Below are 57259 nucleotides of genomic sequence, written 5' to 3'. Positions count from 1 at the left end.
GTGGGCCTGAACGTCGGCGGCCTGCTCGCACCGCTGGTCTGCGGCACGCTCGGCGAGCTCTACGGCTGGCACTACGGGTTCGGCGCGGCGGGCGTGGGCATGTTCCTCGGGCTGGTGATCTACCTCGCCGGGCGCCGCTACCTGCCGCCGGAGCCGCAGCGCTTCGTGCAACCGGTGGCCACGCCGCGGGACGTGCGCCGCGGCCATCACAAGGTCTGGTGGCTGCTGCTCGGCGTCGGCATCGCGGCGACGATCTTCCGCGGCGCGTACGAGCAGATCGGCAACACGCTGCCGCTGTGGATCGACACCGGCGTCGACCGCGCGTGGCTGGGCTTCACGATCCCGATGACCTGGTTCCAGTCGCTCAACCCGCTGCTGGTGATCTCGATGACGCCGCTGCTGCTGATGGCGTGGCGGCGTCGCGCCGATGCCGGCCGCGAGAGTTCGCCGGCAACGCGCATGGCGATCGGCGCGCTGGTGGTCGCGGCGGCCTACGTGCTGCTGGCGACCGTGACCGCGCTGGCCGGCGGGACGCGCGTGGACTGGCTGTGGGTGGTGGCGTTCTTCGTCATCCTGACTCTCGGCGAGCTGTACATCCTGCCGACCGGCCTGGGCCTGTTCGCCAAGCTGGCGCCGCCGCGGCTGGGCGCGACCACGGTGGCGTCCTGGTTCCTCGCCATCTTCAGCGGCAGCCTGCTGGCCGGCCTGGTCGGCACGCTGTGGTCGAAGGCCAGCCACCCGGCGTTCTTCCTGCTGCTGGCGGGGCTTGCCACCGTCGCCGCCGCGCTGCTGTGGCGGCTGGACCGGCCGATCCGCTCGCTGCCATGACCCGATCGCGCAAAGGAGTCCCGACCATGCCGCGATTGACGCTCGCGCTGGCTGCCTGCGGCACGACGCCGGCGCCCGACGCGCCGTCGCAGCGCTACGACGGGCCGGGCTGGCGCGGCGACCGCGCGGCCGGCGGTGTCGAGGGGAATAAATGATTTTCCGCTTGTATTGACAATTCTCTGATTGGGATCATCATCCCCGATCAGGATCGAACATCGGGCGCCGCCGAGCGGTCGCCCGCCCATGTGCACTTCCAAGCAACGACCCGGGGAGAACGACCATGACCGCATCCACGTCCACCGGATGTTCCCGCCGCTCACGGCTGGCCCTCGCCATTCTTGCCGCCATGGCATTGACGACCACCGGCGCCGCGCTCGCCCAGGACGCGGATCCGGGCCGGACCGCGACGGCCGACGCCACCGAGCTGGACCGCGTGATCGTGACTGCCAACAAGCGCGTGGAGAACGTGCGTGAAGTGGCGGCGGCGATCAGCGTGATCGGCGAGCAGCAGCTGGAGAACATGGGCGCGAACTCGCTCACCGACTACGCCGACCTCGTGCCCGGCCTGCAGGTGCAGGACGCCGGCGCGCCGGGCATGACCGCGGTCTCGATCCGCGGCATCGCCGCGATGTCGTCCGGTGCCACCGTGGCCACCTACATCGACGAGGTGCCGGTGGGCTCGAGCGGCGTCTACCAGGCGGCGAACATCTTCAACCTGGACCTGCTGCCCTACGACATCAGCCGCATCGAGGTGCTGCGCGGGCCGCAGGGCACGCTGTACGGCGCCGGCGCGATCGGCGGCCTGCTCAAGTACGTGACCCGCGAGCCGGACCTGCTCTCGCGCGAAGTCCGGTTCGGCGCGGGGCTGTCCTCGGTGGCCGACGGCGACCAGGGCTGGAACGTCCGCTTCGGCGCGAGCCTGCCGCTGCAACAGGATCGGCTCGGCCTGCGGGTGAGCTACGCGCGCAACGAGCTGCCCGGCTATACCGACAACATCGTCGACGGCCGCAAGGACATCAACGGCGGCAGCCAGACCGGCGCGCGCGCGGCGCTGGCATGGGATGGCGACGCCTTCGACCTGAAGCTCTCGGCGCTGCGCCAGACCATCGACAGCGACAACAGCGCCAGCGTGGCGCTCGACCCGGTGACCGGCGCCCCGATGTTCGGCGACCTGACCGGCCAGGTGTGGCAGCCGCAGCCGTTCACCAAGGACCTCGACCTGTATTCGCTGACCCTGGACTGGGACCTGGGCTGGGCCGATTTCGTCTCCGCGACGGGGTGGTCCGATACCCGGACCATGTACCAGCTCGATTCGTCGATCCAGTTCGGCGAGTTCGCCAACCTGCAGCTGGGCCTGCCGGAGCCGGGGCAGTCGAGCATCCGCTACACCCTCGACCTGGACAAGTGGACGCAGGAATTCCGCCTCAGCTCCAAGAGCGGCGGCCGCTTCGAGTGGCAGGTCGGCGTGTTCCACACCCGCGAGGACGCGATGCAGCGGCAGTACGTGCGCCTGCTGCAGGGCGATGGCTCGGCGCTGCCGGCGCCGCTGGACGACATGTTCGGCGTGCTGGCGGTGGTCGAGCTGCCCAGCGACTACAAGGAGACGGCGCTGTTCGCCAACGGCTCCTGGCGCATCGGTGACCGCTTCAAGATCGACGCCGGCGTGCGCCAGGCGCGCAACGAGCAATGGTTCAGCCAGAACGTGCCGGCCGGCGTGCTGGTGCCGATCGGCGACGCGCCCGGCGAGTCCGACGAGGACGTGTTCACCTGGAGCCTGAGTCCGCAGTTCCAGCTCAGCGACGACGTGATGGTCTACGCGCGCGCCGCCACCGGCTACCAGCCCGGCGGGCCGAACGTGGCGCTGCCCGGCATGCCGTCGAGCGTGGATTCGTCGATGCTGTCGAGCTACGAGGTCGGGCTGAAGTCGCAGTTCGCCGACCGCCGCGTGCAGCTGGACCTGGCCGCGTTCCGCATCGACTGGGACGACATCCAGGTGGCGGCGCAGTTCAACGGCATCGGCGGGCTGGTCAACGGCGGCGAGGCGACCAGCGAGGGCCTGGAGCTGGCCGCGCTGTTCCGCCCGGTCGACCGCCTGCAGCTGGGCCTCAACGCCGCGTACACCAGGGGCAAGGTGAAGAACGACTTCGCCGCGAGCGTGATCCCGCAGCCGGGCTTCGACGTGGTCCTCAACACCGGCCTGGCCGGCGACCGCATGCCCTACATCCCGAAGCTGGCATGGTCGGCGACTGCGGAATACCAGTTCGACCTGGCCGGCGGCGCGCAGGGCCAGGTCGGCGCCGCGCTGCGTTGGGTCGGCGACCGCGTCAACGACACCACCGAGCGCCAGCGCATCACCGCGCCGGGGGATCCGTCGACCATCCTGGACGAACAGATCACCCCGCCGGTGAAGCTCGATTCGTATCGCGCGCTCGACGTGTACGCGGGGATCGGCAAGGGCGGCTGGTCGCTGCGCGCCTACGCCAACAATGTGACCGACGAACGCGCCTGGTCTTCGGTTACCCCGGCTGCCAGCGCACTGACCGGCGCCACCGTGCACAACGCCGCGGTGCCGATCCAGCCGCGCACCCTCGGCCTCGAGTTCGACTACCGCTTCTGATCCGTCCCGCAGCCCCAAGGACGAACCGCCGCATGCCCAGTGCCGATCCACCGCCGCGCGAACCCGATGTCCTCCCGCAGCCCTACCTGCTGTTCCTGGGCGACATCGTCGAGCCGGCGTACGCGAAGACCGCGTTCGGCCTGCGCGACTGGGCTCGCGAGCGCTGCATCGGCGAGTTCGCCTGTGCGGACGGCAAGGTGAGCGTCGGGCTGCCATCGCTGACGCCGGCGCAGGCACACAGTGCCGGCGCCGGCTCGCTGGTGATCGGCGTCGCCAATCCGGGCGGGCGGATTCCCGACAGCTGGCTGCCGTCGCTGCTGCAGGCGCTGGAGGCCGGGCTGGACCTGGTGGGCGGCATGCATGCGAGGCTGGGTGGGATCGCGGTGCTGCGCGAGGCGGCGGCGCGGCTGGGCAGGCGGTTGATCGACGTGCGCGAACCACCGCGCGAGCTGCCAATGGCCAGCGGCCGCAAGCGCAGCGGCAAGCGACTGCTGACGGTCGGGACGGACTGCGCGATCGGCAAGAAGTACACCGCGCTGGTGCTGTCGCGCGCATTCGCGCGGCGCGGCATCGACGTCGATTTCCGCGCCACCGGCCAGACCGGCATCCTGATCGCCGGGCGCGGCATCCCGATGGACGCCGTGGTCAGCGATTTCGCCGCCGGTGCCGCGGAAGCGCTGTCGCCCGACGCCGGCGCGGACCACTGGGATGTCATCGAAGGGCAGGGCTCGCTGTTCCACCCGGCCTACGCCGGCGTGTCGCTGGCGCTGCTGCACGGCAGCCAGCCCGACGTCATCGTCGTCTGCCACGAGCACGGCCGCGCGCACGTGCTGGGCTACCCCGACTATCCGCTGCCCGGCGTCGAGGACACCATCGAGCTGGCGCTGCGCCTGGGACGGCGCACCAACCCGGCGATCCGCTGCGCCGGCGTCAGCCTCAACACTGCGACGCTGGCGCCGGACCAGGCCGCGCGCGTAATCGCCGCCGAGGGCGAGCGGCTGGGTTGCGCCGTTGCCGATCCGATGCGCGAAGGCGCGGCGCTGGACCGGCTGGTGGAGGCGTGCCTGGCATGAGCGGCCCCGCCACGTGGTTCCAGCGCTACCTGTTGCCGGGCTTCGTGTTCCAGGCGGCGGTGATCGCCGGCGGCTATGCCACCGGGCGCGAGCTGGTGGAGTTCTTCCTGCCGGCCGGGCCGTGGGGCGGGCTGCTGGCGATGCTGGTGAGCATGCTGGTGTGGAGCGCGGTGCTGATGGCCAGCTTCGAGCTGGCCCGGGTCGCGCGCGCCTACGACTACCGGTCGTTCTTCAAGGTCCTGCTCGGCCGCGGCTGGTTCGTGTTCGAGATCGGCTATTTCCTGCTGATGATCATCATCCTGGCGGTGATGGGCGCGGCCGCCGGCGAGATCGTGTACAGCCTGTTCGACCTGCCGCGGCTGGTCGGCTCGCTGGGCATGATCGCCGCCACCGGCGCGATGCTGGTGTTCAACAGCGCGGTGATCGAGAGGTTCCTGACGATTTCGGTGGGCTACCTGTACCTGGTCTACGCCGTGTTCGTGGTCTGGAGCGTGGTCGCGTTCGGCGACCGCATCGAGGCCAACTTCGCCTCGGAGCCGGTCACCGGCAACTGGGTCAAGGCCGGTGTCACCTATGCCGGCTACAACGTGGCCACCATCCCGGCGGTGCTGTTCTGCATCCGTCATCTGGCTCACCGCCGCGAGGCGCTGGTCGCGGGTGCGCTGGCCGGTCCGCTGGGCATGTTGCCGGGCGTGGTGTTCTACATCGCGATGATGGGCTACTACCACGAGATCGGCGCCGAGGCGCTACCGTCGGCATTCCTGCTGGCCAAGTTGCAGGCGCCGTGGTTCGAGTGGGCGTTCCAGGTCGCGGTGATGCTGACCCTGGTGGACACCGGCGTGGCGCTGCTGCATGCGATCAACGAGCGGGTAGCGAAATCCTACGAGGAGCGGCAGCGGCCGATGCCACGTGAATTGCGCCCGGCCATTGCAGTGGGCGTGATGCTGGCGGCAGTGTACGCGGCAAGTGCTGTCGGCCTGGTCGACCTGATCGCCAAGGGCTACGGCACGCTGACCTGGGTGTTCCTGGCGGTGTATGTGCTGCCGCTGATGACCTGGGGCGTGTGGCTGCTGTGGCGTCGTCCGCATCGCATCTCGGCGGCGTGAGCAGGTGCCTTTGTGGCAGGTCCCTTGCAAGCAGGGCCCCTGTGGGAGCGGCCATGGCCGCGATTCCGGCCGATCGCGGCCATGGCCGCTCCCACAGAAGCAGTCAACCAGCGCGTCCCGAGGTTGCCGCAACGTCCAGGAGATCATGATGGTGTCCATCCCGAAATGCCTGCAGTCCGCCGCCGTCGCGACGGGCCTGTTGTTCTCGACGGCCGCGTTTGCCGTGCCGCCACCGGACCTGGACGCACGCATCGATGCGGTGATCCACGAACGCGGCGTGCCCGGCATGGCGGTCGCGATCGTCGAGCAGGGCAAGGTGACGCACGCGAAAGGCTACGGCGTGCGCCGGCTGGGTTCGCCCGAGCCAGTCGATGCCGACACCATCTTCCCGACCGGCTCGACTGGCAAGGCGATCACCGTCGCGGCGCTGGCGGTGCTGGTCGACGAAAAGAAGATCGGCTGGGACGACAAGGTCACCGACCACCTGCCGGGCTTCCAGATGTACGACCCGTGGGTGACGCGCGAGATGACCATCCGCGACCTGCTGGTGCACCGCAGCGGGCTGGGGCTGGGCGCCGGCGACCTGATGTTCGTGCCGCGTTCCTCGCGCAGCCGCGCCGAGACCGTGCACGCGTTGCGTTACATCAAGCCGGCCACCAGCTTCCGCAGCGGCTACGCCTACGACAACGTGCTGTACGCGGTCGCCGGGCAGCTGATCGAGGACGTCACCGGCAAGACCTGGGAGGCGTTCGTCCGCGAACGCGTGCTGGCGCCGGCGGGCATGCGCTCGTCGACCACCGACGAGGCCGACCAGTTCGCCGATCCCAATCGCGCGCAGCCGCACGCGCGCATGGACGGCGGCTTCCGCGGCATCGGCCAGCAGGAAGTGCTCGACGAGCGCGCCGGCCTGGGCCGCAACGCCGCGCCCGCGGGCGGGATCGCATCGAGCGCGAACGACCTCGCGCGCTGGCTCTCGATCCAGCTCGGGCACGGGCGGCTGCCCGGCGAGCCTGAAGGTGGGCGCCGGCTGTTCAGCGCAGATGCCTCGCGCGAGATGTGGACGCCGCAGGTGCTGGTGCCGATCGCGCAGTTCCCGGAACCGGTCGCCGATGCCACGCCGCAGTTCTCGTCGTACGCGCTGGGCTGGGGCGTCCGCGACTACCGCGGGGTGAAGATCATCGAGCACGGCGGCGCGGTGTTCGGCGTGCAGACCATGGTGGTGCTGGTGCCCTCGAAACAGGTGGGCTTCTCGCTGCAGATCAACTCCGAGGACGGCGAGGTCCTGTACGGGATGATGTACGAGCTGCTCGACCACTACCTCGACGCGCCGAAGCGCGACTGGATGGCCGACTTCATCGCCTTCAAGCAGGCCAGGCAGGAAAAGATACTGGCCGCTTCGCGCGCCACCGACACGCGCAATGCGGATTCGCGTCCCTCGCTGCCGCTGGCCGGCTACGCCGGTGGCTACGCCGACCCGTGGTACGGCCCGATCGACGTCCGCCACGAAGGCGGCAAGCTGCGGATCGACTTCCGGCAGACGCCGGACATGGCCGGCACGCTCGAGCACTGGCAGTACGACACCTTCCGCACCATATGGGACGACCGCACCCTCGAGCCGGCCTATGTCACCTTCAGCCTCGATGCCGCCGGCAAGGTCGCCCGGATCACGATGAAGGCCGCCTCGCCGCTGGCGGATTTCAGCTACGACTACCAGGACCTGCTGCTCACGCCGGCACGCGGCGACTGAGCCACGGCGAACTCGCCCCGGCGTGTGGTCGCGTCGGGGCACAGGCCAGGCGCCGTGAGCGGCACTCCTGAATGGCCGCCTGAACCAATTGCACATGCCCGGACCCGGTTCGGGCGTTACCCTGTGCGGCTTCCGGCCCATCGCCCCACAGGAGATCCGCTCCATGACGCGACCGCTCGTGCTCGCCGCCGCCATCAGCCTCGCCCTCGCGGCGTGCAACGGCCAGGCCCCAGATTCCCAGGCCTCCCAATCCCAGTCCCCCGAACAGCCGACCGAAGCCGCCGACGTGACGCCAGACGCCTCCGAGAACCCGCTGCTGGTCGCCAGCACCCTGCCGTTCCAGGCGCCGCCGTTCGACAAGATCAAGGATTCCGACTACCTGCCGGCGTTCGAGGCGGGCATGAAGCAGCACCTGGCCGAGATGCGCGAGATCGCCGACAACCCCGAGCCGCCGACCTTCGAGAACACCATCGAGGCGATGGAAAAGACCGGCGAGACGCTCAGCCGGGTCGCCCACATCTTCTTCGGCCTGGTGCAGGCCGACACCAACGACGAGCGCCAGAAGATCCAGGAAGAAATCGCGCCCAAGCTGGCCGCGCACCAGGACGAGATCAGCCTCGATCCCAAGCTGTTCGAACGCGTCAAGGCGATCTACGACCAGCGCGACACGCTCGACCTCGACCCGGTGCAGAAGCGCCTGGTCGAACGCGACTACGACGAGCTGGTGCGCGCCGGCGCGCAGCTGTCGGACGCCGACAAGGCGACGATGCGCAAGCTCAACGTCGAGGAAAGCTCGCTGTCGACCAAATTCCACGCGATGCTGGTCGCCGCCGCCGCCAAGGGCGCGGTGGTGGTGGACGACAAGGCCAGGCTCGACGGCCTGTCCGAGGGCGACCTCGCTGCCGCGGCGCAGGACGCCGCCGCGCGCAAGCTCGACGGCAAGTGGCTGTTCGCGCTGCAGAACACCACCCAGCAGCCGGTGCTGGCCTCGCTCAAGGACCGCGACCTGCGTGCGGAGATCCTGGAAGCCTCGGAAACCCGCACCGAACACAACGACGAAAACGACACCCGCAAGACCATCCAGCGCCTGGCCCAGCTGCGCGCGCAGAAGGCCAAGCTGCTCGGCTTCGACACCTACGCCGCCTACAGCCTCGGCGACCAGATGGCCAAGACGCCCGACCAGGCGCTCAAACTGCTGACCGACACCGTGCCGGCGGCCACCGCCAAGGCCAGGAGCGAGATCGCCGAGATGCAGAAGGTGATCGACGCCCAGGGCGGCGACTTCAAGCTGGCCGCGTCCGACTGGGACTTCTACGCCGAGCAGGTGCGCAAGGCCCAGTACGATCTCGATGAATCGCAGATCAGGCCCTACTTCGAGCTCGACAGCGTGCTCCAGAACGGCGTGTTCTTCGCCGCCAACCAGCTCTACGGCATCACCTTCAAGGAGCGCAAGGACATCCCGGTCTACAACCCGGACGTGCGCGTGTTCGAGGTGTTCGACAAGGACGGCAGCTCGCTGGCGCTGTTCTACTGCGACTACTTCAAGCGCGACAGCAAGTCCGGCGGCGCATGGATGGACGTGTTCGTCGACCAGAACGGCCTGACCGGCACCAAGCCGGTGGTCTACAACGTCGCCAACTTCACCAAGCCCGCGCCCGGCAAGCCGGCGCTGCTGTCGTTCGACGACGTGACCACGATGTTCCACGAATTCGGCCACGCCCTGCACGGCATGTTCTCGGACGTGAAATACCCGTCGATCTCCGGCACCAGCACCTCGCGCGACTTCGTCGAGTTCCCGTCGCAGTTCAACGAGCACTGGGCGACCGATCCGAAGGTGTTCGCCAACTACGCCAAGCACTACGAAACCGGCGAGCCGATGCCGCAGGAGCTGGTCGACAAGATCAAGAAGTCGCTGACCTTCAACCAGGGCTACGCGACCACCGAATACCTCTCCGCCGCGCTGCTCGACATGGCCTGGCACACCCTGCCGGCCGACGCGCCGCTGCAGGACGTGGACAAGTTCGAGGCCGACGCGCTGAAGAAGTACAAGGTCGACCTGCCCGAGGTTCCGCCGCGCTACCGCACCAGCTACTTCGACCACATCTGGGGCGGCGGCTACTCGGCCGGCTACTACGCCTACTTCTGGTCCGAGGTGCTGGATGACGACGCGTACGAGTGGTTCAAGGAGCACGGCGGCCTGACCGCCGAGAACGGCCAGACCTTCCGCGACAAGATCCTCTCGCGCGGCAACACCGTCGACCTCGCCACCCTGTACCGCGACTTCCGCGGCAAGGACCCGAGCGTGGAGCCGCTGCTGGAAAATCGCGGGCTGAAGTAATCCGGGAACGAGGGCCCTTCTCCCGCACGCGGGAGAAGGGCTGGTTCCGGCTGGGTCTCAGGCTATTTCCGGTGCCGTTTCGATCCGCGCCAGCTTGTCCGGGTTGCGCATGATGAACACGTCGGTGAGCAGGCCGTCCTCGTCGTAGGCGAACGACACCGTGGAGGCGATGGCGTCGCCGTCGTACTGGATGAAGCCGCGGTTGCCGTTGATCGTCGTTTCCTGCAGCCGTTCCGAGCCCCACCAGGCATGCAGGCCGCTCTGGATGAAGCGCAGCACTTCCTCCGGCCCGTGCATGACGCGGCGCGCGGCGGACACCTTGCCGCCACCGTCCGCCGACAGGCGCACGTCGGCGGACAGCAGGCCGGCGAGCGCATCCACCGAGCCGGTGGCGATGGCGGTGCCGAATGCGGCGAGCAGCCGGCGTTGTCGTTCCGGCGGAGTGACGTGCCTCACCTTCGCCTCTTCGATATGCGCACGTGCGCGCGCCACCAGCTGGCGGCAGGCCGGTTCCTGCAGCTCCAGCGTGCGCGCGACCTGCGGGTAGGGCAGGTCGAAGATCTCGTGCAGCAGGTAGGCCGCGCGCTCCTTCGGCGTGAGGCGCTGCAGCGCCAGCAGGAAGGCGGTGGTGAGCGAGGACGCGAGCGTCGCCGCATGCTCCGGCGAGGCCTGTCCGAACGCTTCGTCGTTGGCGGTCTGCACCGGCTCGGGCAGCCACGGGCCCACGTATTCGACCCGTGCGCGGTCGGCCGAGCGCAGGATGTCGAGACAGTGGCGCGTGCACACGGTGGTCAGCCACGCGCCGGGATTGTCGATGCCGCTGCGGTCGTTGGCCTGCCATTTCAGGAACGTGTCCTGCACCGCATCCTCGGCGTCGGCGCGCGAGCCGAGGATGCGGTATGCCAGGCCGAGCAGGCCGGGGCGGGCCTGCTCGAACTGCGCGAGGCAATCGCGGGCCTGCATCGTCACTGGTTGGGGCTCATTGGTTCGAGATGGAGATGCGGTTCCACAGGTTGATCATCGCGATGTCCGCGCCGAGCGCGGCGACCTCCTGCTCGGTGAAGTGTTCGCGCAGCGCGGCGCGCAGCCCGGGAAGCACGGACTGGTCGTCGAGCCGCGTCATCGCCTCGGTGAACGCCAGCGCGGCCTTCTCGCGCGGGGTGTAGTCGTCCACGTGTTGCCACACCACGAGGCGGTCGAGGCGCTCGCTGGTCTCGCCGGCCTTGCGCGCGTCCTGGGTGTGCATCTTCACGCAGTGCGCGCAGCCGTTGATCTGCGAGGCGCGCAGGACCACCAGGTGGTGGAGTCCGGGTTCGAGCCCGAGGGCGTTGATGGCCGGGTTGACCTGGGCCAGGGCCTGCATGACGGCAGGGGCCTGCTGCGGATAGCGGATGGTGTTGCTGTCTTTCATGGGGGAAATCCTCGTATCAGGCGGAGTGCCTTGCCTGTTCGACGATCTACGCTGCCGGCCTGTGACATCTCCGCGATGTGTGGTTGTGTGGGAGCGGCCATGGCCGCGATGCCCTGGCGATGCGGGTGCACGCCATCGCGGCCATGGCCGCTCCCACAGGGTGTGCGCAGTTCAATAGCCGCCGAAGCTGCCCGCCGCCCCCGGAAACACCACCGGGCTCTCCGAGCCGTCCTTGCCCACAGCCGCCACGCCGAAGAAATAGTTGTCGATCACCACGTTCTCCAGCGTGTGCTGCGTCACGTCGCCGACATAGACGCTGTGCGTCCACTGCGGCTCGGTGGTCAGCCGCCAGTACACCTTGTAGCCGGCAAGGTCCGGCGCCTGCGACGCCGGCGGCCGCGTCCACTTGAGCGTGGTGTCGGCCGTCACCGCGCCTTCGATCGACACCTCCGCCGGTGGCGGCGGCGCCGATGCCATGCCGGCCAGGCTGACGGCGTTGAGCGCAGTCAGCTTTGCCACGTAGTCGAAGTCCACGCCTTCGATCACGTCGCCGTAGGCGACGCCATCCTCGGTGCGCAGGTCCTGGTGCTGGCGGTTGTAGTTCTCGTTGGTTTCCATCACCCGCACCGCCGGCCAGCCGAGGTCGTTGAACGGGCGGTGGTGGCCGCCGCGGCCGAAGCGGTCGAGACGGTAGACCATCATCACGTCGAGGTTGGGCACGTACAGGTCGGCCATGCGGTCGATGTAGCGCGCCAGGCTGCGCGTGGGCGAATCCAGCTCGCCGCCGGTGAAGCGGCGCTGCTTCGCTTCGTCCGCGGTTTCGTTGGCGCGCGTGCCTTCGGCGAAGACGCGCGCGGTGGCATTGTCGATCACGCCGTTGAGCCCGGCGATGTTGCCGATCATGTCGTTGTTGAGCATCGCCTCGATGCGCCAGCCTTCCTTCTGCGCTCTGGCCGCTACAATCTTGCCACCAAACAGGCCCTGCTCCTCGCCCGACAACGCGGCATAGACGATGGTGCCGGCGAACCGGTGCTTCGACAGGATCCGCGCGGCCTCCAGCGTGCCGGCGACGCCGGAGGCGTTGTCGTTGGCGCCGGGCGAGTCGGAGGTGAAGTCCATCACGTCCGATACGCGCGAGTCGATGTCGCCGCTCATGATCACGTAGCGGCCGGGGTCCGCGGTACCGCGCTGGATCGCGAGCACGCTGACCACTTCGGTCGGCTCGGGAATGCGCTCCTCGCCGGAAATCGTGTCGCCGACGTCGATCACTTCCAGGCAGCCGCCGCACTGCGCCGAGATGCGCTCGAACTCCGCGTGGACCCAGCGCCTCGCGGCACCGATGCCGCGCGTGTCCGACTGCGTGTCCGACAACGTGTGCCGCGTTCCGAACGACACCAGCTTGCGGACGTCGGCCTCGATGCGCGCGGCCGAAGGTGCGGTGCCGATGTCATGCAGCAGCGCCTGCGTGGCGGGCGGCGCGGCGGGCGCTTCGGCGGCGGCGGCGGGCGCGACGAGGCATGCGGACAGGGCGATGGCGAGTGGACTGCGCATGGGGGACTCCGGGACGCGTGAAAGGCGTCCACCGTACGATATTTCTGCCACGGACCTCAGCGCTGCCCGATCGCCTCGCGCACCGGCAGGTTGTCCGGCCAGCCGCCGGCCAGCGCGGTGTACAGCGACACCGCGCCGATCGCGCTGCGGCTGCGCGCGGCGGCGAAGGCGTCCTGCGCCTGCAGCTGGGTGCGCTCGGCGTCGAGCACCTCGAACAGGTCGACCGCGCCGGCGTCGAACCGCACCCGTGCCAGCCGCGCGGCGGTGGCGCTGTCGATGGCCGCGCGCTCCAGGTGCGCATCCTCGCTGCGCGCGCGGCCGTAGCGCACCAGCGCGTTTTCGGCGTCCTCCAGCGCCAGCAGCACGGTCTGCTCGTAGCGTGCCAGCGCGCCTTCGGCGTCGGCGTCGGCCGCGGCGATGCGCGCGCGCACGCGGCCGATGTCGAGGAACGACCAGTCGATGCCCAGCGCGACGAAGCGCGTTTCGCTGTCGCGTTCGAACAGGGCGCCGGTGTCGACCGCCTGGCTGCCGATCAGTCCGCCCAGGGTGAAGCGCGGGAACAGGTCGGCAGTGGCCACGCCGATGCGCGCGGTGGCCGCGTGCAGGCGCTGTTCGGCGGCGGCGACGTCGGGGCGCCGGCGCAGCAGGTCGCCGGGCGTGCCCGCGTCGAGCTTTGCCGGCAGTTCGGGCAGCGCGCGCGCCGGCGCGAGCTCGGCGACCAGCGCGTCGGGCGTCCTGCCGACCAGCACCGCGAGCCGGTGCATGTCGAAGGCGACCTGCGCCTCCAGCGCGGGAATGCGCGCGGCCGTGGTCTCCAGCTGGGCGCGGGCGCGGGCAGTATCGAAGTCGGTGCCGCGTCCGGCGTCCAGGCGCGCATCGACCAGGCGCAGCGTCTCGCGCTGGTTGCCGGCGTTCTCCTGCGCCACGCGCAACCGCTCCTGCAGGCCGCGCAGGTCGAAGTAGGTGCGCGCGACCTCGCCGACGATCGCCACCTGCGCCGCCGCCAGGTCCGCCGCGCTGGCCGCGGTTCCGGCGCGGCCGGCCTCGACGCCGCGGCGGATGCGGCCGAACAGGTCCAGCTCCCAGCTGGCGTTGACGCCGGCGCTGTAGCTTTCGCCGTCGCGGTCATCGCGCGCCACGCCCGGCGCCTGGTCGGCGCTGGCGCGGCTGTCGCTGCCCTCGGCGCTGGCGGTGATGGTGGGAAAGTAGTCGAACTTCGATCCGCGCAGCAGCGCGTTGGCATGGTCGAAGTTCGCCAGCGCGATGCGCAGGTCGTGGTTGGCCGACAGCGCCTGTTCGACCAGCGCCGTCAGCTGCGGATCGCCGAAACCCTGCCAGAACGCGGCGTCGGTCGCCGGCACGGCGTCGTCCGTGGCGACATCCGGCGACTGGATGAAGGTATCGGGCACCGCCATGTCGGGGCGGACGAAATCGGGGCCGACGGTGCAGGCCGACAGCGCGACGGTCAACGCCGCGACCTTCAGCAGCGCGAACGCCGTGGACTTGTGGTCAATCATGGGAGGTCTCCTCGTGTCCGCCGGCGGGCGGCGGAGGCGGGGTTTTCGGCCCGCCTTCTGTCTTGGGGTCGATCTGCAGCTGTTCGAACAGCCAGCGGATGTCGTCGATCGACGGGATGCGCGGCGTGGGCTCAGCCATGGGACACCTCCGCGTAGCCATCGGACTCCGGCTTCGGGTCCGCCGCCACGCTGCGCGTCACCAGCTTGCGCAGCGCGACGTAGAACACCGGGGTCAGGAACAGGCCGAACACGGTCACGCCGATCATTCCCGCGAACACCGTGATGCCGGTCGCCGAGCGCACCTCCGCGCCTGCGCCGTGCGAGAGCACCAGCGGCACGGTGCCGGCGATGAAGGCGATCGAGGTCATCACGATCGGGCGCAGGCGCAGGCGGCAGGCTTCCAGCGCCGCTTCCACGATGCCCTTGCCCTGCAGTTCCAGCTCGCGCGCGAACTCCACGATCAGGATCGCGTTCTTGCACGCCAGCCCCATCAGCACCACCAGCCCGACCTGCACGAACACATTGTTGTCGCCGCCGGTCAGCCACACGCCCAGCAATGCGGAGAGCATGCACATCGGCACGATCAGGATCACCGCCAGCGGCAGCGTCCAGCTCTCGTACAGCGCGGCCAGCACCAGGAAGGCGAGCAGGATCGCCAGCGGGAACACCACCAGCGCGGCCTTGCCCTGGGTCGACTGCTGGTAGCTCAGGTCGGTCCACTCGATGGCCATGCCGTTGGGCAGCACCTTCGACGCCAGCGCGGTCAGCGTGTCCATCGCCTGCGCGGAGGACAGCATCCGCGGGTCGGCTTCACCAGCGAGGTCCGCGGCCGGATAGCCGTTGTAGCGCAGCACCGGGTCGGGGCCGTAGGTCTCGTGGATCTTCACCATCGAGCCGATCGGCACCATCTCGCCGCGGTCGTTGCGGGTGCGCAGGTTGCCGATGTCCTGCACGTCGTCACGGAAGCTGCTGTCGGCCTGCGCGATCACCTGCCAGGTACGGCCGAACTCGTTGAAGTCGTTGACGTAGGCCGAGCCCAGGTAGGTCTGCAGGGTGTCGAACAGCTCGGTCAGCGGCACGCCCTGTGCCTTGGCCTTGACCCGATCCACCTCGGCGTCGAGCTGCGGCACGTTGGCCTGGTAGCTGGTGATCGGGAAACCCATGCCGGGCGTCTGCGACACCGCGCCCTGCATGCCCGCCACCGCGTCCTGCAGCGCGCCGTAGCCGAGGTTGCCGCGGTCCTCGATGAACATCTGGTAGCCGTTGCCGTTGCCCAGGCCGAGGATCGGCGGCGGCATCAGCGAGAAGGCAAAGCCTTCCTGCAGCCCGGCGATCTTCTGGTTGATCTCGGCGTTGATCTCGGCCGCGCTGCGGTGGCGCTTGTTGGCCGGTTCCAGCGGCAGGAACACCACGCCGGTGTTGGGCGTATTGGTGAACTGCAGCGCGTTGAGGCCCGGGAAGGCGATCGAGTGGGCGACGCCCTCGGTGTGCATCGCGATGTCCGCCACCTTCGACAGCATCTCGTCGGTGCGCGCGATCGACGAGCCTTCCGGGAGCTTCACGCCGGCGATCAGGTACAGCTTGTCCTGGGTGGGGATGAAGCCGGCCGGCACCGCCTTGAACATCAGGCCGGTCGAGGCCAGCAGCACCGCGTAGACCACGAACACCGCGCCGCGACGGCCGAGCGTGCGCGAGACCACGCCCTGGTAGCCGTCGGAGCTGCGCTTGAAGAAGCGGTTGAACGGCCGGAACAGCCAGCCGAACAGGCGGTCGATCAGCCGCGTCGGCCGGTCCTTCGGCGCGTCGTGCGCCTTGAGCAGGCGTGCGGCCAGCGCCGGCGACAGCGTCAGCGAGTTGATCGCCGAGATCACCGTGGAGATCGCGATGGTCACCGCGAACTGCTTGTAGAACTGCCCGGTCACGCCCGACAGGAACGCCATCGGCACGAACACCGCGCACAGCACCAGCGCGATCGCGATGATCGGCCCGGACACCTCGCGCATCGCCTGGTGGGCGGCGGCGAGCGGACTCAATCCTTCCTCGATGTTGCGCTCGACGTTCTCCACCACCACGATCGCGTCGTCGACCACGATGCCGATCGCCAATACCAGGCCGAACAGGCTCAGCGTGTTGATCGAGAAGCCGAGCAGGTGCAGTGCGGCGAACGTGCCGACGATCGACACCGGCACCGCGATCAGCGGGATGATCGATGCGCGCCAGGTCTGCAGGAACAGGATCACCACCAGCACCACCAGCACCACCGCTTCGAGCAGGGTGGTCACCACCGCCTTGATCGAGTCGCGCACGAAGATGGTGGTGTCGTAGACGGCCTCGTACTTGATGTCGTCGGGGAAGCGCGCGGACATTTCGTCCATGGTCGCGATCACCGAGTCGCGGATCTCCAGCGCATTGGCGCCCGGCGCCTGGAAGATGCCGATGCCGACCGCGTTCTTGCCGTCGAGCTTGGAGCGCAGGGTGTAGTCGCCGGCGCCCAGCTCCAGCCGCGCGACGTCGGACAGGCGCACGACCTCGCCGTCATCGCCGGCCTTGAGCACGATGTCGCCGAACTCCTGCTCGCTGTGCAGCCGGCCCTGGGCGTTGATCAGGGTGAGAAAGTCGCTGCTGGGCATCGGCTCGGCGCCGAGCTGGCCGGCCGAGACCTGCACGTTCTGCTCGCGCATCGCGCGCACCACGTCGCCTGCCGTCAGCCCGCGCGAGGCGATTTTGTCCGGGTCGAGCCAGGCGCGCATCGCGTAGTCGCCGCCGCCGAACACCTGCGCGTCGCCCACGCCGGTAATGCGCGAGAGCGCGTCCTTGACGTGCAGGCGCGCGTAGTTGCGCAGGTACAGGGTGTCGTACTTGCCGTTGGGCGAAGTCAGGTGCACCACCATCAGGAAGGTGGGCGACTGCTTCTGCGTGGTCACGCCCTGGCGCCGCACGTCCTCGGGCAGTCGCGCCAGCGCCTGGCTGACCCGGTTCTGCACGCGCACCGTGGCGTCGTCGGCGTCGGTGCCGGGGCGGAAGGTCACCGTCATCTGCAGTACGCCGTCGGAGCCGGCGACGGACTTGGTGTACATCATGTCCTCGACGCCGTTGATCGCTTCTTCCAGCGGCGTGGCCACGGTCTCGGCGATCACCTTCGGGTTGGCGCCCGGGTACACGGTGCGTACCACCACCGACGGCGGCACCACTTCGGGGTATTCGCCGATCGGCAGCAGCGGGATCGAGATCAGGCCGGCGGCGAAGATCACGATCGACAGCACCGCGGCGAAGATCGGCCGGTCGATGAAGAATCTGGAGAAGTCCATGGTGTGTTCCTTGCGCGGCCATCCGGCGCGCGGCGTTGGGAATGGGGCGCCCGTCCCCGCGTGCGGCGGGGCTGGCGTATTGCTTCGGAGGCCCTGGCCGATCCTCCCCGCGAGAGGGGAGGGACGGGGAGGATCGGCGGCCTCTGCACCGCGGCCGGCGTTGCCCGACGAGGGGGAAGCGTCGTCACCGCGCGGGCGCGCCTTCGCGCCCGTGCTTCCGCGGCTTGCAGCTCTTGGCTACTTCATCGCGACCGCTTGCCCGGGCGCGGGCGCGTCGTCGCCCATGGCGATGGTCTTGGGCGCCACCGGCATGCCCGGCATGAACACCTTCTGCACGCCGTGCACGATCACCTTGTCCTTCGCGTCGAGGCCCGACTGCACCACGCGCAGGCCGTCGATCATCCGGCCCAGCTGCACGTCCTTGCGCACTGCGGTGTTGTCCGGCCCGAGCACGTAGACGTACTTGCGGTCCTGGTCGGTGAGCACGGCCTTGTCGTCGATCAGCTTGGCCTCGAACTCGCCGCTGCCCTGCACCTGCACGCGGGCGAACAGGCCGGGGGTGAGCACGCGGTCGGGGTTGGGCAGCACCGCGCGGGCGCGGATGGTGCCGGTGGCCGGATCGACCTGGTTGTCGACGAAGTCCACCGTGCCCTCGTGCGGAAAGCCCTGTTCGTCAGCCAGGCCCACGCGCACCGGGTTGCTCGAACGCGTGCGCTCGCCCTTGCGCGCCAGGTCGCCGTAGCGCAGGTAGGTCTGCTCGTCGCTCTCGAAGTACACGTACATCGGGTCCTGCGAGACCAGGGTGGTCAGCAGGGTTGCGTCGGCCTGGGCGAGGTTGCCCTCGGTGACCATGGCGCGGCCGATGCGGCCGTCGATCGGCGCGCGGACCTGGGTGAACTGCAGGTCGAGCTTCGCCGCCGCGACCGCGGCTTCGGCCGCTTGCACGCCGGCGTTGCCCTGCGCGCTGGCGGCCTTGCGGGTCTCGAACTCCTCGCGCGAGATCGCCTTGGCCTCGATCAGGGTCTGCGCACGCGCGTCCTGCGCCTGCGCGAGTTTCGCTTCGGCACGGGCGCGCTGCAGCTGCGCATTGGCCTGGTCGAGTGCCGCCTTGTAGGGGCGCGGGTCGATCACGAACAGCAGGTCGCCCTTCTTCACTTCCTGGCCTTCCTTGAACGCAACGCGCTGCACGTAGCCGCTCACGCGCGGGCGCAGCTCGACGCTTTCGACCGCGGTGACGCGGCCGTTGAAGCTGTCCCACTGGTGCACGGGCTTGCTCAGCACGGTGGCGACGCTGACTTCGGGCGGTGGTGGCATGCCTTCGCCGGGGGCGGCCTCGCTGCTGCTGCAGGCGGAAACGGCGATCGCGATCATCGAGGCGAGCGTGAGTACCGCCAGCGAAGTGCGCACCGGGGCGCGACGGGCATATCCGCCGGGCGCACCCGAGCGGATCGCGGGGGGAAAGGCGGGGGAGACGCGATTGGGGGAGGGGGTGGCGTTCATCGGGGGGAGGTTTCCTGATTGGGATTCGGGTGGGGGGCGCCGAGCTGGTCGAGCAGGGTGCGCGCGTCCTGCAGACAGCGTGCTGGCAGCAGGTCGTGCTGGCGTTCGGGTTCTTGCGGCGGTATCGGCGGAGGGCGGTCGGCCCGCGGCGCGGCATGCGCGGCCGGCCGGGAAGGCGCGTGGTCCGGCGCGGGCGGCAGATCAAGGTCGTCGCTCCACGGATCGAAGCCCAGCGGCCGCGCGGCGTAATCGACGACTGCGCGTACCGGCTGGCGCTCATGCGGATCGAGCATGTCCAGGGCGCGCCGCGCGATCGAGGCCGCGCTCGGCCACGAATTGCAGGCGTGGCGTGCATTGGCGTGGGTGCGCGCCGGCGAGTCGACCGCCAGCAGCTGCACCTGCACCGGGAACGCGCGCGCCTCGTCGTGCAGCACCCGTGCGAGCATGCGCAGCGCCGCCGCGCCGATCGAGCGGTGGCCGTAGCCGGCCCACGGATGCTGCGCGCCGGGCCCGCCGATCAGCACGTAGCCGGGGACCCGGCCATCGTCGTGCCCGGCCAGCAGCGGCAGCAGGTGGCGGGCGGCGAACAGGTGCGGCAGCAGGTCTTCGTCCAGGCGCTTGCGCAGGAACTCCGCCGGCTGGTCGAGCACGCGGCCGCGGCCGCAGTCGCCGCAGATCGCGGCCACCACGCCCGACAGCGGGCGGTCGAGTTCGCGCAGCCGCCGGGCCAGCGCAGCCGCCTCGCCGTCGCTGCCGACCGAGGCGTCGATCGCGGTGAAGTCGGCGCCCGGGTGGCGTTCGCGCAGGGCCGACAGCGCATCGGCGTCGCGGCCGACCGCGACGACCGATGCACCGGCCTTCAGCGCGGCCTCGACCACGGCGCCGCCGATGGTGCCGGTCGCGCCCAGGACCACAAGACTGTGACGAGGGACAATGCTCATTGTCCCGCTCCCGGGATTTTGTCTCCCGAAAAGTCGTCGTTGGCCCGGGACTCGAGGCTTGCCAGCACCGTGTCGACCAGGGGCATCGCCAGCATGGTCAGCGGCAGCGCAAGCAGGGCGGCCAGGCCCCAGGCCTGCCCGGCAGTGACGTCAAACCATTGATTGAAAACGAAAGAAGCCAGTAACAGCAGGTCCGCGAGGACCAGCAGGACCAGGCTGGAACGGAGCAGGGGATGGAGGACGGGGGCGCGCATTGCGGGGCTCGCTTGGCGGGATGCGGCACAAGGTAAGCCTTCGACCGGCACTTGATTAGCCGGCAAAACGGGGAATAATTGTCCCCCGTCTGGGCCAATGCCCGGATCCATCCCCCACCCTTGTCCTTCCCCGCCATGCGGGGGAGGCAAGCCGGAAGCCACTCGAATCGATCATCGAGTGCCGCGTCCACAACGGAGCACTCCCATGGCCCGTGACCTCAACGACACCCTCGTCTTCGTCAAGGTAGTGGAGCAGGGCAGCTTCATCGCCGCCGCGCGCACCCTGCGCCTGCCCAAGACCACCGTCAGCCGCAAGGTGCAGGAACTCGAAGCGCGCCTGGGCGCGCAGCTGTTGCACCGGACCACGCGCAAGCTCGGCCTCACCGAGGCCGGCAACGTCTACTACGAGCACAGCCAGCGCATCGCGCGCGAACTCGACGAAGCCGAGAGCGCGGTGAGCCAGCTGCAGGGCGGCCCGCGCGGCTGGCTGCGCGTCACCGCGCCGTATTCGCTGGGCATCGAACGCATCGCGCCGCTGCTGGGCGAATTCCATGCCCGTCATCCGGAGGTGCGGGTGGAAATGCTGCTGGCGAATGAATCGCTGGACATGATCGACAAGGAACTCGACGTCGCCCTGCGCATCGGCAACCTGCCCGACTCCAACCTGGTCGCGCGCAAGCTCACCGTGCTGCGCACCCAGGTCTACGCCAGCCCGGCCTACCTCGAACGCCACGGCGAGCCGCTGCACCCGGACGACCTGCAGCACCACCGCACCCTCGGGATGCAGAAGATGCATCGCAACAACCACTATTTCTGGCCGCTGAGCGACGGCGAGAACACGGTGGAATACCCGATCGAGCCGATCATGGTCGCCAACGACCCGGCCGCCGTGCGCGGCGCGCTGCTGTGCGGCGAAGGCCTGATGCTGGCCAGCGACATCATGGTCAAGGCCTACGCCGAACAGGGCTACATCCGCCGCGTGCTCGCCGGCTGGACCGGACCGGAATACGCGCTCAATGCGCTGTTCCCGCGCGGCCAGGTCACCTCGCCCAAGATCCGCGCCTTCGTCGACTTCCTGGTCGAGCGGCTGAGCTTCGACTCGGACTACATGCAGGTGCTGTGCCCGGACGCGCGCGCGCGCTGCCTTGCGGCGAAGAAGGCCGCCGAGACCGCGACCACGGTCAACGCCGAACTGGCGCGCGCGTCCCGGCGCGAGTTGCCGGCAGGCGACGCGGACGCCGACGACACCCGCGAAGACCACGATGCGCAGGTGGCCTGACGGCACGCACGCCGCGTGCGCCCGGCCCCGGCCGCAGGACGCGGACGTTCGTCGCGACCTGGCGGCGATTGCCGCCCACGCCCGCCGCACGCTGCTGTTCTGCGCGGCAGCGCTGCTGCCGCTGCTGATGCTCTGGTGCGACGTGTACTGGCTGCGCGATGGCGTGGGCGAGAGGTCGCTGGTCGAGCTCACCCAGGAGTGCTTCCTGGCGGCGACGGTGCTCGCCTTCGCCAGGCTGGCCCGACACGCCCGCGACGAACGTGCGTTTGCCGTGCTCGCGGCCGGCCTGTTCGCGTGCATGCTGGTGCGCGAACTGGATGCGGTGTTCGACGTGCTGCTGTTCCACGGCGCCTGGGTCGTGCCGGCCGGGCTGCTGGCGGTCGGCTGCTGCCTGTACGCGCTGCGCGACTGGCGTGGCGCGCTGTCGAGCCTGGCGCGGTTCGTGCAGTCGCGCCAGGGCGCGGTGCTGACGCTGGGCCTGGTGGTGGTGGTCGCGTACTCGCGCCTGTTCGGCGTGTCCGCGATCTGGCAGGGGCTGCTCGGCGACCAGTACCTGCGGGTGTTCAAGAACGCGGCCGAGGAAAGCATCGAACTGCTCGGCTACACCTGCATTGCCGCGGCGGCGCTGTCCTACGTCACGGTGCGGCTGCGCGCGTCCCGCCGTGGCGCCCTGCCGGTGCCGATCAAGGCATCGCTGTAAGCCGAATCCTCCCCGCTTGGCTGGAGGAGAACCGCAGTGCCCGGAATTTGCAGTTGCGGGAGCGGCCATCGCCGCCCCCACTGCCCCGGCCACTGCCCCGGCGTCGGCTACCGCGCCGAATGCCCGACCCGATCGTGCTCGCGGGTGAACAGGTCCGGCTTGATCAGGTCCACGAACGCCCGCGCCTGCGGTGACAGGTACTTGCCCTTGCGCATCACCACGCCGTAGCTGCGGCGCGGGAACCAGCGCGCCAGCGAGCGCGCGGCCAGGCGCTCGCGGTCGGCGTCGGTCAGGCAGATCGCGGTGACGATGCTGATCCCCAGTCCCATCGCCACGTACTGCTTGATCACCTCCCAGCCGCCGACTTCCAGCGCCACCGTGTACGGCACCCGGTTCTGCTGGAACACCAGGTCGACCAGGCGGTAGGTGGTCAGGCGCCTGGGCGGCAGGATCAGGCCGTAGGGCGACAGGTCGGCCAGCGCCAGCTCGCGCTTGTCCGCCAGCGGATGGCCGGGCGGGGCGATCAGCATCGGGTCGAAGCGGTAGACCGGCGCGTAGTCCAGGTCGGCCGGCACGTCGAGCATCGAGCCCACGGCCAGGTCGACTTCGTCCGAGCGCAACAGGTCCAGCCCGCCGGCGCCGGTGACGTTGTGCAGGATCAGGCGCACGTCCGGCTGCGTCGCGCGGAAGGCTTCCACGATCTTCGGCAGCAGGTAGAGGATGGTCGAGCTGCCGGCGGCCACGTGCAGTTCGCCGGCATCCAGCCCGCGCAGCTTCTCGCGGAAGGCGCCACCGAGGCCGTCGATGCCCTCGACCAGCGGCCGCGCCAGTTCGTACAGGGTCTCTCCCTCGCGGGTCGGCACCAGGCGCCGGCCGCTGCGTTCGAACAGGCGTACGCCCAACTCGCGTTCCAGCGCCTGCAGCTGCTGGGTCACCGCCGGCTGGCTGACGTACAGCGCCTCGGCCGCGCGCGACACCGAGCCCAGCCGCGCCGTCTGGCAAAAGGCGCGCAGCGGCTTGAGGCGGTCGCCCTTGTAGGCAAAACGGGGCGCAGACGCCCGGTTTTCGGCCATTTCCAAGCCAGTTATTAGTTGAACTAATGATTAGCATTGAAAAAACTGTGTTGTCAAATACATTGCCCGGGCGGATGTTCGGGTTCCTCTCCATCGACAGGAACCCGCCATGTCCGCAGTGCTCAGCGAATCCCCCACCGACGCCGGCATCGAGGTCATCGCCCGCGCCGAAGGCCAGGACGCGCTGCTGACGCCCCCGGCGCTGGCCTTCCTCGCCGGCCTGCACGCCCGCTTCGACGCTCGCCGCCGGCAGCTGCTGGCCGCCCGTCGCGAGCGCCAGGCGTTCTTCGACCGCGGCGGCCTGCCGGACTTCCGCAGCGACACCCGTGCCATCCGCGACGGCGACTGGCGGGTGGCGCCGATCCCGAAGGCGCTGCTCGACCGGCGCGTGGAGATCACCGGGCCGGTCGACCCGAAGATGGTGATCAACGCGCTGGGCTCGGGCGCCAACTGCTACATGGCCGACTTCGAGGATTCCACCGCGCCGACCTGGGCACGGCTGGTCGAGGGCCAGCGCGCCCTGCGCGCGGCGGTCGCCGGCACGCTCGCGTTCACCGCCGGCAACGGCAAGGCCTACGCGCTCAAGCCGTTCGCGCAGCAGGCGGTACTGATCGTGCGCCCGCGCGGCTGGCACCTGGACGAGAAGCACGTCCTGGTCGAGGGTTGCCCTGAGCAAGGCCGAAGGGCCTGCCCTGAGCAGAGTCGAAGGGGCGGACGCCTGTCCGCGAGCCTGTTCGACCTGGGCCTGTTCGCCTTCCACAACGCCACCGCGCTCGCGCGCAAAGACCGCGGCCCGTACTTCTACCTGCCCAAGCTGCAGTCGATGGAAGAGGCCGCGCTGTGGGACGACGTGCTCGCGCACATCGAATCCGCGCTCGGCCTGCCGCGCGGGCAGATGAAGGTCACCGTGCTGATCGAGACGCTGCCGGCGGCGTTCGAGATGGACGAGATCCTGCACGCGCTGCGCGACCGCATCGTGGGCCTGAACTGCGGCCGCTGGGACTACATCTTTTCCTACATCAAGACCCTGCGCGCGCATCCCGACCGGGTGTTGCCCGAGCGCGGCCAGGTGACGATGGCGCAGCCGTTTTTGCGCGCCTATTCGGAGTTGCTGATCCAGACCTGCCACCGCCGCGGCGCGCACGCGATGGGCGGCATGGCCGCGCAGATCCCGATCGCCGGCGATGACGACGCCAACACGGCCGCGCTCGGTCGCGTGCGCACCGACAAGCTGCGCGAGGTCGGGGCCGGGCACGACGGCACCTGGGTCGCGCACCCGGCGCTGATCCCGGTCGCGCGGCAGGTGTTCGACGAGCGCATGCGCGGCCCGCACCAGCACCACGTCGGCCGCGACGAAGTGCTGGCGAGCCGCGACGACCTGCTGCAGCCGTGCACCGGCACGATCACCCGCGCCGGCTTCGACAACAACGTCGAGGTCTGCGTGCGCTACCTGGCCGCGTGGCTTGACGGCAATGGCTGCGTGCCGATCCACCATCTGATGGAGGACGCCGCCACCGCCGAGATCGCGCGCGCGCAGCTGTGGCAGTGGCTGCATGCCGGCGATCGCGGCGGCGCTCCGTTGCACCTGGACGACGGCACCGCGATCGACGAGGCGCTGCTGGATCGTGCGCTGTTGGGTTTGCCTTCGCGGTTGTCGGGGCAGGGAGTCCCGGGCGCGGCGCGCGTGGGCGAGGCGATCGCGCTGCTCGAGGAGTTGACCCATCGCGACACGCTGGAGGACTTCCTGACCTTGCCGGCCTACGAACGCTTCGACTGAAGCCCGCTTTTCCCCCTCCCCTTCAAGGGGGTGAGGTCGGCCTGTTTGTGCGGCATTGCCGCACAGGCCGACCGAACGCCCGGCGCGCTGCGCCGGGCCGGACGGGCCGGGGAGGGGATGGGTTTCCCATCCGCTCCCGGAAAACCAAACAACCCATTGGATCCAGTTCCCTCCCGCCGCACCGAAACCCATCCCCACCCAAACCCTCCCCTTGAAGGGGAGGGCTTCAAAGCCCCGGTCTCTTTTGACGGGAACGACTTCAACATCCCGAGGATCGCTGCCATGAAGACGCAAAGCCTGCCAACCGCCGACCAGCTCAACCTCGACTGGAGCAACAACCCGCGCTGGAACGGCATCACCCGCAGCTACTGCGCGCAGGACGTGGTGCGCCTGCGTGGCACCGTGCACGTCGAGCATTCGCTGGCCAGGCTCGGCGCCGAGAAATTGTGGAAGTCGCTGCATTCCGAACCTTTCGTCAACGCGCTGGGCGCGCTCACCGGCAACCAGGCCATGCAGCAGGTGAAGGCGGGGCTGAAGGCGATCTACCTGTCCGGCTGGCAGGTGGCCGCCGATGCCAACCTCGCCGGGCAGATGTATCCGGACCAGTCGCTGTATCCGGCCGATTCGGTGCCGGCGGTGGTCAGGCGCATCAACAACACGTTGCTGCGCGCCGACCAGCTGCAGCACGCGGAAGGCCAGGGCGACGGCATCGACTACCTGCAGCCGATCGTGGCCGACGCCGAGGCCGGCTTCGGCGGCGTGCTCAACGCCTTCGAGCTGATGAAGGGCATGATCGAGGCGGGCGCGGCCGGCGTGCACTTCGAGGACCAGTTGGCATCGGTGAAGAAGTGCGGCCACATGGGCGGCAAGGTGCTGGTGCCCACCCGGGAGGCGGTCGAGAAGCTCACCGCCGCGCGTCTTGCCGCGGACGTGATGGGCGTGCCGACGCTGATCGTGGCGCGTACCGACGCCGAGGCCGCCGACCTCGTCACCTCCGACGTCGACGACAACGACAAGCCGTTCTGCACCGGCGAGCGCACCGTCGAGGGCTTCCACAAGACCCGCAAGGGCCTGGACCAGGCGATCAGCCGCGGCCTGGCCTACGCGCCGTACGCGGACCTGGTGTGGTGCGAGACCGGCAAGCCGGACCTGGCGTTCGCACGGAAGTTCGCCGAGGCGATCCACGCGAAGTATCCCGGCAAGCTGCTGGCCTACAACTGCTCGCCGAGTTTCAACTGGAAGGCCAACCTCGACGACGCCACGATCGCGAAATTCCAGCGGGAGATCGCTGCGTATGGATACAGGTTCCAGTTCATCACCCTGGCCGGCTTCCACGCGCTGAACTATTCGATGTTCCATCTGGCCCACGGCTACGCGCGGCGGCAGATGAGCGCGTTCGTGGAGCTGCAGGAAGCGGAGTTCGCCGCCGCCGACCGGGGCTTCACCGCGGTCAGGCACCAGCGCGAGGTCGGCACCGGCTACTTCGACACCGTCACGCAGGCCATCCAGGGTGCGCAGTCGTCGACGGTGGCGCTGAAGGGCTCGACCGAGGAAGCGCAGTTCGAAACCCGCGCGGCCTGACGGTCGCCGCGGGGGCCCGGTGCCGCGTAGCGCCGGGTTTCCCGTGATTGATTCGGGGTGACTCCCTCATGCTCCGGGGGTATCGTCGGCCTGGCAGGGCGGCAGTGCCGGGCCGGCGCCGCCTGCCCCGGATGCCCGATGGAGGGAGAGGTCATGAAAGGCGGAACAAAGCGGGCCGGACTGGCGGGAATGCTGTTCGCGCTGGTCGCACTTGCGCTCGCCGGCACGGCGCAGGCGGGCAACGATGACAGTCGGCGCATAGCGGACATCGTGTCCGAGCAGCAGCAGATCCGCGCCGATGCCGAGGCGGAAAGGAACGGTTGGGACAACATCCCGCTTTTGAAACGGCAGGAGTTGATCACCACGCAGGACGAGCTCATGCGCCTGATTGACGGCAAGCAAACGCTCGGCGACCTCGACCCGCTCGAGCGGAAGGCCGCCTACCGCACGCTCGACCGGCTCGATGCACTGGCCCTGGAGGCCGAGAACGAGCGCATGGTCTGCATTCGCGAAAAACTGACCGGCACGCACCGCACGCAGACCGTGTGCCGCAGCGTCGGCGACATGAAGCGCTGGCGCAAGGGGGCGAGCGATTTCATGCGCCAGGGCCAGCAGAATTCGACCATGGGTGCGCAGGCGGGCGCCAATTGACAGGCGCGCGCTGACGCCAGCCGTCCGCGGGGCGGCGGCAGGGCACGCGTTTCTGCCATGGGCCGCGCGCGCCGCGACTGCCTGAATGGGCGTCACGGCCCGCCGAGCGCTGCAAGGTGCCGGCGAAGATGGAAAAGCCGTGGGCGAAAGGCTATCGTCGAACCGTCGGCAACGTCGGCAATACACAGGGGCGTGCGCCTGTCCAGGGCGTCGGCGTCCGCGTGATCCATTCCGCGAGGCAATACAGCACCCATGAAGACGCAATTCCTGAAGGCCGGGCTGTTCGCCCTGGCCGCAGTCGCATTTTCCACGGCCGCCCAGGCCGGCAGTGGCACCAGCAACCGCGTGTCCGACATCGTGTCGCAGCAGGCCCAGATCCGCGCATCGGTCAAGGCCGAGGAGGGCGGCTGGGACAACATTCCCGCCGCCAAGCGCCAGGAGCTGCTGGGCAAGCAGGACCAGCTCATGCTGCTGATCGACGGCAAGCAGACGCTCGACGAACTGGCGCCGGCCGACCAGGCGACTGCCCGGCAGACGCTCGGGTGGATCGATGCCTTGGCCACCGAGGCTGACGGCGAACGGAAGGTCTGCCGGCGCGAGCGCGCCACCGGTACGCACCGGACCACCACCGTGTGCCGGAGCGTGGCCGACATGAAGCGCCAGCGCGACCAGGCGCAGGACGCCTGGCGGCAGGGCCGACAGGGCTTGATGCCGCCCAAGCCGCCAAGTTCCGGGATGGGGTCGGGCGGCTGATCCCGGGCCCCGTCGCCGTGCCTGTCGGCATGGCAACGGACCAGTGAGGCGCGCAGATGCCGACGTCCTGCGGGGACCCGATGGGATTCCCGCGCGGTGGCAGCGGTGCGCAGTCAGCGGGAGATCGAACGCCGGGCATGTCCCGGCGTTTCTTCGTGCCGGCGCGCGTGCGTCGCCGCGCGGGCGCCTGGCTCAGGCCGCCCGCACCGACTGCCGCGCGTCCATGCCGCGGTAGCCCAGCGCCTCGGTCAGGTGCGCGGTAGCGATGGCTTCGCTGCCGGCCAGGTCGGCGATGGTGCGGGCCACGCGCAGGATGCGGTGCATGGCGCGGGCGGACAGCTGCAGGGCGTCGATCGCGCGTTCGAGCAGCTGCTGGTCTGCGTCGGACAGGCGGCAGGCGGCCATGGTGGCGGCCTGGCCGAGGCGCGCGTTGGGCTGGCCGGCACGGCGCAGCTGCGATGCGTGCGCTGCCTCGACGCGGGCGCGGATGTCGGCGCTGCATTCGCCTTCCGGTGCGTCCGGGCGCAGCTGCGCAGGCGGCAGCCGCGGGACGTCCACGTGCAGGTCGATGCGGTCGAGTAAAGGACCCGAGATACGGCCGCGGTAGCGGTTGATCACGTCGGGGCTGCAGCGGCAGCGCCCGGAGACGTCGCCGGCCCAGCCGCAGGGACAGGGGTTCATCGCCGCGACCAGCTGGAAGCGCGCCGGGAACTCGCTCTGCCGCGCCGCGCGCGAGATCGTCACCACGCCCGACTCCAGCGGTTCGCGCAGCACTTCCAGCGCGCGCCGGTCCCACTCGGGCAGTTCGTCGAGGAACAGCACGCCGTTGTGCGCCAGCGAGATCTCGCCCGGTCGCGGCTCGCCGCCGCCGCCGACCAGTGCCACCGCGCTGGCGGTGTGGTGCGGCGCGCGGTACGGGCGTTCGCGCCAGCGCGCCGGGTCCAGGCCGCGGCCGCTGATCGAGGTGATCGCGGCGGTTTCCAGGGCCTGGGCTTCGTCGGCTTCGGGCAGCAGGCCGGGCAGGCGCGAGGCGAGCAGGGTCTTGCCGCAGCCCGGCGGGCCGACGAGCAGCAGGTGGTGGCCGCCGGCGGCGGCGATCTCCAGCGCGCGCCGCGCGCGCAGCTGGCCGCGCACGTCGCGCATGTCCGGCCCCGGTGAGATGGCCACGGGCGGCGCGACCGCGGCGGGCAGTTCGCGGCTGCCGCCGAGCATCGCGCAGACCTCCAGCAGCGTGCGCGCGGTGCGCACGTCGAGGCCGTTCGCGAGCGCGGCCTCGCTGCCGTTGGCCACCGGCACCACCAGCCGCCGCCCGGCGCGCGCGGCCGCCAGCGCCGCCGGCAGTACGCCGTCGACCGCGCGCAGTTCGCCGGTCAGGGCCAGCTCGCCGAGGAACTCCCACTGGGCCAGCGCCTGCACCGGCACCTGGCCGCTGGCGGCGAGGATGCCCAGCGCGATCGGCAGGTCGAAGCGGCCGCCGTCCTTGGGCAGGTCGGCGGGGGCCAGATTGATGGTGATCGCGCGCTGCGGGAATTCGAACTGCGCGCAGCGGATCGCGGCGCGCACGCGGTCGCGCGATTCGCGGACCGCGGCCTCGGGCAGGCCGACGATGTTCATCCGCGGCAGGCCGCCGGCGAGATAGACCTCGATCCGGACTTCCGGCGCGTGGACCCCTGCGCGCGCACGTCCGTGCACGAGCGCAAGCGACATGGCCGCCGGCCTAGTTGGTCGGCGGCGGGGTGCGCGCGCCGGACAGCCCGCCTTCGAGCTGCGCGAGCTGGCGCTCCAGCGCGTCGAGCTTCTCGCGCGTGCGCAGCAGCACCGCGCGCTGCACGTCGAACTCCTCGCGCGTGACCAGGTCCAGCCGGGACAGGCCCGACTGCAGCACGGCCTTGAAGTTCTGCTGCATCTCCTCGCGGCCATCGCGCAGGGACGGCGGCACCAGGCTGCTGAGCCGGCGGGCGAGGTCGTCGATGTGGGTGAGGTCGATCATTCCTGGATTCCTGTTGGGTGACCGGGGGACGTGGGCAGCTTGGCGCAGCGGGGGTGGCGATGCCATCGGCGCACGCCGCGTGTTCGGGTAGGGAAATCCCGACGTTGCCGCCGGCATGCGTGTTCGCCGCGGCGGGCCGCCGCGCTATGCTGGCCGCATCCAGGCCGGGGACCGCAAGCGATGAAAATGGTGGTGGCGATCATCAAGCCGTTCAAGCTCGACGACGTGCGCGAGGCGCTCGCCGACGCGGGCGTGGCCGGGATCACCGTCACCGAGGTCAAGGGCTTCGGCCGCCAGAAGGGCCACACCGAGCTGTATCGCGGTGCGGAGTATGTGGTCGACTTCCTGCCCAAGATCAAGCTCGAGGTCGCGGTCACCGACGACCAGGCCGACGCGGTGGTCGAGGCGGTCATGAAGGCCGCTGGCACCGGCAAGATCGGCGACGGCAAGGTGTTCGTCTGGGACCTGGACCGGGTGGTGCGGATCCGCACCGGCGAGCTGGACGGCGACGCGCTGTAGCGGCGCGGCCGCTCAGGCCTTGCCGCGGTACAGGCGCTTCCAGGCGTTGCGGATCGTGCGCACCCAGCGCGGTTCGGCCAGCACCGCGGCCTCGGCCGGCGACGGCGGCGTGCCGGTCAGGCGCGACTGCAGCTTCACCACGTTGGCCAGGTCGCTGCGGCGCAGCTGGCGGCCCAGCGGGCTGTGCGCCAGCCAGGCCGGCATCAGCAGGGCGGAGGCGAAGTCCACCACCATCGGCATGCCGCCGTTGACCAGGATGTTGGAGCGGTGCAGGTCGTTATGGGCGATGCCGGCCGCGTGCAGGGTGGCGACGGCGGACTTCAGGCGCCGGAACACCTCGTCCGACACCATCGCCACGTCGTGGCCGAGCACCTTGCCGTCGATGAACTCCATGCCCAGCACCAGCCCGCCGATGGTGCCCAGCAGCGCGGGTGCGTAGCCCCAGCCGGACAGGCGGTCGAGGATGCGCGCTTCGCGGCGCACCAGCAGGCGCGCCAGCGGCGAGAGCGGCGTCCAGCGGTAGCGGCGGTAGTCCTTGAAGACGGCCTGGCGCGTGCCGACCGAGGCCACGTAGACGTCGGGTTCGAGCAGGCGGGTGCCGCGCTTGAGCATGCGCACGTGCGCATCCGGCGCGTACGGCACGAGGGAATGGGTGCAGGTGTTCATCGGTTTGTCTGCGCGGCGCCGTCTCGGGCGCGCCGCACGAGGCTCGCGTTGGGGGAGGGCACGTGGCCATGCTGTACCGCGTGGTTCACTAAATATAACGCGATTTCAACATTTTTCCGACATATTCGCGTGCTACCACGGACACACACTGTTCAGCCGGACGCGACGATGCCTGCCCGCACGGACCCCGCCCGGAGGCGTGGCTGTCGGGCTGCCAGGCAACCGGTGGCTGGCAAAGTGCCCGGGAAGGCCGCGGACAGGGGGCTACAGGTCGAGCGCCCCGGCCACGAACGGCGGCAGCGTGGCCGCGCCCCTGTGGATGTCGGCGCTGTAGTACTTCGTCGCGAACGCCTTGCCGCGGGCGTCGGCCTCGCGGAATTCGAAGCCATCGGCCTTGCGCGCCAGGGTGCAGCTCCACCAGCCCGTCGGATAGCAGGGCTGCGGGAACGGCAGGGTCTGGAACGCGGTGAACCCGGCCTTGCGCATCTCGCCGCGCATCTCCTTGATGAGATCCAGCAGCACCAGCGGCGACTCGGACTGCTGCACCAGGATGCCGTCGCCGGCCAGCGCGCGGAAGCAGCTTTCGTAGAAGGCCTTGTTGAACAGGCCCTCGGCCGGGCCGACCGGGTCGGTGGAGTCGACGATCACGATGTCGACGCTGCCCGGTGCGCAGTTGGCCATGTACGCGATGCCGTCGTCGAACAGCAGCTGCGCGCGCGGATCGCCGTTGGATTCGCACAGCTCGGGGAAGTACTTCTCCGACATCCGCGTGACCTGCTCGTCGATGTCGCACTGCACCGCCTGCTCCACGCCCGGGTGGCGCAGCACCTCGCGCAGGGTGCCGCAGTCGCCGCCGCCGATGATCACCACCCGCTTCGGCGCGGCGTGGGTGAACAGCGCCGGGTGCGACATCATCTCGTGGTAGAGGAAGTTGTCGCGCGTGGTCAGCATCATCGCGCCGTCGATCAGCATCAGGTTGCCCCAGTCGGTCGACTCGTAGATCTCGATCTTCTGGAACGGCGACTGCACCTCGTCCAGCTTGCGGGTCACGCGGTAGCCGATCGCCGAGCCGGCGGGCTCGAAGTTCTCGTACATCCAGGTCGTGTCGGTCATCGGTGGCAACGTGCGCGAGTGGGGCTGGGATTGTAGCGAACGCCGTGCAGCGCCAGCGTGCGCGCCGCCCCCGGCATGGTCTGCGCGATCACCGCCTTCTTCGCGGGCGAGCCGCTAAACTGCGCGCCTGCTTTTCCAGGATGCCGCCATGACCGCGTGGTCGCCCGACCAGGCCCGCAAGACCTATTCGATCCCGCACTGGGCCGGCGGCCATTTCGACGTCGACGACCGCGGGCGCGTGCTGGTGCGCCCGCGCGGCGCGGGCGGCCCGACGGTGGCGCTGCCGGAAGTCGTCGACCGGGCGCTGGCGCAGGGCGCCAACCTGCCGCTGCTGGTGCGTTTCCCGGACATCCTCGGCGAGCGCCTGCGCACGCTGCAGGCCGCCTTCGCCCAGGCGCGCGCGGACTGGGAGTACGCGGGCGCCTACACCGCGGTCTATCCGATCAAGGTCAACCAGCACCGCGGCGTCGCCGGCACGCTGGCCGCGCACGCGGGCGAGGGCTTCGGCCTGGAGGCCGGCAGCAAGCCCGAGCTGATGGCGGTGCTGGCGCTCTCGCGCCCGGGTGGCCTGATCATCTGCAACGGCTACAAGGACCGCGAGTACATCCGCCTGGCGCTGATCGGCCGCAAGCTGGGCATGAACGCCTTCATCGTGATCGAGAAGCCCTCCGAGCTGCGGCTGGTGATGGAGGAAGCGCAGGCGCTCGGCGTGGACCCCGTGCTCGGGGTACGCATGCGGCTGGCCTCGCTGGGCGCCGGCAAGTGGCAGAACTCCGGCGGCGACAAGGCCAAGTTCGGCCTCAGCCCGCGCCAGCTGCTGGACCTGTGGAAGTCGCTGCGCGACGCCGGCATGGGCGACGCGCTGAAGCTGCTGCACTTCCACATGGGTTCGCAGATCTCCAACGTGCGCGACATCGCCCGCGGCATGCGCGAGGCGACGCGCTACTTCGTCGAGTTGTCGCAGCTCGGCGCGCGGATTGACTACGTCGACGTCGGCGGCGGCCTGGGCGTCGACTACGAGGGCACGCGTTCGCGCAGCTACAACTCGGTCAACTATGGCGTCGCCCAGTACGCGTCGAGCATCGTGCAGCCGCTGGCCGACGCCTGTGCGGCCAACGACCTGCCGGCGCCGCGCATCGTCACCGAATGCGGCCGCGCGATGACCGCGCACCATGCGGTGCTGGTGGCCAACGTGTCCGAGGTCGAGCCCGCGCCCGAGGGCCGCGTGCCCGACGAGCACGACGACGAGCCGGCGGTGATCCGCCACCTGCGCACCATCCACGCCGAACTCGACGAGCGTCCGGCGGTGGAGCTGTTCCACGAGGCCCAGCACTTCCACGCCGAGGGCCTGTCGCTGTACGCGCTCGGCCAGCTCGACCTGGTCCACCGCGCGCGCATCGACGACCTGTTCTACGCCATCGCCCACGCGGTCCGCGCGCGCCTGACCTACGCCGAAAAAAGCCACCGGCCGGTCCTGGACGAGCTCGACGAGCGGCTGGTCGACAAGTACTTCGTCAACTTCAGCGTGTTCGAATCGATGCCCGACGTTTGGGCGATCGACCAGGTGTTCCCGATCGTGCCGATCGAGCGCCTCGACGAGGCCCCCACGCGCCGCGGCATCATCGCCGACCTGACCTGCGACTCGGACGGCAAGATCGACACCTACGTCGAGAACGAGGACCTGGATACCTCGCTGCCGCTGCACGAGCTGCGCCACGGCGAGAGCTACCGCATCGGCTTCTTCCTGGTTGGCGCCTACCAGGAGATCCTGGGCGACATCCACAACCTGTTCGGCGACACCGACGCGATCGAGGTCACCCTCGACGGCGACGGCTACGCGATCGTCCAGCAGCGCCGCGGCGACACCACCGACGTGATGCTCGATTACGTCGGCTACGTCATCGACGACCTGCGCCGCGCCTACCGCGACAAGGTCGCCGCCGCGGACCTGCCGGCCGACGAGGCGCAGCGGCTGAACGACGCGCTGGAAGCAGGGCTGACCGGCTACACCTACCTCGACGACACGCCGCTGGCGTGAGCCTCGCCAACCGACCGCCGCCTCGACCGCCCGTCCATCCCGGACGGGCCGGGGTGCGCAGCCGCGACCTTGCCGGCTTGCCATTCCATTGCAGCGGGGCATCGCCTGCGCTGCCCACGGCGCGCGGCCAGAAGGCATGAGTGGATCGCGGCCGCGCCTGCCCGGCCTGGACCTGCTGCGCGCCATTGCGGTGCTGTGGACGATGCAGTTCCACAGCTTCGTCGTCGGCGGGCTCGGGCCGGACTGGAGCTGGCTGTCGCGCTACGGCTGGATGGGCGTCGACCTGTTCTTCGTGCTCAGCGGTTACCTGATCGGCGGCCAGCTGCTGCGGCCGCTGGCGCAGGGCACGGCACCCTCGCTGCGTACGTTCTACCTCAAGCGCGTGTTCCGCATCCTGCCGGCGTTCTGGGCAGTGCTGGCGATCTACCTGCTGTGGCCGGGATTCCGCGAGGCACCGGGGATGGAGCCGTGGTGGAAGTTCGCGCTGTTCATCGTCAACGTTTCCATCGATTACGGCAGCAACAGTGCGTTCTCGCATGCCTGGTCGCTGTGCGTCGAGGAGCATTTCTACCTGCTGTTCCCCGCGCTGGCGCTGTTGCTGTCGCGGCGGCCTTCATCGACAAGATTCTGGGCGGCCTGCATTGCCATCCTGCTCGGTGGCATTGCCATCCGCACCACGGTGTGGCTGCACTTCGACGCGCTGCAACCACCGCGCAACTGGTTCGTCGAGGACATCTACTATCCGACCTGGAGTCGCCTCGACGGATTGCTGATGGGGGTGATGCTGGCGGCGTGGCAGGCTTGGCGGCCGCAGTCGTGGGCGCGTGCCGCCGCGCACGCCAACCTGTTCGCGCTGCTGGGCGTGGCAGTGCTGGTGCTGGCGTTCTGGCTGTTCCGCGACCGCGTGGGGCTGCTCGCCAACAGCATCGGTTGGCCCGTGCTGTCGCTGGCGCTCGCCCTGCTGGTGTTTGCCGGCGCGCAGCCGCGCGGCGCGCTCGGTGCACGTGCCGTGCCGGGCGCGGGCTGGATCGCAGCGATCTCCTACAGCCTGTACCTGGTGCACAAACCGGTCTATGGCGTGGTGCAGGCGCACTGGGGCAGCGTGCTGGAAGGCAGCGGCATCCTGGCGTGGCTGGCATACGGCGCGGCCTCGATTGCCGCGGCCGCGTTGCTGTATTACGCGGTGGAGCGGCCGTTCCTGAAGCTGCGCGGGAGTTTCCTGCGCGGATACTACGCCCGCCCGCATACGCCGGCAGTGGCGGGGATTCCACCTGCCGGAAACAACTCTCCTGCAACACTGCGCAGCGATGCGCTCGAGGCCGGGTTGACCGGCTATGGACCGGACGAGGCCACGCGAAACCGATGAAACGCTACCTGGTGCTGACCCTGCGCAAGCCTGCATTCGACCCGGCAATGATCGAACCGCATTACGCGCATCTGGACCGACTTCGCGCGCAGGGCCGGCTTGAACTCGCCGGTCCCTTCAGCGATCGCAGCGGCGGCGCCTACCTGTTGCTCGCCGGCAGCCTGGACGATGCGATTGCGGCCGCGCACGCCGATCCGCTGCACGAGAGCGGATCGTCGGAGGTCATCGTGCACGAGTGGGACGCGAAGTAAGCGCCCCGGATCGCAGTGATTCAGGGGTCGCGGTGGATCTGCAACCCCGCCAGCGACTGGCTCACCGGCATCAGCTCGAAGCGGTTGACGTTCAGGTGCGGCGGCAGGTTGGCGATCCACCACACCGACTCGGCGATGTCGGCGGCGGTGATCGGATGCGTGCCGGCGTACAGCGAATCGGACGCGGCCTGGTCGCCGCCGGTGCGCACCAGGGTGAACTCGGTTTCCGCCAGTCCCGGTTCGATCGAGGTCACGCGCACGCCGGTGCCGTGCAGGTCGGCGCGCAGGTTGAGCGAGAACTGGGTGACGAAGGCCTTGGTCGCGCCGTAGACGTTGCCCCCGGGGTAGGGATAGCTGCCGGCGATGGAGCTGATGTTGAAGATCGCGCCGCACCGTTCGATCAGGGTCGGCAGCAGGCGGTAGGTCATCGCCGCCAGCGCGGTGACGTTGGTGTCGATCATCTGCCGCCACTGCGCCAGGTCCGCGCGCTGCGCCGGCGCGGTGCCGAGCGCGAGGCCGGCGTTGTTGACCAGCACGTCGATGTCGCGGAACGGGGCGGGGATGGCGTCGAGCGCGGCCTGCATCGCATCGAGGTCGCGGATGTCGAAGGCGGCGGCATGCACCCGGTCGGCGCCGTGGCGGTTCACCAGCGCCTGCAGGCGGTCGGCGCGGCGGCCAGTGGCGACGATGCGCCAGCCGTTGGAGACGAAGCGCTCGACGATCGCGGCGCCGAAGCCGGCGGTGGCGCCGGTGACGAGGAGGGTCTTGGTCATGCGGGGATTCTAGTCCCCGCCGTGCGCCGGGGCCCGCGGTTCACCAGACGTACGGGAGCAGTCGCTTGGTCGTGCGCGCGTACGCCGGGTAGCCGTCCGGGAACGCCGCGGACAGCGCGCGCTCCTCAACCTGGATCCGCCACATCAGGGCGAGCACCACCGGTGCCATCGCCGCCAGGGACAGCCAGTTGCCCAGGCACAGGGCGAAGCCGGCGAACGTCATCAGCAGTCCGGTGTACGACGGGTGGCGCAGCAGCCGGTACGGGCCGCTGCGGATGAGCTCGTGGTCGGGCCGGATGGCGACATCGACGGTGAAGTGCCGGGCCAGGACATGGATCGACCACCAGCGCAGCGGCATCCCCGCCACCATCAGCGCGATGCCCAGCCACCACAGCGGCGCCTGCAGCGGCCGCGCGAAGCGCGCCACGTCGAGCCCGTCGAAGCCGGTGGCCAGCGCGATGCTGGCGAAGATCACTACCACCAGAACGCGCAGCGTGCCGCCGTCACGACGGCGGCCGGCGTCGCCGGAGCGCAGCCGCAGCAGGATCCAGCATTCGCTGGCGAACCACGCCAGGCACAGCGCGGGGAAGAGTTTGTCCATGCGGCGGATAGTGCGCGGCGGCCGGCGTTCGCGCCAGCGGCGTGGCTCAGGCCTTGCCGGCGGTTTTCTTCGCTGCCGTCTTCTTCGCCGCGGCCCTGGTGGCGGCCTTCTTCGCCGTCTTCCTTGCCGCCGGCTGCGCGGCCTTCTTCGCAGGGGCCCTGTCGGCGGCCGGCTTGCGCTTGCGCCCGGTCGCGGCCTTGCCGCGGGTGCGGGCGCTGGCCGCGCGGGTCTTGCGCAGCATGTCCTCGGCCAGCACCACGTCCTCGGACAGGATGCCGGCGGCCTTGGCGATGGCAATGCGCGCCTCGGCCTTGTTGTCGTCCGGGCTGGCCAGCAGCAGCTCGCGGATCGCCTCGCGCAGCGCGGCCTCGGCGTTGCGTTTCAGGCGCAGGTTGTCGCCCTGCTTGAACAGCCCCATCAGGGCATCGACGACGGGCTTGATCAGTGCGGCTTCGATCGGCATGGACGTGCCCTCTTCCCTTGGGACGGCATTGTGCCGCGGGCGCTTCTCATCGGTCGCGACCGCACGGGGCGCCGCGGCCCGGAACCCGGGCCTTGCGCGGATGCAGCCGCCGTATTCGCCTTTCCCGAGTCCCGAGTCCCGAGTCCCGAGTCCCGAGTCCCGAGTCCCGAGTCCCGAGTCCCGGGTCCCGGGTCCCGAGTCCCGGGTCCTACTTCGCCTTGATCGCCATCGCCGGCAGCCCGCCGTTGGCGAGCTTGTCCTTGGCCGCGGCCAGCTCGGTGGCGGTGCCGTAGGGTCCCATGCGCACGCGGTAGACGGTCTTGCCGTTGATCGCGGCCGATTCGACGCGCGCGTTCAGGCCGAGCAGGGCGATGCGCGCCTTGACCGCTTCGGCGTCGCCCGAGGCGCCGAAGGCGCCGGCCTGCAGGATGTAGCGGGCCTGGGTTTCCTGGCTGGCCGCAGCGGTGGCGGTCGCCGGGGTTGCAGGGGTCGTCGCGGGCGTCGACGCAGGCGCAGGCGCCGGCGTGGCGGCCGGGGTTTCCGTGATCGGTGCCGGCAGGGCGGCATCGCCCGAAGCGGCGGCGGCCGCGGCGGCCCGCTGCTGTTCGAGCTGCCGCTTGCGGACCTCCTCGGCGCGCGCGCTGGCGGCGAGCTCGGCGTCGGACATCGCCACTTCCTGGCCGGGCAGCACGGTATAGAAGTCGTAGTCGCGTTCCTGGTCGCTGGCCGGCCTGGCGTCGGGCTTCGGCGCGGCGGCGACCGGCTCCGGCAGGTCGGCGTCGTCCGCGTCGTTGCCGGACGGGGACGGCTGCGCGTCCGGATTCGGGCGCGGCAGGATGAAGCCGTCGCTGCCGTCGGACTTGAACACCCGCGGCAGCGCCAGCACCGCCAGCAGCGCGATCACGATGCCCAGGATCAGCCAGGCCCAACCCGGCAGCCCGCCGGTGTTGCCCGAGTTGCGTCGCGCCTGCGACTTGCCGCGTCTTGCTGCCACTTACATTTTCTCCGGTGCATGTACGCCGACGAGGTCCAGGCCGTTGGCCAGCACCTGGCGGACCGCCAGGGCCAGCGCCAGGCGCGCGTCGCGCACGTCGGCCTCGTCGACCAGGAACTGGTGGTCGTTGTAGTACGTCTGGAACGCCTGCGCCAGTTCAAGCAGGTAGGTCGTCACCAGGTGCGGTTCGAGCTGCTCACCGGCGGCGGCCACCACTTCGGGCCAGCGCGCGAGGTCAGTGAGCAGGTCGCGCTGCGCGGCGTCGGCGGGATCGAGCGGCTGTGCCAGACCGTTGTCGATGTCGAAGGCCAGGCCACGTTCGTCCACCTGCCGCAGCAGGCCGCAGATGCGCGCGTGCGAGAGCTGCACGTAGTAGACCGGGTTGTCGAGCGACTGGCTGCGCGCCAGGTCGATGTCGAACACCAGCTGCGAATCGGGCCGGCGCGCGACCAGGAACCAGCGCGTGGCGTCGCGCCCGGCTTCCTCGATCAGGTCGCGCAGGGTCAGGTAGCTGCCGGCGCGCTTGGACAGCTTCACTTCCTCGCCGCCGCGCATCACGGTGACCATCTGGTGCAGCACGTATTCGGGGTAACCGGCCGGGATGCCGGCGTCGAGTGCCTGCAGGCCGGCCTTCACCCGCGCCAGCGAGCCGTGGTGATCGGCGCCCAGCTCGGTGATCGCGCGCTCGTAGCCGCGCTGCCACTTGGACAGGTGGTACGCCACGTCCGGCACGAAGTACGTATACGTGCCGTCGGACTTGCGCATCACGCGGTCCTTGTCGTCGCCGAAGTCGGTGGTGCGCAGCCACAGCGCGCCGCCGTCCTCGTAGGTGTGGCCGTGTTCGACCAGCCCGCGCACGGTTTCCTCCACCTTGCCGTCGGCGTATAGCGACGATTCGAGGAAATACACGTCGAAGGCCACGCCGAACGCGGCCAGGTCGCCGTTCTGCTCGTTGCGCAGCCAGGCCACGGCGAAGCGGCGGATCGCGTCGAGGTCGTCGGCGTCGCCGTTGCCGGTCGCCACCTGGCCCTCGACCTCGACACTGGCGCCGTCGAGGAAGGCGCGGGCGACGTCGGCGATGTAGTCGCCGCGGTAGCCGTCCTCGGGCCAGCCGGCGTCGTCGGGCGTCAGGCCGCGGGCGCGCGCCTGCACGGACTTGGCGAGGTTTTCGATCTGCACGCCGGCGTCGTTGTAGTAGAACTCGCGCTTCACGCCCCAGCCGTTGGCGTCGAGCACGCGCGCGATGCAGTCGCCGATCACCGCCGCGCGGCCGTGGCCGACGTGCAGCGGGCCGGTCGGGTTGGCCGACACGTACTCGACGCCCGCGGTGCGGCCATTGCCGCCGTCGTTGCGGCCGTAGCCGGCGCCCTGCGCGTGCACCGCGCGCAGCTGCCGCTGCCAGGCGCCGGGCGCCAGGCGGAAATTGAGGAAGCCCGGCCCGGCGATCTCGACCGTGGCGATGTCGTCGTTGGCCGGCAGTGCCTCGATCAGCGCCTGCGCCAGCGCGCGCGGATTGCTGCGCGCGGGCTTGGCCAGCAGCATCGCGGCATTGGTCGAGAAGTCGCCGTGGCTGCGGTCCTTCGGGCGCTCGACGACGAAGTCGGGCGTGGCGAGGTCGGCGGGCAGGGTTCCGGCGGCGCGGAGGGCATCGATGCCCTGGGCGACCAGGGCGCGGAGCTGGGATTTCACGGTGACGGTGGTGTCGCGGTTCAACGGCCCCGCATTGTACGCGAGAGACCCTGCCAGGCCGGCCAAAGCCGGGCCAGTGCTGGCGAAGGGCCAACAGCGGATCCCTCGCTGCGCTCGGGATGACAGGGTCGTGTTCTGGTCCTTTCCGTCACCTCCACACACGCTCCCTGCCCCCTGCTGTCATCCCGAGCGCAGCGAGGGTTCCGCTGTGCCCCAAGCGGTCAGCCGTACCAATCCGCGGCCAGGTCCTCCCAGGTCGGATTGTCGGTCGCGATCAACGCGACCTTCTTCTCGCGACGCCAGCCCTTGATCTGCTTCTCGCGCGCGATGGCCGCAGCCGCGTCGGCCCCGGCCTCTTCGCAGTAGACCAGGCGCGTGATCCGACAGCGCTGCGTGTGGCCGGGCACCAGATGTTGGCGGTGCTCGTGAATGCGGCGCAGCAGGTCGCTGGTGACGCCGACGTAGAGCGCGCGCGAGCGGCTGGCGAGGATGTAGACGTGGAATGTCTTCATGCGTTGTGACGAAGGGCAAAAGCAGATCCCTCGCTGCGCTCGGGATGACCAGGTTGTGCGCTGGCTCTCCCTGTCATCTCCCCTTTCCTGTCATCCCGAGCGCAGCGAGGGATCTGCTTTCCGGGCGGCCAGCGGGGGCCTACACCCACCCGCGCGCCGCCAGCGACACCGGCGCGCCGTCGCCGATCACGAAGTGGTCCAGCAGGCGCACGTCCACCAGCGCCAGCGATTGCTTCAGCCGGGCGGTGACCGCGCGGTCCGCGGCGCTGGGCTCGGCGCTGCCGCTGGGATGGTTGTGGCCGACGATGATCGCCGCGGCGTTGTGCGCCAGCGCGCGACGGACGACCTCGCGCGGGTGCACCTCCGCGCCGTCGACGGTGCCGCGGAACAGCTCCTCGAACGCCAGCGCGCGGTGGCGGGTGTCGAGGAACAGGGCGGCGAAGATTTCGCTGGGATGGCCGCGCAGGCGCTGGGCGAAGTAGCGGCCGGCGGCGGACGGGTCGGTCAGCGCCTCGCCGCGCTCCAGCCCCGCGGCCAGGTAGCGGTTGCACAGCTCCAGCGCCGCCGACAGCCGGCAGGCGCGCGCGGGCCCCAGGCCGGGCAGCTTCGCCAGCGCCGGCGGTGCGTGTTCGAGCAGCCGGCGCAGCGGGCCGTGGTCGGCCAGCAGCCGGCGCGCGGTGGCCACCGCGTCCAGCCCGCGCAGGCCGGAGCCGAGGAAGATCGCCAGCAGTTCGGCGTCCGACAGCACGGCGGCGCCGCGCTTGAGCAGTTTTTCGCGGGGACGTTCGCCGGGGGGCCAGTCGCGGATGTGCATGGGGATCCTTTGCAATGGGGTCGCCGGCGGCTGCAGCGCCAGGGGATGGGGCGTTGCCGTTCAGCAGCCGTCGGCGATGGGGCCATTGCAGCGCAGCGCGCGGCCCGGCGCAGTCGGGCCAGGCCGGGGGTTCGGGTAAGCTGTCGCCGCGTTCGCACGTAGGAATTTCCTGACATGGCCGAAGCCAGCGACAAGCTCCGGGAGCGCCGGATCCTGCTGTGCGTGTGCGGCGGCATCGCCGCCTACAAGGCGGCCGAACTGGTGCGTCGCCTGCGCGAGGCGGGCGCCACGGTGCAGGTGGCCATGACCGACGGCGCGCAGCACTTCGTCGGTACCGCGACCTTCCAGGCCGTGTCCGGCCTGCCGGTGCGCACCAGCCTGTGGGACGCCGCCGCCGAGGCCGCGATGGGCCACATCGAACTGGCGCGCTGGGCCGACCGCATCGTGATCGCGCCGGCCACCGCCGACACGCTGGCGAAGCTGGCGCACGGCTTCGCCGACGACCTGGTCAGCACCCTGTGCCTGGCCACCACCGCGCCGGTCTCCGTGGCGCCGGCGATGAACCACCGCATGTGGCTGCACCCGGCTACGCAGGCCAACATCGCCACCCTGCGCGAGCGCGGGGTGCAGGTGATCGGCCCCGACGACGGCCCGCTGGCCGAGGGCGAATCCGGCCCCGGCCGCCTGCGCGAACCCGGCGCGATCGTGGCCGAGCTGGCCGCGGCGATGCCCTGATGGCCGGCGCCGCGCTGGCCGGCCTGCGCATCGTGGTCAGTGCCGGGCCCACGTACGAGGACATCGACCCGGTCCGCTTCATCGGCAACCGCAGCAGCGGCAAGATGGGGTTCGCGATCGCCGCCGCGGCCGCGCGCCGCGGTGCGGACGTGGTGCTGGTGGCCGGACCGGTCGCGCTGCCCACGCCCGACGGCGTGCATCGCGTGGACGTGCGCTCGGCCGCGCAGATGCACGACGCGGTGTTCGCGCAGCTGCCCGCCGACATCTACATCGCCGCGGCGGCTGTGGCCGACTTCACCCCGCGCCAGGTCGCGCCCGGCAAGATCAAGAAGCGCGACGGCGAAGACGGGCTCACGCTCGAACTGGTGCGCACCCGGGACATCCTCGCCGAGGTCGCCGTCGACCCGCGGCGGCCGCGGCTGCTGGTCGGCTTCGCCGCCGAGACCGGCGACGTCGAGACCTACGCGCGCGGCAAGCTGGCGAAGAAGAAGCTCGACCTGATCGCCGCCAACCGGGTCGGCGTCGAAGGCAGTGGCTTCGAGAGCGACGACAACGCGCTGGCCGTGTACTGGAACGGCGGCGAACGCGCGCTGGGCCCGGCACCCAAGACCGAACTGGCCGAGCGGCTGCTGGACCTCGTGGCCGAGCGACTGCGGGCCTGACCGCCGGCGGCACGCCCGGCCCGCGATGCCCGGCGGCGTGACCGCGACGCCATTGCGGGCCGGCCGCTTGCGCTACCCTCGCAGGTCGCGCCGACCGACCCGCCATCTCCAGGACCGCCGATGCACCACACCCTGCAGCTGAAGATCCTCGATCCGCGCATGGGCGGGCAGTGGCCGCTGCCGGCCTACGGCACCGAGGCCAGCGCCGGCCTGGACCTGCGCGCCGCGCTGGATTCGGCGCTGGTGCTGCGGCCCGGCGACGCCGCGCTGGTGCCGTCGGGGCTGGCGATCCACATCGACGACCCGGCCCTGTGCGCGGTGGTGCTGCCGCGCTCGGGGCTGGGCCACAAGCACGGCATCGTGCTCGGCAACGGCACCGGCCTGATCGACGCCGACTACCAGGGGCCGCTGATGATCAGCGTCTTCAACCGCGGCCGCGAGGCGTACACGATCGAGCCCGGCGACCGCATCGCGCAGCTGGTGCTGCTGCCGATCGTGCGCGCGACGCTGCAAGTAGTGGATACTTTCAACCAGAGCGCGCGCGGGGCGGGTGGCTTCGGCCACACCGGCGTGCGTTGACCAATGGCAGTCGGGGGGCAGGCCATGAACACTGAACACGAACCGGGCAAGGCGCGCGTCGCACTGGCGCACGCACGGCCGTGGATGCCGGTGCTCGCCGTCGTCTGCGCGCTGCTGGCGCTGTGGCTGGCGTGGAGCGGCTGGCGGCAGATGCAGGACGACAGCCGGCGCGGCGCGCTGGAACAGGGCCGCGACACGGCGGCGCAGTCCACCCAGCGCGTGCTCAAGGGCGACCTGGACAAGCTGGCCGAGCGGCTGGCCTCGGACGCGGTGCAGTCGGCGCTGGCCGCCGGCGACCTGGCCGCGGCCGGCAAGGCGCTCGGCGACGGCTGGAATGGCGTGCAGGAAGCCGCAGTGCTGCCGCCCGACCTGCAGGACGCCTATGCCGGCCTGCCCAGGAGCGGCTACGGCCGCGTCGCGGCGCTGGAGGCGGCGCAGGCCGAGGACAAGCCGGTGCTGTGGGCGATCGGCGGAGCCGGCAAGCCGGAGATCGCGCTGGCCGCGCCGGCACGCGCCGGCGACGCCACCGTCGGCATCGCCTTCGTGCGCCTGCCGCTGGCGCGCGCAATCCTCGGGCTGGAAAACGCCAGCCTGCCCGAAGACAGCTACCTCGCCCTGCGCCAGGGCAGCTTCACCCTGTTCGAACGCGGCGACACCGCACTGTCGCAGGGCGCCGAGCGGCGCGCCGTGCCGATCACCGGCACCAGCCTGCGCGTTGCCGCGGCGGTGCCGGCGCCGGTGACCAGCCCGTTCGGGCTGGGCGTGCTGGGGGCCTTCATCGCGGCGCTGGTGCTGCTTCTGCTGGGCTACGTCCTGTGGCGCCTGCCCAGCCGCATCGGCGGGCTGCACGCCGTCGACGACGGCAGCGCGCCGACGCTGTCGCAGGTGCTGGTCGACAGCCCGCCGGAGGCGCAGGAAACCGCGCCGGTCGCGGTGCGCGACGCGCCGAAGGCGGCGCCGGTGCGCATCGACCGCGGCATCTTCCGCGCCTACGACATCCGCGGCGTGGTCGGGCAGACGCTCGACGCGGGCGTGGCCGAGCTGATCGGCCAGTCGGTCGGTTCGCTGATGCAGGAAAAGGGACTCGAGGACATCGTCGTCGGCCGCGACGGCCGGCTGTCCGGGCCGGACCTGGTCGAAGGCCTGTCGCGCGGCCTGCGCAAGGCCGGCCGCAACGTCATCGACATCGGCATGGTGCCCACGCCGGTGGTGTACTTCGGCGCCTTCCACCTCAACACCGGCTGCTGCATCTCGCTCACCGGTAGCCACAACCCGCCCGACTACAACGGCTTCAAAATCGTGGTCGGCGGCGAGACGCTGCACGGCGAGGCCATCACCGACCTGCATGCGCGCATCGCCGACAACCGGCTGCATGAGGCGATGTCGCCCGGTGGCCACAGCGAGCGCGACATTTCCGGCGACTACGTCAACCGCATCGCCGAGGACGTGCAGATCGCGCGGCCGCTGAAGGTGGTGGTCGACGCCGGCAACGGCGTGGCCGGCGAGGTCGGCCCGCGCGTGCTGGAGGCGATCGGCGCCGAGGTGATCCCGCTGTTCTGCGAGATCGACGGCAACTTCCCCAACCACCATCCCGACCCCAGCGAGCCGCACAACCTCCGCGACCTGATCGACACGGTCGCGCGCTTCGAGGCCGACCTGGGCATCGCCTTCGACGGCGACGGCGACCGCCTCGGCGTGGTGACGCGCGACGGCCAGAACATCTTCGCCGACCGGCTGCTGATGCTGTTCGCCGCCGACGTGCTCGAGCGCAACCCGGGCGCGGTGATCCTGTTCGACGTCAAGTGCACCGGGCGCCTGCCCGGCCACATCCTGCGCCACGGCGGCAGCCCGCTGATGTGGAAGACCGGGCATTCGCTGGTCAAGGCCAAGATGCGCGAGACCGAGGCCGAGTTGGCGGGCGAGATGAGCGGTCATTTCTTCTTCGGCGAGCGCTGGTACGGCTTCGACGACGGCATCTACGCCGCCGCGCGGCTGCTGGAGATCCTCGCCACCGATCCGCAGTCGCCCAGCGACGTGCTCAACGCGCTGCCCAACGGCGTTTCGACGCCGGAGATCAAGGTCGACGCGCCCGGCGGTGATCCGCATGCGTTCGTCGAGCGCTTCGTCGCGCAGTCGCACTTCGACGGCGCGCGCCTGTCGACCATCGACGGCCTGCGCGTGGACTGGCCCGACGGCTGGGGCCTGGTGCGTGCGTCCAACACCACCCCGGTGCTGGTGCTGCGCTTCGACGGCGACTCGGCCGAAGCGCTCGACCGCATCCAGCAGGCCTTCCGTGAGCAGCTGCTGGCGCTGGACCCGGAGCTGCAGCTGCCGTTCTGACGACACCCGCGCCACCCCGCCCTCGGTAGGAGCGGCGGAAGCCGCGACCGGGTTTTGCCCGACGGCGCGCGGGGTCGCGGCTCCCGCCGCTCCTACAACGGAATGTCGGTGGGCCGCCCCTGCTACTTGCGCGTCGGGATGAACTCCTCCTCCACCGCCTTGGCCAGCAGGTCAGGCGGCAGCAGCCCCTGGTCGAGCAGGAAGTTGTTGAACGCCAGCCGGTCGAACTTCGCCCCCAGCGCCAGCTCGGTGTCCATGCGCAGCTGCAGGATGCGGCTGTAGCCGTAGAAGTAGCTGCCGGCCTGGCCGGGAGCATTGAACATGTAGCGGTCGAGCTCCTGCTTGGCCATCGCCGGCGACACGCCGACCTCGTCCTCCAGCACCCGGCGCGCGCTTTCGCGGTCGATCAGGCCGAGGTTGAGCATCGGGTCGAGCACCGCGCGCGCGCCGCGCAGCAGGCGCAGCTGCAGGGCGATCATCTGTCCGTCCAGCGGCTCGTACGGCACCATCTCGGCCTCGGCGTACAGCGCCCAGCCCTCGACGTTGACCGAGTTGAAGGCGAACAGCGTGCGCGCCAGCGAGATGCCGCGCTCCACCATCGCGGTGAACTGCAGCTCGTGGCCCGGCCGGCCCTCGTGCGCCGACAGCGTCCACGCCGCGGACTCGAAGTTGAAGTCGTCGTACTGCAGCGACGAACCGTCGGGGTTGGGCACCGACACCGGCAGCACGAACTGGCCCTGCTGCCCGGTGTTGCCCACCAGCGGCGCCGGCAGGAAGTGCGGCGCCGGCTGCGCCGCGGACTCGGCCGGGCTGCCCAGGCGCATCACCATCGGCCGCTTCGGCACGTCGACGATGCGCTGCTTGCGGATGATCGGGTCGATCGCGTCGATCACGGTGCGGTAGCGCGCCTCGAGCCGGTCGTTGGGGATCTGCGCCTGCTTCAGCGCGCGGATCACGGCGATGTAGTCGCCGTCGTCGATGCCCTTGAGTCCCTTGGCCTTCGCCACCAGCGGCGCGAGCTGCGCCATCGCCGCGCGGGTTTCCATGAACTCCACTTGGGCGCGGTCGATCAGCAGCTGCGGGTCGATGTCGATGCCGTACTGCTTGAGCTGGAACGCGTACAGCTCGGGCGGGAGCTTCGCATCCGCGCGCGCCTCGGGCAGCACCTCGGCGCGCGCCCATGACTGGTACGCCTTGAACTGCGTCGCCATCGCGTCGAGCGCGGCGTCGGCACCGGCGATGTCGTACTTGGCGAACAGCTTGCGGATGCCGTCGACATAGGTGTCGACGTTGCCCAGCGCCTGCTCGACTTCCAGCCTGGTCGGCCGCAACAGCGCCTTGTCGCCGGCGCGTTCCTCGTAGCGCTGGCGCGCCAGTTCGGTGATCGGCGTGGTGTCCGGCGTCATGCCGACGTAGGCCTTGAGCCGGTCGAGCGCGCGGGCACGGCGCTCGGGTGGGGTCTGGTCGGACAGCAGCCCCTGCAGGCCGGAGAACACCAGCTGCGGCGCGTCGGTCCACGGCAGCAGCAGGCGTTCGCCCAGGGCGCTGCCCTCGATGCTTTCGTCGGCGGCGTGGATCATGATCTGCAGGTCCTGGCGCACGTTCGGGTCGCGCTCGACCTGCAGCTTCTGCTCCAGCGTCGCCTTGGCGTCGGCCACCGCCGCGCGGAAGCGCTCGCCGTTGCCGGGCCGCAGGTCGGCGACCTTGTCGTCGTAGCCGGGGATGCCGAAGAACGAGAAACCCTCGGGCTGGAACTGCGCCTGCGCGGCGACCAGTACCTGCGCGTCGGCGTTGCTTTTCTCCACCCAGGCCGGCGTGGCGGGCGCCGCGGCGGCCGTCGGCGTGGCGGGTGCCTGCGCGATGGCGGCGGGCGCGGCGAGGGCGAGGGCGATGGCAAGCGCGAGCGTTTTCATGGCGGAATCCGTGTGCGGGGACCGCGTGACCCTACGCCGCGCGCCACGGGCGGGCAATCGGCCACAGGTCACGAGGGCAGGCCGCGGCGGCGCGGGTTAGCATGGCCCGCGACGGCGCGCCGCGGTGCGGATGCGCCACTTTCAACAAGGGGTGGGGCTGCATGCATTCGATGATCGTTGGCGGGCGCAAGCGCGCGCTGGTGCTGGCCGGATGGCTGGCGATGGGGGTTCCGGCGGCTGCGTTCGCGCAGGCGCCGGCGGTGACGGCGGACGACTACGCGCGGGCCGAACGGTTCCTGCCGCACAACACCGCGCCGCTGGTCGACCACGTGCCGGCGCAGCTGGCGTGGCTCGACGACGGCCAGTTCGCGTACCGCGACCACGATGCCGACGGGGACCGCTTCCTGCGCGTGGACGCGACCAATGGCGGCGTCGTGCCGGCCTTCGATCACGTCAGGCTGGCCCGCGCGCTGGGCAAGGCCGCCGGCAAGCCCGTGAAGGCGGAGAAGCTGCCGCTCAAGCGCTGGTCGATCGAGGACGACGGCCGCGTCGCGCTGTCCGCGTTCGACAAGGATTACCGCTGCGACCTGTCCGGCAAGGGCGAATGCGTCGAGAAGATCGGCGAACCCGGCGTACGCTCGCCCGACGGCAGGCGCGAAGCCTTCGTCCGCGACTGGAACCTGTGGGTGCGCGACCTGGCCAGCGGCGCGGAAACACAGCTGACCACCGACGGCAGCACCGACTACGGCTACGCCACCGACAACGCCGGCTGGAAGCACACCGACAACGCCATCCTGGTGTGGTCGCCGGACTCGATGAAGATCGCGACGTTCCGGCAGGATCAGCGCAGGACCAGCGAGATGGTGCTGGTGCACACCAACGTTGGCGCGCCGAAGGTCGAGCGCTGGAAGTATCCGTTCGTCGGCGACGAGCACGTCACCATGATCGAGCGCGTGATCGTCGACGTGCCCGCGCGCAAGGTCGTGACGCTGCAGATGCCGCCCGACCAGCACCGTTCGACCCTGTGCGACGACGTCAGCTGCGACGGGGGCTGGGAGGACGTGCAGTGGGCGCCCGACGGCCGCACGCTGGCCTTCGCCTCCACCTCGCGCAACCACCGCGACACCTGGCTGCGCATCGCCGACGCGGACACCGGCGCGGTGCGCACGGTGTTCGACGAGAAGGTGGAAACCTACTTTGAAAGCGGCAACGGTGCGGTCAACTGGCGCTACCTGCCGCGCTCGGGTGAAGTGCTGTGGTTCAGCGAGCGCGACAACTGGGGCAACCTGTACCTGTACGACGCGGGCAGCGGCAAGCTCAAGCACGCGGTGACCACGGGCGAGGGCAACGTGACCGAAGTGCTGCGCGTGGATCCGCAGTCGCGCACGGTATGGTTCCGCGGCGTCGGCATGGAGGCCGGGCGCAACCCCTACTACCAGCACTTCTACAAGGTCTCGCTCGACGGCGGCGAACCGGTGCTGCTCACGCCCGAGGACGCCGACCACAAGGTCGAGCTGTCGCCCGATGGCACGTATTTCGTCGATACGTATTCGACGACCGATACCGCGCCGGTGACCGTGCTGCGCGGTGCCGCCGATGGCGCGCTGGTGCGCGAGGTCGCGCGCGGAGACATCTCGCGCCTGCAGGCCGCGGGCTGGATCGCGCCGGAACCGTTCACGGTGAAGGCGCGCGACGGCAAGACGGATCTGTACGGGCTGATGTTCAAGCCGACGAACTTCGATCCGTCGAAGCGATATCCGATCATCAACTACGTCTATCCCGGCCCGCAAACGGGCTCGGTGCGCAGCCGCAGCTTCCTCGCCTCGCACGGCGACAACCAGGCGCTGGCCGAGCTGGGCTTCATCGTGGTCGCCATCGACGGCATGGGCACGCCGTGGCGCTCCAAGGCCTTCCACGACGCCTACTTCGGCAACATCGGCGACAACACGCTGCCCGACCAGGTCACCGGCATGCAGCAACTGGCGCAGCGTTTCCCATGGATCGACCTCGACCGCGCCGGCATCTGGGGCCACTCCGGCGGCGGCAACGCCACCGCCGGCGCGATGTTCCGCTACCCGGACTTGTTCAAGGTCGGCATCGCCGAGAGCGGCAACCACGACAACCGCAGCTACGAGGACGACTGGGCCGAGAAATGGCAGGGCCTGCCGGTCATCGCCAAGGACGGGTCGAGCAACTACGACGACCAGGCCAACCAGAACCACGCCGGCAAGCTCAAGGGCCACCTGCTGCTGATCCACGGCCTGATGGACGACAACGTCCCGCCGACCAACACCCTGCTGGTGGTGCAGGCGCTGATCGAGGCCAACAGGGACTTCGACCTGCTGCTGCTGCCCGAGGCGCGCCACGGCTACGGCAGCGGCGGAGTGGGCATGTACGTCACCCGGCGGCGCTGGGATTATTTCGTGCGCCACCTGCTGGGGGCGGAACCGCCGGCGGGGTACGAGATCAAGCCGGGCAGCCAGTAACGGTTCCGCAGGCGCTGTTTTTGTAGGAGCGGCGGAAGCCGCGATGGATTGCGGGACGTCGGCTGAAGATCGCGGCTCCCGCCGCTCCTACGGGACACGGGGTGTCGCCCGGGCTGCGACCGGCCCTCGCGTAGAATGCCGCGATGGATGTTTCCCACCTGCTCGACGGGCTCAACGACGCCCAGCGCGAGGCCGTTTCCGCGCCGCCGGGGCACTACCTGGTGCTGGCCGGCGCCGGGTCCGGCAAGACCCGCGTGCTCACCCACCGCATCGCCTGGTTGAACGAGGTGTTCGGCGTGCCGGTGCACGGCATCTTCGCGGTGACCTTCACCAACAAGGCCGCCGGCGAGATGCGCCAGCGCGCCGATGCGCTGCTGCGCAACGGTTCGCGCGGGCTGTGGATCGGCACCTTCCACGGCCTCGCCCACCGGCTGCTGCGCCTGCACTGGCAGGACGCGAAGCTGCCGGAAGGCTTCCAGATCCTCGACAGCGACGACCAGCTGCGCCTGGTCAAGCGCGTGGTCAAGCAACTGGAACTCGACGAGGCGCGCTTCCCGCCGCGGCAGATCGCGTGGTGGATCAACGCGCAGAAGGACGAGGGCCGGCGCCCGCAGCACATCCAGAGCGACCGCGACGAATGGTCGGACGTGATGCTCAAGAGCTACGCGCTGTACCAGGAGCGCTGCGACCGCGCCGGGCTGGTCGACTTCGCCGAGATCCTGCTGCGCGCGCACGAGCTGCTGCGCGACACGCCGGCGCTGCTGGCGCACTACCGCCAGCGTTTCGGCCAGCTGCTGGTGGACGAATTCCAGGACACCAACAGCATCCAGTACGGCTTCGTGCGCCTGCTCGCCGGCGACAGTGGGCAGGCCGATTCTGGAAAGGTATTCGTGGTCGGCGACGACGACCAGGCGATCTACGGCTGGCGCGGCGCGAAGGTGGAGAACGTGCAGAAGTTCCTCCAGGACTTCCCCGGCGCGCAGACGATCCGCCTGGAGCAGAACTACCGTTCCAGCGCCAACATCCTCAACGCCGCCAACGCGGTGATCGCGCACAACCCGGCGCGCATGGGCAAGCAGCTGTGGACCGACAGTGGCGAGGGCGAGGCCGTCGATCTGTACGCGGCCTACAACGAGGTCGACGAGGCGCGTTTCGTGGTCGAGCGCATCGGCCAGTGGGTGCGCGACGGCGGCAGCCACGGCGACTGCGCGATCCTGTACCGCAGCAACGCGCAGTCGCGGGCGTTCGAAGAGACGCTGCTGGCCGAGCAGATCCCGTACCGCGTCTATGGCGGCGTGCGCTTCTTCGAGCGCGCCGAGATCAAGGACACGCTGGCCTACCTGCGGCTGGTGGCCAACCGCGCCGATGACGCGGCCTTCGAGCGCGCGGTCAACACGCCCACGCGCGGGATCGGCGAGCGCACGCTGGACGAGGTGCGCAAGCGCGCGCGCACCGATGCGGTGTCGCTGTGGGAGGCGTCGATCCGCGTTGCGCGCGGGAACGAGTTGGCCGCGCGCGCACGCAACGCACTGGCCGGCTTCCACGCGCTGGTCGACGCGATCGACGGCGAGGTCGCCGAGCTGCCGCTCAAGGACAAGATCGACCACGTGCTGATGCGCTCGGGCCTGCGCGAGCACTACGCCAACGAGTCGAAGGGCGCGCTTGAATCAAGGGTCGACAACCTCGACGAACTGGTGTCGGTGGCGTCGCGCTTCGTGCGCGGCGACGAGGAAGAGGGCGAGCGGCTGAGCGAACTGGTTGCCTTCCTCGCCTATGCCGCGCTGGAGGCTGGTGAGGGCCAGGCGCAGGCCGGCGAGGACGGCGTGCAGCTGATGACCCTGCACAGTGCCAAGGGCCTCGAATTCCCGCTGGTGTTCCTGGCCGGCATGGAGGAAGGCCTGTTCCCGAATGCGCGCTCGGTGGAGGAAAGCGGACGGCTGGAGGAGGAGCGCCGGCTGGCCTACGTCGGCATCACCCGTGCGCGGCAGAAGCTGGTGCTCAGCTACGCCGAGTCACGGCGCCTGCACGGCCAGGACATGTACGGCGTGCCCTCGCGCTTCCTGCGCGAGATCCCGGCGGCGCTGCTCAACGAGGTGCGGCCGAAGGTGCAGGTGTCGCGGCCGATGTACGCCAGCACGCTGCGGCGCAATCGCGGCCACGCGGTGGTCGACGAGACGCCGGGCATCCGCCTGGGCCAGAACGTGACCCATGTGAAGTTCGGCAACGGCATCGTCACCGACATCGAAGGCGGCGGCGCACACGCGCGCGTGCAGGTGAACTTCGAGGATGTGGGCAGCAAGTGGCTGGTGCTGGCCTACGCGAACCTGCAGCCGGTGTAGCTGCCGGGTCCGGTGGTGCGGGTGGGGGACACAAAGACTGACTTCCGCCGCTGATGGACATGTGGGAGCGGCCATGGCCGCGATGCTTTCCGCGGTGTTGCCGGCCATCGCGGCCATGGCCGCTCCCACAAGGCACTCCCACAATGGTGCTCCCGCTGTGGGTTGCGGGACGCGGTTACTTCGCGTGCCAGTCGCCGTCGTCTCCCTTCTCGTACTTCTCCTTCACCGCCGACCACGCCACGCGGTGCGCGGTCTCCTCGCGCGAGGCGTCGCCGCGGCGGTCGTCCGCGTCCTTGTATTCGTCCCACGCGCTGTTGAAGGCTTCCTTGTAGATCTCCTGCGCGTGTTTCGGCACGTGGTCGCGCACCGAATCTGGGAGTTCGCTGATGCGGTCGTAGGGCATGGGCTGCCTCCGCTGTGGTCTCGCGGCCACGATGCGGCGGGCGGAGTTAACCCGGTGGCAAGCCGTCGTGATGCGCCCGTGGGCGGGCGGCGCGCGACACGGATGCGCTACTCGCGGATCACCAGACCGGAGTTTTCGTTCAGGGTGCCGTCGGCTTCCAGCACCACGAAGCGCTTGCCGTCGCGGTGGAACAGCACCGGGACCGGGTCCAGGAACATCGGGCGGCGCACGAAGCGCAGGGTCCAGCCGAAATGCTCCAGCGTGCCGAGCGCGTCCAGCTGCGCGTGGGTCAGGCCCTCGCGCAGCGCGGCGTCGTCGAGGTCAGTGGATCGGCGTCGTTCACGGCCATACATGGCGCGCATGATCGTCCGCAGACGCTGAATCGCGTTTCACCGCGGACTCACCGCCGCCGCCGCACGATCGGGAACCCCGCAACAGGAGGCCGACCATGGCCCGCCCGATCTGGACCGGAACGCTGTCGTTCGGCCTGCTCAACGTTCCGGTGTCGCTGATGTCCGGCGAACGCAAGGTCGACCTGCACTTCCGCATGCTCGATTCGCGCGACAAGACGCCGATCCGCTATGAGCGCGTCAACGCCGAGACCGGCGACGAGGTGCCGTGGAAGGACATCGTCAAGGCGTTCGAGTACGACAAGGGCAGCTACGTCGTGGTCGAGGAGGAGGACATCAAGTCGGCTGCGCCGGAGGGCCACGAGACGGTCGAGGTCGAGGCCTTCGTCGATGCCGACGCGATCCCGCCGCAGTACTTCGAGAAGCCCTACGTGCTGGTGCCGGCCAAGAAGGCCGAGAAGGGGTACGTGCTGCTGCGCGAGACGCTGAAGACCACGAAGCAGGTCGGCATCGCGCGTGTGGTGATCCGCACCCGCGAATACCTCGCCGCGGTGATGCCGCGGGACGACGCGCTGTTCCTGATGCTGCTGCGCTACCCGCAGGAGCTGGTGGACCCGGCGGACTACAACCTGCCCGGGGGCAAGCCGTCTTCCTGGCGCATCACCGCAAAGGAAATGGACATGGCGAAGCAGCTGATCGGCTCGATGTCCGGCAAGTGGGCGCCCGACGACTACCACGACGAGTTCCGCGTGCGCCTGGAAGCGGTGATCAAGCAGAAGATGAAATCGAAGGGCGCGCTGGCCAAGGCCGATGACAACGAGCCGGAGCCCGCCGGGGACGCCGCCACCAACGTGGTCGACTTCATGTCGCTGCTGCAGAAGAGCATCGCCAGCAACAAGCGCACGCCTGCAAAGAAGAGCGCCGCGAAAAAGACGACGAAGAAGGCCGCGAAGAAGTCGTCGGCGAAGAAGTCTCCGGCGAAGAAGGCCGCCAGCGCGACGAAGAAAGCCGCGAAACGCAAGGCCGGCTGAGCCATGAGCCTGCGCGACTACACGCGCAAGCGCCGCTTCGACCGCACCCCGGAGCCGGCTGCCGACGCTGGCCGCATGCCGGGCCACCGGCCGATCTTCGTGGTGCAGCTGCACCACGCGAGTTCTCGCCATTACGATTTCCGCCTTGAAGCCGACGGCGCGCTGAAGAGCTGGGCAGTGCCGAAGGGACCGTCGCTGCGCGCGGGCGAGAAGCGGCTGGCGGTGGAGGTCGAGGACCATCCGCTCGACTACGCCACCTTCGAAGGCGATATCCCGGAAGGCAACTACGGCGCCGGCCACGTCGACGTGTTCGACCACGGCCACTGGGCGTGCGACGGCGATCCACTCGAGGCGCTTGCGGCCGGCAAGCTCGACTTCACCCTCAGCGGCGACAAGCTGCAAGGGGGCTGGAAACTGGTGCGCACCCGCATGCGCGGCAGGCAGAAACAGTGGCTGCTGATCAAGCGCGACGATGCGCATGCGGCCGATCTCGAGGCCGACGACCTCGTCACGACGCCCGCAACGGCAAAGGCGTCGGGGAAACGCAGGAAACCGGGTGCGAAGAAGACCGCGACCGGCGCGAAGGAGAATCGGGCGAGTTCGACCTGGCGCAAACGTGCCCTTGCGCTCGCAGGTGCACGCGACGGCCACATGCCGACCGGCTTCGCGCCCGAGCTCGCCGCGCTGCGCGCAGCGCCGCCTGCCGGTGACAATTGGCTGCACGAGATCAAGTGGGACGGCTACCGGCTGATGGTCGACCTGGTCGATGGCGTGGCGAAGCTGCGTTCCCGCGGCGGCCTGGACTGGGACGCGACCTTTCCAGAAGTGGCGAAGGCGGTCGCGGCGCTGCCCGTCGCCGACGCCTGCCTCGACGGCGAACTGGTGGTGCTGGGCAGGGACGGCCGCAGCGATTTTTCCGAACTGCAGCGGGTGATCGACGGCACTTCGAAGGCGCAGCTGCGCTACCTGGTGTTCGACCTGCCCGGACTGGCCGGCGTCGACCTGCGCAAGGCATCGCTGCAGGCGCGCAAGGCGCTGCTCAAGCAGCTGCTGGGCCGCAAGGTCGGCGTGCTGGCCTTCAGCGACCACGTCGTCGGACACGGCGCGGAGGTGTTCGCGCAGACGGGAGAGCAGGGCATCGAGGGCGTGGTCAGCAAGCGCATCGACAGCGGTTACCGCTCGGGGCGCAGCGGCGACTGGATCAAGGCCAAGCACGAGCAGGGCGACGAGTTCGTCATCGTCGGCTACACCGAGCCGAAGGGTGCGCGCAGCGGATTTGGCTCGCTGCTGATGGCCACGCGCGATGGCGGCGGCCTGCGCTACGTTGGCCGCGTCGGCACCGGATACGATGCCGAAGCGCTGCGGGCGATCCACGGACGCCTGCAGGCGATCGAACGCAAGACAGCGGTGGTCGAGCTGCCCGGTCACGTGCCGTTTTCGCCGCGCAGCGTGCACTGGGTTGCGCCGGAGCTGGTGGCCGAAGTCGCCTTCCGCGGCTGGGGCAAGGAGGGCCTGCTGCGCCAAGCCAGCTTCAAGCGCCTGCGCGCGGACAAGCGGCCGCGCGATGTCAGGCCACCCGAAACCGGATCGGAGAAACCGACGATGAAACACACGCCTGCCGCCGGCAACGCGCGGATCACCCATCCAGAACGCGTCGTCTTTGACGGCGCCGACTACACCAAGGGCGACGTCGCCGATTACTACCGCAGCGTGGCGAAGTGGCTGCTGCCGGAATTGATTGACCGGCCGCTGTCGCTGCTGCGCTGCCCCGACGGCAGCCAGGGCGAATGCTTCTTCCAGAAGCATCACGCCGGCAGCCTCGGCGAACACGTGCACGCGATCGCGCTGGCGCAGAAGAGCGGCAGCGAGCAGTACCTGTACGTCGACGATATCGAGGGCGTGATCGATCTGGTGCAGATGAGCACGCTGGAATTCCATCCCTGGGGTGCGCGCATCGACGATCCCGAACAGCCCGACCGGCTGGTATTCGACCTCGATCCCGGCGAAGGCGTGGGCTGGAAAGACGTGATCGCCGCCGCGCGCGACGTGCGCGACAAGCTCGGGCAGGCCGGCCTGCAGTCCTTCGTGCGCCTGTCCGGCGGCAAGGGCCTGCACGTGGTGGCCCCGATTGCGCGCGGGCCGTTGTGGGACGACGTGCGCGGCTTCTGCGAGGCGTTCTCCGCTGCGATGGCCGAACACGCGCCCGAGCGCTACGTGGCGACGATGTCGAAGGCCAAGCGGCCGGGGAAGATCTTCATCGACTGGCTGCGCAACACCCGCGGCGCGACCAGCGTGGCGTCGTGGTCGCTGCGCGCACGCAAAGGCGCGCCGGTGGCGGTGCCGCTGCGCTGGGAAGAGCTGGGACGCATCAAGCGCCCGGATGCATTCGACCTGGCCAGGGCGAAGCAGCGCGCCGCGCGGCTGCGCAAGAACCCGTGGGAAGGCTTCGACGGGCTGCGGCAGGCGCTGCCGGAGTTTCCGGAATAGCCCGGGTCCTTGTAGGAGCGGCTTCAGCCGCGAGCTTTTCAGCGTCGCGGCAAGAACGGGCCAAGAGCTCGCGGCTGAAGCCGCTTGTATGTTGTTGCCTGTCGGGGTGGAGGGACCAAAGCCGCATCTGGCCCGTGCTT

Annotated in this window: 47 protein-coding genes and 1 pseudogene (1 of these 48 cut by a window edge); 24 read left to right on the top strand and 24 right to left on the bottom strand. The window is 70.1% G+C overall.

Annotated features, from left to right (window positions below; translation table 11 throughout):
- From ABD679_RS00240 to dcp, 7 genes are all read left to right on the top strand, one after another.
- A protein-coding gene (locus ABD679_RS00240; RefSeq protein ID WP_344757913.1) for a peptide MFS transporter crosses the window boundary here: on the top strand, window positions 1-828 show its 3' portion. Its footprint begins 444 nt before the window's first position; 828 of the gene's 1272 nt are visible here — the last part of the coding sequence; its start codon lies off the left edge, out of view; it ends in the stop codon at window positions 826-828.
- A gap of 26 nt (window positions 829-854) precedes the next feature.
- Entirely contained in the window at window positions 855-983 is a 129-nt protein-coding gene (locus ABD679_RS00235; RefSeq protein WP_344757912.1) for a hypothetical protein, read from the top strand.
- 125 nt (window positions 984-1108) lie between these two features.
- Window positions 1109-3445, top strand: coding sequence for a TonB-dependent receptor (locus ABD679_RS00230; protein ID WP_344757911.1), 2337 nt, complete (start codon window positions 1109-1111; stop codon window positions 3443-3445).
- A gap of 32 nt (window positions 3446-3477) precedes the next feature.
- On the top strand, window positions 3478-4518 hold the full coding sequence (locus tag ABD679_RS00225; RefSeq protein WP_344757910.1) for an N-acetyltransferase DgcN family protein: 1041 nt from the start codon (window positions 3478-3480) through the stop codon (window positions 4516-4518).
- A complete protein-coding gene (locus ABD679_RS00220; RefSeq protein WP_344757909.1) occupies window positions 4515-5624 on the top strand; it encodes a YkvI family membrane protein in 1110 nt (369 codons plus the stop codon). The genes ABD679_RS00225 and ABD679_RS00220 overlap by 4 nt, the downstream gene beginning before the upstream one ends.
- Before the next feature lie 148 nt (window positions 5625-5772).
- The gene (locus ABD679_RS00215; RefSeq protein ID WP_344757908.1) at window positions 5773-7371 is read left to right on the top strand and encodes a serine hydrolase; all 1599 of its coding nucleotides are present in this window, start codon (window positions 5773-5775) and stop codon (window positions 7369-7371) included.
- Window positions 7372-7534: 163 nt separating this feature from the next.
- Window positions 7535-9709, top strand: a complete 2175-nt coding sequence (gene dcp, locus ABD679_RS00210) for a peptidyl-dipeptidase Dcp (protein ID WP_344757907.1) — start codon at window positions 7535-7537, stop codon at window positions 9707-9709.
- Between the two features lie 57 nt (window positions 9710-9766).
- On the opposite strand, the gene sigJ is transcribed toward dcp, so the two are convergent.
- The 9 genes from sigJ to ABD679_RS00165 form a co-directional block, all read right to left on the bottom strand.
- On the bottom strand, window positions 9767-10672 hold the full coding sequence (gene sigJ, locus ABD679_RS00205) for an RNA polymerase sigma factor SigJ (RefSeq protein ID WP_344758218.1): 906 nt from the start codon (window positions 10670-10672) through the stop codon (window positions 9767-9769).
- Between the two features lie 16 nt (window positions 10673-10688).
- Entirely contained in the window at window positions 10689-11120 is a 432-nt protein-coding gene (locus tag ABD679_RS00200; RefSeq protein WP_344757906.1) for a carboxymuconolactone decarboxylase family protein, read from the bottom strand.
- A gap of 171 nt (window positions 11121-11291) precedes the next feature.
- A complete protein-coding gene (locus ABD679_RS00195) occupies window positions 11292-12671 on the bottom strand; it encodes a M28 family metallopeptidase (protein WP_344757905.1) in 1380 nt (459 codons plus the stop codon).
- Between the two features lie 56 nt (window positions 12672-12727).
- The gene (locus ABD679_RS00190; RefSeq protein ID WP_344757904.1) at window positions 12728-14188 is read right to left on the bottom strand and encodes an efflux transporter outer membrane subunit; all 1461 of its coding nucleotides are present in this window, start codon (window positions 14186-14188) and stop codon (window positions 12728-12730) included.
- Window positions 14181-14327: a hypothetical protein gene (locus ABD679_RS00185; protein WP_344757903.1), complete on the bottom strand. Its 147-nt coding sequence runs from the start codon at window positions 14325-14327 to the stop codon at window positions 14181-14183. The genes ABD679_RS00190 and ABD679_RS00185 overlap by 8 nt, the downstream gene beginning before the upstream one ends.
- Window positions 14320-17496 (bottom strand): efflux RND transporter permease subunit, encoded by a 3177-nt coding sequence (locus ABD679_RS00180; RefSeq protein ID WP_344757902.1) that lies wholly within the window; start codon window positions 17494-17496, stop codon window positions 14320-14322. The genes ABD679_RS00185 and ABD679_RS00180 overlap by 8 nt, the downstream gene beginning before the upstream one ends.
- A 237-nt stretch (window positions 17497-17733) precedes the next feature.
- Window positions 17734-18867, bottom strand: coding sequence for an efflux RND transporter periplasmic adaptor subunit (locus ABD679_RS00175; protein ID WP_344758217.1), 1134 nt, complete (start codon window positions 18865-18867; stop codon window positions 17734-17736).
- 125 nt (window positions 18868-18992) lie between these two features.
- Window positions 18993-19937 carry an SDR family NAD(P)-dependent oxidoreductase gene (locus ABD679_RS00170; protein WP_344757901.1) on the bottom strand — a complete coding sequence of 315 codons (945 nt, stop codon included), beginning with the start codon at window positions 19935-19937 and terminating at the stop codon, window positions 18993-18995.
- Entirely contained in the window at window positions 19934-20191 is a 258-nt protein-coding gene (locus ABD679_RS00165; protein ID WP_344757900.1) for a hypothetical protein, read from the bottom strand. The genes ABD679_RS00170 and ABD679_RS00165 overlap by 4 nt, the downstream gene beginning before the upstream one ends.
- A gap of 205 nt (window positions 20192-20396) precedes the next feature.
- Between ABD679_RS00165 and ABD679_RS00160 the strand changes: the two genes are divergently transcribed.
- Both ABD679_RS00160 and ABD679_RS00155 read left to right on the top strand, forming a co-directional pair.
- Window positions 20397-21470, top strand: coding sequence for a LysR family transcriptional regulator (locus ABD679_RS00160; protein ID WP_344757899.1), 1074 nt, complete (start codon window positions 20397-20399; stop codon window positions 21468-21470).
- Window positions 21454-22170 carry a hypothetical protein gene (locus ABD679_RS00155; RefSeq protein ID WP_344757898.1) on the top strand — a complete coding sequence of 239 codons (717 nt, stop codon included), beginning with the start codon at window positions 21454-21456 and terminating at the stop codon, window positions 22168-22170. The genes ABD679_RS00160 and ABD679_RS00155 overlap by 17 nt, the downstream gene beginning before the upstream one ends.
- 107 nt (window positions 22171-22277) lie before the next feature.
- Here ABD679_RS00155 and ABD679_RS00150 read toward each other — a convergent pair whose 3' ends face one another.
- On the bottom strand, window positions 22278-23243 hold the full coding sequence (locus ABD679_RS00150; RefSeq protein WP_344757897.1) for a LysR family transcriptional regulator: 966 nt from the start codon (window positions 23241-23243) through the stop codon (window positions 22278-22280).
- Window positions 23244-23352: 109 nt separating this feature from the next.
- Here ABD679_RS00150 and aceB point away from each other — a divergent pair, with 109 nt between their 5' ends.
- The 4 genes from aceB (at window position 23353) to ABD679_RS00130 (ending at window position 28005) form a co-directional block, all read left to right on the top strand.
- The gene (gene aceB / locus ABD679_RS00145; protein WP_344757896.1) at window positions 23353-25020 is read left to right on the top strand and encodes a malate synthase A; all 1668 of its coding nucleotides are present in this window, start codon (window positions 23353-23355) and stop codon (window positions 25018-25020) included.
- 282 nt (window positions 25021-25302) lie between these two features.
- A complete protein-coding gene (gene aceA, locus ABD679_RS00140) occupies window positions 25303-26601 on the top strand; it encodes an isocitrate lyase (RefSeq protein ID WP_344757895.1) in 1299 nt (432 codons plus the stop codon).
- Between the two features lie 189 nt (window positions 26602-26790).
- Window positions 26791-27252, top strand: a complete 462-nt coding sequence (locus tag ABD679_RS00135; protein ID WP_344757894.1) for a hypothetical protein — start codon at window positions 26791-26793, stop codon at window positions 27250-27252.
- A 252-nt stretch (window positions 27253-27504) separates the two neighbouring features.
- Complete coding sequence (locus ABD679_RS00130; protein WP_344757893.1) at window positions 27505-28005, top strand: hypothetical protein; 501 nt, start codon at window positions 27505-27507, stop codon at window positions 28003-28005.
- A 192-nt stretch (window positions 28006-28197) separates the two neighbouring features.
- Here the strand turns inward: ABD679_RS00130 and ABD679_RS00125 are convergent, their stop codons facing one another.
- A complete protein-coding gene (locus ABD679_RS00125) occupies window positions 28198-29712 on the bottom strand; it encodes a YifB family Mg chelatase-like AAA ATPase (RefSeq protein ID WP_344757892.1) in 1515 nt (504 codons plus the stop codon).
- A 10-nt stretch (window positions 29713-29722) separates the two neighbouring features.
- Window positions 29723-29995 (bottom strand): ubiquinone biosynthesis accessory factor UbiK, encoded by a 273-nt coding sequence (gene ubiK / locus ABD679_RS00120; protein WP_344757891.1) that lies wholly within the window; start codon window positions 29993-29995, stop codon window positions 29723-29725.
- 180 nt (window positions 29996-30175) lie between these two features.
- Here ubiK and ABD679_RS00115 point away from each other — a divergent pair, with 180 nt between their 5' ends.
- Window positions 30176-30514, top strand: a complete 339-nt coding sequence (locus ABD679_RS00115) for a P-II family nitrogen regulator (protein ID WP_344757890.1) — start codon at window positions 30176-30178, stop codon at window positions 30512-30514.
- A 12-nt stretch (window positions 30515-30526) separates the two neighbouring features.
- On the opposite strand, the gene ABD679_RS00110 is transcribed toward ABD679_RS00115, so the two are convergent.
- Window positions 30527-31180 (bottom strand): phosphotransferase, encoded by a 654-nt coding sequence (locus tag ABD679_RS00110; protein ID WP_344757889.1) that lies wholly within the window; start codon window positions 31178-31180, stop codon window positions 30527-30529.
- A gap of 264 nt (window positions 31181-31444) precedes the next feature.
- Window positions 31445-32293: a polyamine aminopropyltransferase gene (gene speE / locus ABD679_RS00105; RefSeq protein WP_344757888.1), complete on the bottom strand. Its 849-nt coding sequence runs from the start codon at window positions 32291-32293 to the stop codon at window positions 31445-31447.
- A 148-nt stretch (window positions 32294-32441) separates the two neighbouring features.
- Here speE and speA point away from each other — a divergent pair, with 148 nt between their 5' ends.
- The 3 genes from speA to ABD679_RS00090 all read left to right on the top strand — a co-directional run bounded on the left by speA (window position 32442) and on the right by ABD679_RS00090 (window position 35948).
- The gene (gene speA, locus ABD679_RS00100; protein ID WP_344757887.1) at window positions 32442-34331 is read left to right on the top strand and encodes an arginine decarboxylase; all 1890 of its coding nucleotides are present in this window, start codon (window positions 32442-32444) and stop codon (window positions 34329-34331) included.
- Between the two features lie 136 nt (window positions 34332-34467).
- Window positions 34468-35697 carry an acyltransferase family protein gene (locus ABD679_RS00095; protein ID WP_425561811.1) on the top strand — a complete coding sequence of 410 codons (1230 nt, stop codon included), beginning with the start codon at window positions 34468-34470 and terminating at the stop codon, window positions 35695-35697.
- Window positions 35694-35948 (top strand): YciI family protein, encoded by a 255-nt coding sequence (locus tag ABD679_RS00090; RefSeq protein ID WP_344757886.1) that lies wholly within the window; start codon window positions 35694-35696, stop codon window positions 35946-35948. The genes ABD679_RS00095 and ABD679_RS00090 overlap by 4 nt, the downstream gene beginning before the upstream one ends.
- A gap of 20 nt (window positions 35949-35968) precedes the next feature.
- Here the strand turns inward: ABD679_RS00090 and ABD679_RS00085 are convergent, their stop codons facing one another.
- The 7 genes from ABD679_RS00085 to radC all read right to left on the bottom strand — a co-directional run bounded on the left by ABD679_RS00085 (window position 35969) and on the right by radC (window position 41794).
- On the bottom strand, window positions 35969-36721 hold the full coding sequence (locus tag ABD679_RS00085) for an SDR family NAD(P)-dependent oxidoreductase (RefSeq protein ID WP_344757885.1): 753 nt from the start codon (window positions 36719-36721) through the stop codon (window positions 35969-35971).
- Window positions 36722-36761: 40 nt separating this feature from the next.
- The gene (locus ABD679_RS00080; RefSeq protein WP_344757884.1) at window positions 36762-37322 is read right to left on the bottom strand and encodes a methyltransferase family protein; all 561 of its coding nucleotides are present in this window, start codon (window positions 37320-37322) and stop codon (window positions 36762-36764) included.
- A gap of 46 nt (window positions 37323-37368) precedes the next feature.
- The gene (locus ABD679_RS00075) at window positions 37369-37785 is read right to left on the bottom strand and encodes a hypothetical protein (protein ID WP_344757883.1); all 417 of its coding nucleotides are present in this window, start codon (window positions 37783-37785) and stop codon (window positions 37369-37371) included.
- 208 nt (window positions 37786-37993) lie between these two features.
- Complete coding sequence (locus ABD679_RS00070; protein WP_344757882.1) at window positions 37994-38779, bottom strand: SPOR domain-containing protein; 786 nt, start codon at window positions 38777-38779, stop codon at window positions 37994-37996.
- Window positions 38780-40468 carry an arginine--tRNA ligase gene (gene argS / locus ABD679_RS00065; RefSeq protein ID WP_344757881.1) on the bottom strand — a complete coding sequence of 563 codons (1689 nt, stop codon included), beginning with the start codon at window positions 40466-40468 and terminating at the stop codon, window positions 38780-38782.
- A 221-nt stretch (window positions 40469-40689) separates the two neighbouring features.
- Complete coding sequence (locus ABD679_RS00060) at window positions 40690-40980, bottom strand: GIY-YIG nuclease family protein (RefSeq protein ID WP_344757880.1); 291 nt, start codon at window positions 40978-40980, stop codon at window positions 40690-40692.
- Window positions 40981-41119: 139 nt separating this feature from the next.
- Entirely contained in the window at window positions 41120-41794 is a 675-nt protein-coding gene (radC, locus tag ABD679_RS00055; protein ID WP_344757879.1) for a RadC family protein, read from the bottom strand.
- A 174-nt stretch (window positions 41795-41968) separates the two neighbouring features.
- Here radC and coaBC point away from each other — a divergent pair.
- The 3 genes and pseudogenes from coaBC to ABD679_RS00040 all read left to right on the top strand — a co-directional run bounded on the left by coaBC (window position 41969) and on the right by ABD679_RS00040 (window position 46110).
- Window positions 41969-43191, top strand: a pseudogene (coaBC, locus tag ABD679_RS00050) (bifunctional phosphopantothenoylcysteine decarboxylase/phosphopantothenate--cysteine ligase CoaBC).
- A gap of 120 nt (window positions 43192-43311) precedes the next feature.
- A complete protein-coding gene (gene dut / locus ABD679_RS00045; protein ID WP_344757878.1) occupies window positions 43312-43770 on the top strand; it encodes a dUTP diphosphatase in 459 nt (152 codons plus the stop codon).
- Window positions 43771-43854: 84 nt separating this feature from the next.
- Window positions 43855-46110, top strand: a complete 2256-nt coding sequence (locus ABD679_RS00040) for a phosphomannomutase/phosphoglucomutase (RefSeq protein WP_344758216.1) — start codon at window positions 43855-43857, stop codon at window positions 46108-46110.
- Between the two features lie 122 nt (window positions 46111-46232).
- Here ABD679_RS00040 and ABD679_RS00035 read toward each other — a convergent pair whose 3' ends face one another.
- Window positions 46233-48023: a DUF885 domain-containing protein gene (locus tag ABD679_RS00035; RefSeq protein ID WP_344757877.1), complete on the bottom strand. Its 1791-nt coding sequence runs from the start codon at window positions 48021-48023 to the stop codon at window positions 46233-46235.
- Window positions 48024-48193: 170 nt separating this feature from the next.
- On the opposite strand from ABD679_RS00035, the gene ABD679_RS00030 reads away from it, so the two are divergent.
- On the top strand, window positions 48194-50509 hold the full coding sequence (locus ABD679_RS00030; protein ID WP_425561822.1) for a S9 family peptidase: 2316 nt from the start codon (window positions 48194-48196) through the stop codon (window positions 50507-50509).
- A 143-nt stretch (window positions 50510-50652) separates the two neighbouring features.
- Window positions 50653-52848 carry a DNA helicase II gene (uvrD, locus tag ABD679_RS00025; protein WP_344757876.1) on the top strand — a complete coding sequence of 732 codons (2196 nt, stop codon included), beginning with the start codon at window positions 50653-50655 and terminating at the stop codon, window positions 52846-52848.
- 175 nt (window positions 52849-53023) lie between these two features.
- Here the strand turns inward: uvrD and chaB are convergent, their stop codons facing one another.
- Window positions 53024-53251: a putative cation transport regulator ChaB gene (gene chaB, locus ABD679_RS00020; protein ID WP_344757875.1), complete on the bottom strand. Its 228-nt coding sequence runs from the start codon at window positions 53249-53251 to the stop codon at window positions 53024-53026.
- Between the two features lie 107 nt (window positions 53252-53358).
- On the bottom strand, window positions 53359-53613 hold the full coding sequence (locus tag ABD679_RS00015) for a hypothetical protein (RefSeq protein ID WP_344757874.1): 255 nt from the start codon (window positions 53611-53613) through the stop codon (window positions 53359-53361).
- An 86-nt stretch (window positions 53614-53699) separates the two neighbouring features.
- Here ABD679_RS00015 and ku point away from each other — a divergent pair, with 86 nt between their 5' ends.
- Both ku and ligD read left to right on the top strand, forming a co-directional pair.
- On the top strand, window positions 53700-54632 hold the full coding sequence (gene ku / locus ABD679_RS00010) for a non-homologous end joining protein Ku (protein WP_344757873.1): 933 nt from the start codon (window positions 53700-53702) through the stop codon (window positions 54630-54632).
- Window positions 54633-54635: 3 nt separating this feature from the next.
- Window positions 54636-57119: a DNA ligase D gene (gene ligD / locus ABD679_RS00005; protein WP_344757872.1), complete on the top strand. Its 2484-nt coding sequence runs from the start codon at window positions 54636-54638 to the stop codon at window positions 57117-57119.
- Window positions 57120-57259 lie beyond the last annotated feature (140 nt).

The organism is Luteimonas lutimaris, from assembly GCF_039537065.1.
Lineage (GTDB): Bacteria > Pseudomonadota > Gammaproteobacteria > Xanthomonadales > Xanthomonadaceae > Luteimonas > Luteimonas lutimaris.
The sequence above is the reverse complement of the archived record's forward strand: the minus strand, read 5'-3'. Positions and strand labels throughout refer to the sequence as shown.

Bases quoted from the DNA above. Each gene is read 5' to 3' on its own strand.
- ABD679_RS00235 (WP_344757912.1), top strand. From the start codon at position 855: ATGCCGCGATTGACGCTCGCGCTGGCTGCCTGCGGCACGACGCCGGCG.
- ABD679_RS00230 (WP_344757911.1), top strand. From the start codon at position 1,109: ATGACCGCATCCACGTCCACCGGATGTTCCCGCCGCTCACGGCTGGCC.
- ABD679_RS00225 (WP_344757910.1), top strand. From the start codon at position 3,478: ATGCCCAGTGCCGATCCACCGCCGCGCGAACCCGATGTCCTCCCGCAG.
- ABD679_RS00220 (WP_344757909.1), top strand. From the start codon at position 4,515: ATGAGCGGCCCCGCCACGTGGTTCCAGCGCTACCTGTTGCCGGGCTTC.
- ABD679_RS00215 (WP_344757908.1), top strand. From the start codon at position 5,773: ATGGTGTCCATCCCGAAATGCCTGCAGTCCGCCGCCGTCGCGACGGGC.
- dcp (WP_344757907.1), top strand. From the start codon at position 7,535: ATGACGCGACCGCTCGTGCTCGCCGCCGCCATCAGCCTCGCCCTCGCG.
- sigJ (WP_344758218.1), bottom strand. From the start codon at position 10,672: ATGCAGGCCCGCGATTGCCTCGCGCAGTTCGAGCAGGCCCGCCCCGGC.
- ABD679_RS00200 (WP_344757906.1), bottom strand. From the start codon at position 11,120: ATGAAAGACAGCAACACCATCCGCTATCCGCAGCAGGCCCCTGCCGTC.
- ABD679_RS00195 (WP_344757905.1), bottom strand. From the start codon at position 12,671: ATGCGCAGTCCACTCGCCATCGCCCTGTCCGCATGCCTCGTCGCGCCC.
- ABD679_RS00190 (WP_344757904.1), bottom strand. From the start codon at position 14,188: ATGATTGACCACAAGTCCACGGCGTTCGCGCTGCTGAAGGTCGCGGCG.
- ABD679_RS00185 (WP_344757903.1), bottom strand. From the start codon at position 14,327: ATGGCTGAGCCCACGCCGCGCATCCCGTCGATCGACGACATCCGCTGG.
- ABD679_RS00180 (WP_344757902.1), bottom strand. From the start codon at position 17,496: ATGGACTTCTCCAGATTCTTCATCGACCGGCCGATCTTCGCCGCGGTG.
- ABD679_RS00175 (WP_344758217.1), bottom strand. From the start codon at position 18,867: ATGATCGCGATCGCCGTTTCCGCCTGCAGCAGCAGCGAGGCCGCCCCC.
- ABD679_RS00170 (WP_344757901.1), bottom strand. From the start codon at position 19,937: ATGAGCATTGTCCCTCGTCACAGTCTTGTGGTCCTGGGCGCGACCGGC.
- ABD679_RS00165 (WP_344757900.1), bottom strand. From the start codon at position 20,191: ATGCGCGCCCCCGTCCTCCATCCCCTGCTCCGTTCCAGCCTGGTCCTG.
- ABD679_RS00160 (WP_344757899.1), top strand. From the start codon at position 20,397: ATGGCCCGTGACCTCAACGACACCCTCGTCTTCGTCAAGGTAGTGGAG.
- ABD679_RS00155 (WP_344757898.1), top strand. From the start codon at position 21,454: ATGCGCAGGTGGCCTGACGGCACGCACGCCGCGTGCGCCCGGCCCCGG.
- ABD679_RS00150 (WP_344757897.1), bottom strand. From the start codon at position 23,243: ATGGCCGAAAACCGGGCGTCTGCGCCCCGTTTTGCCTACAAGGGCGAC.
- aceB (WP_344757896.1), top strand. From the start codon at position 23,353: ATGTCCGCAGTGCTCAGCGAATCCCCCACCGACGCCGGCATCGAGGTC.
- aceA (WP_344757895.1), top strand. From the start codon at position 25,303: ATGAAGACGCAAAGCCTGCCAACCGCCGACCAGCTCAACCTCGACTGG.
- ABD679_RS00135 (WP_344757894.1), top strand. From the start codon at position 26,791: ATGCTGTTCGCGCTGGTCGCACTTGCGCTCGCCGGCACGGCGCAGGCG.
- ABD679_RS00130 (WP_344757893.1), top strand. From the start codon at position 27,505: ATGAAGACGCAATTCCTGAAGGCCGGGCTGTTCGCCCTGGCCGCAGTC.
- ABD679_RS00125 (WP_344757892.1), bottom strand. From the start codon at position 29,712: ATGTCGCTTGCGCTCGTGCACGGACGTGCGCGCGCAGGGGTCCACGCG.
- ubiK (WP_344757891.1), bottom strand. From the start codon at position 29,995: ATGATCGACCTCACCCACATCGACGACCTCGCCCGCCGGCTCAGCAGC.
- ABD679_RS00115 (WP_344757890.1), top strand. From the start codon at position 30,176: ATGAAAATGGTGGTGGCGATCATCAAGCCGTTCAAGCTCGACGACGTG.
- ABD679_RS00110 (WP_344757889.1), bottom strand. From the start codon at position 31,180: ATGAACACCTGCACCCATTCCCTCGTGCCGTACGCGCCGGATGCGCAC.
- speE (WP_344757888.1), bottom strand. From the start codon at position 32,293: ATGACCGACACGACCTGGATGTACGAGAACTTCGAGCCCGCCGGCTCG.
- speA (WP_344757887.1), top strand. From the start codon at position 32,442: ATGACCGCGTGGTCGCCCGACCAGGCCCGCAAGACCTATTCGATCCCG.
- ABD679_RS00095 (WP_425561811.1), top strand. From the start codon at position 34,468: ATGAGTGGATCGCGGCCGCGCCTGCCCGGCCTGGACCTGCTGCGCGCC.
- ABD679_RS00090 (WP_344757886.1), top strand. From the start codon at position 35,694: ATGAAACGCTACCTGGTGCTGACCCTGCGCAAGCCTGCATTCGACCCG.
- ABD679_RS00085 (WP_344757885.1), bottom strand. From the start codon at position 36,721: ATGACCAAGACCCTCCTCGTCACCGGCGCCACCGCCGGCTTCGGCGCC.
- ABD679_RS00080 (WP_344757884.1), bottom strand. From the start codon at position 37,322: ATGGACAAACTCTTCCCCGCGCTGTGCCTGGCGTGGTTCGCCAGCGAA.
- ABD679_RS00075 (WP_344757883.1), bottom strand. From the start codon at position 37,785: ATGCCGATCGAAGCCGCACTGATCAAGCCCGTCGTCGATGCCCTGATG.
- ABD679_RS00060 (WP_344757880.1), bottom strand. From the start codon at position 40,980: ATGAAGACATTCCACGTCTACATCCTCGCCAGCCGCTCGCGCGCGCTC.
- radC (WP_344757879.1), bottom strand. From the start codon at position 41,794: ATGCACATCCGCGACTGGCCCCCCGGCGAACGTCCCCGCGAAAAACTG.
- dut (WP_344757878.1), top strand. From the start codon at position 43,312: ATGCACCACACCCTGCAGCTGAAGATCCTCGATCCGCGCATGGGCGGG.
- ABD679_RS00040 (WP_344758216.1), top strand. From the start codon at position 43,855: ATGCCGGTGCTCGCCGTCGTCTGCGCGCTGCTGGCGCTGTGGCTGGCG.
- ABD679_RS00035 (WP_344757877.1), bottom strand. From the start codon at position 48,023: ATGAAAACGCTCGCGCTTGCCATCGCCCTCGCCCTCGCCGCGCCCGCC.
- ABD679_RS00030 (WP_425561822.1), top strand. From the start codon at position 48,194: ATGATCGTTGGCGGGCGCAAGCGCGCGCTGGTGCTGGCCGGATGGCTG.
- uvrD (WP_344757876.1), top strand. From the start codon at position 50,653: ATGGATGTTTCCCACCTGCTCGACGGGCTCAACGACGCCCAGCGCGAG.
- chaB (WP_344757875.1), bottom strand. From the start codon at position 53,251: ATGCCCTACGACCGCATCAGCGAACTCCCAGATTCGGTGCGCGACCAC.
- ABD679_RS00015 (WP_344757874.1), bottom strand. From the start codon at position 53,613: ATGCGCGCCATGTATGGCCGTGAACGACGCCGATCCACTGACCTCGAC.
- ku (WP_344757873.1), top strand. From the start codon at position 53,700: ATGGCCCGCCCGATCTGGACCGGAACGCTGTCGTTCGGCCTGCTCAAC.
- ligD (WP_344757872.1), top strand. From the start codon at position 54,636: ATGAGCCTGCGCGACTACACGCGCAAGCGCCGCTTCGACCGCACCCCG.